54 protein-coding genes (1 of these 54 cut by a window edge) are annotated in these 56,992 nt (G+C 44.8%); 27 read left to right on the top strand and 27 right to left on the bottom strand.

Translation table 11 applies throughout. The annotated features are described in order from the left end of the window. From KJB35_RS02805 to KJB35_RS02790, 4 genes are all read right to left on the bottom strand, one after another. Nucleotides 1–1,330, bottom strand: partial view of a DUF342 domain-containing protein gene (locus KJB35_RS02805; protein ID WP_065275565.1) — the 5' portion only. It extends 350 nt beyond the left edge of the window; only the first 1,330 of its 1,680 coding nucleotides appear in the window; its start codon is at nt 1,328–1,330; the stop codon falls past the left edge of the window. A gap of 251 nt (nt 1,331–1,581) precedes the next feature. Then, entirely contained in the window at nt 1,582–3,609 is a 2,028-nt protein-coding gene (locus KJB35_RS02800; protein ID WP_213907521.1) for a tRNA(Met) cytidine acetyltransferase TmcA, read from the bottom strand. Nucleotides 3,610–3,714: 105 nt separating this feature from the next. Continuing rightward, complete coding sequence (locus KJB35_RS02795; protein ID WP_005374504.1) at nt 3,715–4,689, bottom strand: ParB/RepB/Spo0J family partition protein; 975 nt, start codon at nt 4,687–4,689, stop codon at nt 3,715–3,717. A 7-nt stretch (nt 4,690–4,696) separates the two neighbouring features. Beyond that, entirely contained in the window at nt 4,697–5,914 is a 1,218-nt protein-coding gene (locus KJB35_RS02790) for an AAA family ATPase (RefSeq protein WP_005374503.1), read from the bottom strand. A gap of 1,238 nt (nt 5,915–7,152) precedes the next feature. On the opposite strand from KJB35_RS02790, the gene KJB35_RS02785 reads away from it, so the two are divergent. Next, a complete protein-coding gene (locus KJB35_RS02785) occupies nt 7,153–9,123 on the top strand; it encodes a replication initiator protein RctB domain-containing protein (RefSeq protein WP_017635223.1) in 1,971 nt (656 codons plus the stop codon). Between the two features lie 289 nt (nt 9,124–9,412). Here the strand turns inward: KJB35_RS02785 and KJB35_RS02780 are convergent, their stop codons facing one another. Genes KJB35_RS02780 through KJB35_RS02770 form a run of 3 tightly spaced genes read right to left on the bottom strand, consistent with a single transcriptional unit; the run spans nt 9,413 to nt 11,663 of the window. Beyond that, nucleotides 9,413–9,880, bottom strand: a complete 468-nt coding sequence (locus KJB35_RS02780) for a transcriptional regulator (RefSeq protein WP_065275567.1) — start codon at nt 9,878–9,880, stop codon at nt 9,413–9,415. Then, nucleotides 9,880–10,812 (bottom strand): ATP-binding cassette domain-containing protein, encoded by a 933-nt coding sequence (locus tag KJB35_RS02775; protein ID WP_104980285.1) that lies wholly within the window; start codon nt 10,810–10,812, stop codon nt 9,880–9,882. Before KJB35_RS02775 ends, KJB35_RS02780 begins: the two co-directional genes overlap by 1 nt. A 2-nt stretch (nt 10,813–10,814) precedes the next feature. Then, on the bottom strand, nt 10,815–11,663 hold the full coding sequence (locus KJB35_RS02770; protein WP_054576517.1) for an ABC transporter ATP-binding protein: 849 nt from the start codon (nt 11,661–11,663) through the stop codon (nt 10,815–10,817). Nucleotides 11,664–12,024: 361 nt separating this feature from the next. Here KJB35_RS02770 and KJB35_RS02765 point away from each other — a divergent pair, with 361 nt between their 5' ends. Together KJB35_RS02765 and ribA are read left to right on the top strand one after the other, a co-directional pair. Beyond that, nucleotides 12,025–12,222 carry a PA3496 family putative envelope integrity protein gene (locus tag KJB35_RS02765; protein ID WP_005374493.1) on the top strand — a complete coding sequence of 66 codons (198 nt, stop codon included), beginning with the start codon at nt 12,025–12,027 and terminating at the stop codon, nt 12,220–12,222. 238 nt (nt 12,223–12,460) lie between these two features. After that, nucleotides 12,461–13,522 carry a GTP cyclohydrolase II gene (ribA, locus tag KJB35_RS02760; protein ID WP_017635221.1) on the top strand — a complete coding sequence of 354 codons (1,062 nt, stop codon included), beginning with the start codon at nt 12,461–12,463 and terminating at the stop codon, nt 13,520–13,522. Between the two features lie 68 nt (nt 13,523–13,590). Here ribA and KJB35_RS02755 read toward each other — a convergent pair whose 3' ends face one another. Then, complete coding sequence (locus tag KJB35_RS02755) at nt 13,591–14,346, bottom strand: ABC transporter substrate-binding protein (protein ID WP_005383196.1); 756 nt, start codon at nt 14,344–14,346, stop codon at nt 13,591–13,593. A gap of 68 nt (nt 14,347–14,414) precedes the next feature. Here KJB35_RS02755 and KJB35_RS02750 point away from each other — a divergent pair, with 68 nt between their 5' ends. From KJB35_RS02750 to KJB35_RS02740, 3 genes are all read left to right on the top strand, one after another. After that, nucleotides 14,415–16,313, top strand: coding sequence for an ATP-binding protein (locus tag KJB35_RS02750; RefSeq protein ID WP_285357655.1), 1,899 nt, complete (start codon nt 14,415–14,417; stop codon nt 16,311–16,313). A gap of 100 nt (nt 16,314–16,413) precedes the next feature. Next, nucleotides 16,414–16,623, top strand: a complete 210-nt coding sequence (locus KJB35_RS02745; RefSeq protein WP_005374484.1) for a DUF3283 family protein — start codon at nt 16,414–16,416, stop codon at nt 16,621–16,623. 135 nt (nt 16,624–16,758) lie between these two features. Continuing rightward, entirely contained in the window at nt 16,759–17,475 is a 717-nt protein-coding gene (locus tag KJB35_RS02740) for a YebC/PmpR family DNA-binding transcriptional regulator (protein ID WP_005374482.1), read from the top strand. Between the two features lie 72 nt (nt 17,476–17,547). On the opposite strand, the gene rodA is transcribed toward KJB35_RS02740, so the two are convergent. Next, a complete protein-coding gene (rodA, locus tag KJB35_RS02735) occupies nt 17,548–18,630 on the bottom strand; it encodes a rod shape-determining protein RodA (protein ID WP_213907519.1) in 1,083 nt (360 codons plus the stop codon). Nucleotides 18,631–19,022: 392 nt separating this feature from the next. On the opposite strand from rodA, the gene KJB35_RS02730 reads away from it, so the two are divergent. From KJB35_RS02730 to KJB35_RS02695, 8 genes are all read left to right on the top strand, one after another. Then, nucleotides 19,023–19,691, top strand: a complete 669-nt coding sequence (locus KJB35_RS02730) for a hypothetical protein (RefSeq protein WP_017189795.1) — start codon at nt 19,023–19,025, stop codon at nt 19,689–19,691. Nucleotides 19,692–19,700: 9 nt separating this feature from the next. Further along, a complete protein-coding gene (locus KJB35_RS02725; protein WP_213907518.1) occupies nt 19,701–20,399 on the top strand; it encodes an ABC transporter ATP-binding protein in 699 nt (232 codons plus the stop codon). Next, complete coding sequence (locus KJB35_RS02720) at nt 20,387–21,655, top strand: ABC transporter permease (protein ID WP_213899996.1); 1,269 nt, start codon at nt 20,387–20,389, stop codon at nt 21,653–21,655. The genes KJB35_RS02725 and KJB35_RS02720 overlap by 13 nt, the downstream gene beginning before the upstream one ends. Further along, nucleotides 21,648–22,433, top strand: coding sequence for an outer membrane lipoprotein-sorting protein (locus KJB35_RS02715; RefSeq protein ID WP_213899997.1), 786 nt, complete (start codon nt 21,648–21,650; stop codon nt 22,431–22,433). The genes KJB35_RS02720 and KJB35_RS02715 overlap by 8 nt, the downstream gene beginning before the upstream one ends. 45 nt (nt 22,434–22,478) lie before the next feature. Continuing rightward, nucleotides 22,479–23,825, top strand: a complete 1,347-nt coding sequence (locus KJB35_RS02710) for a hypothetical protein (RefSeq protein ID WP_213907517.1) — start codon at nt 22,479–22,481, stop codon at nt 23,823–23,825. After that, a complete protein-coding gene (locus KJB35_RS02705; RefSeq protein ID WP_191116172.1) occupies nt 23,826–24,848 on the top strand; it encodes a sensor histidine kinase in 1,023 nt (340 codons plus the stop codon). 15 nt (nt 24,849–24,863) lie between these two features. Next, the gene (locus KJB35_RS02700; RefSeq protein WP_191116171.1) at nt 24,864–25,655 is read left to right on the top strand and encodes a LytTR family DNA-binding domain-containing protein; all 792 of its coding nucleotides are present in this window, start codon (nt 24,864–24,866) and stop codon (nt 25,653–25,655) included. A gap of 68 nt (nt 25,656–25,723) precedes the next feature. Next, the gene (locus KJB35_RS02695) at nt 25,724–26,359 is read left to right on the top strand and encodes a DUF2268 domain-containing putative Zn-dependent protease (protein ID WP_213907516.1); all 636 of its coding nucleotides are present in this window, start codon (nt 25,724–25,726) and stop codon (nt 26,357–26,359) included. 397 nt (nt 26,360–26,756) lie between these two features. Here KJB35_RS02695 and KJB35_RS02690 read toward each other — a convergent pair whose 3' ends face one another. From KJB35_RS02690 to KJB35_RS02675, 4 genes are all read right to left on the bottom strand, one after another. Beyond that, on the bottom strand, nt 26,757–27,251 hold the full coding sequence (locus KJB35_RS02690) for a peptidylprolyl isomerase (RefSeq protein WP_213907515.1): 495 nt from the start codon (nt 27,249–27,251) through the stop codon (nt 26,757–26,759). 121 nt (nt 27,252–27,372) lie between these two features. Continuing rightward, nucleotides 27,373–29,034: a methyl-accepting chemotaxis protein gene (locus KJB35_RS02685; protein WP_053303981.1), complete on the bottom strand. Its 1,662-nt coding sequence runs from the start codon at nt 29,032–29,034 to the stop codon at nt 27,373–27,375. A gap of 175 nt (nt 29,035–29,209) precedes the next feature. After that, nucleotides 29,210–29,596 carry a thiol-disulfide oxidoreductase DCC family protein gene (locus KJB35_RS02680; protein ID WP_213907514.1) on the bottom strand — a complete coding sequence of 129 codons (387 nt, stop codon included), beginning with the start codon at nt 29,594–29,596 and terminating at the stop codon, nt 29,210–29,212. Between the two features lie 24 nt (nt 29,597–29,620). Continuing rightward, complete coding sequence (locus KJB35_RS02675; protein WP_053303983.1) at nt 29,621–30,415, bottom strand: DUF4344 domain-containing metallopeptidase; 795 nt, start codon at nt 30,413–30,415, stop codon at nt 29,621–29,623. Nucleotides 30,416–31,277: 862 nt separating this feature from the next. On the opposite strand from KJB35_RS02675, the gene gltS (KJB35_RS02670) reads away from it, so the two are divergent. Next, a complete protein-coding gene (gene gltS, locus KJB35_RS02670; RefSeq protein WP_005374448.1) occupies nt 31,278–32,513 on the top strand; it encodes a sodium/glutamate symporter in 1,236 nt (411 codons plus the stop codon). 101 nt (nt 32,514–32,614) lie between these two features. Here gltS (KJB35_RS02670) and KJB35_RS02665 read toward each other — a convergent pair whose 3' ends face one another. Genes KJB35_RS02665 through KJB35_RS02655 form a run of 3 tightly spaced genes read right to left on the bottom strand, consistent with a single transcriptional unit; the run spans nt 32,615 to nt 34,670 of the window. Next, entirely contained in the window at nt 32,615–33,445 is an 831-nt protein-coding gene (locus tag KJB35_RS02665) for a membrane protein (protein WP_017633815.1), read from the bottom strand. Then, entirely contained in the window at nt 33,445–34,302 is an 858-nt protein-coding gene (locus KJB35_RS02660; protein ID WP_005383221.1) for an ABC transporter ATP-binding protein, read from the bottom strand. Before KJB35_RS02660 ends, KJB35_RS02665 begins: the two co-directional genes overlap by 1 nt. Continuing rightward, nucleotides 34,299–34,670 carry a GntR family transcriptional regulator gene (locus tag KJB35_RS02655; protein WP_005374444.1) on the bottom strand — a complete coding sequence of 124 codons (372 nt, stop codon included), beginning with the start codon at nt 34,668–34,670 and terminating at the stop codon, nt 34,299–34,301. Before KJB35_RS02655 ends, KJB35_RS02660 begins: the two co-directional genes overlap by 4 nt. Nucleotides 34,671–35,083: 413 nt before the next feature. Between KJB35_RS02655 and gltS (KJB35_RS02650) the strand changes: the two genes are divergently transcribed. Together gltS (KJB35_RS02650) and KJB35_RS02645 are read left to right on the top strand one after the other, a co-directional pair. Beyond that, nucleotides 35,084–36,310 (top strand): sodium/glutamate symporter, encoded by a 1,227-nt coding sequence (gltS, locus tag KJB35_RS02650; RefSeq protein ID WP_025768732.1) that lies wholly within the window; start codon nt 35,084–35,086, stop codon nt 36,308–36,310. 154 nt (nt 36,311–36,464) lie between these two features. Further along, on the top strand, nt 36,465–37,331 hold the full coding sequence (locus tag KJB35_RS02645) for a hypothetical protein (RefSeq protein ID WP_005374442.1): 867 nt from the start codon (nt 36,465–36,467) through the stop codon (nt 37,329–37,331). 90 nt (nt 37,332–37,421) lie between these two features. Here the strand turns inward: KJB35_RS02645 and nagB are convergent, their stop codons facing one another. After that, nucleotides 37,422–38,222: a glucosamine-6-phosphate deaminase gene (gene nagB, locus KJB35_RS02640; RefSeq protein WP_005374441.1), complete on the bottom strand. Its 801-nt coding sequence runs from the start codon at nt 38,220–38,222 to the stop codon at nt 37,422–37,424. A 374-nt stretch (nt 38,223–38,596) separates the two neighbouring features. Between nagB and KJB35_RS02635 the strand changes: the two genes are divergently transcribed. Beyond that, nucleotides 38,597–38,848, top strand: coding sequence for a DUF3081 domain-containing protein (locus KJB35_RS02635; RefSeq protein WP_005374440.1), 252 nt, complete (start codon nt 38,597–38,599; stop codon nt 38,846–38,848). A 147-nt stretch (nt 38,849–38,995) separates the two neighbouring features. On the opposite strand, the gene KJB35_RS02630 is transcribed toward KJB35_RS02635, so the two are convergent. Then, nucleotides 38,996–39,349, bottom strand: coding sequence for a DUF413 domain-containing protein (locus tag KJB35_RS02630; RefSeq protein WP_005374439.1), 354 nt, complete (start codon nt 39,347–39,349; stop codon nt 38,996–38,998). A gap of 149 nt (nt 39,350–39,498) precedes the next feature. On the opposite strand from KJB35_RS02630, the gene KJB35_RS02625 reads away from it, so the two are divergent. Next, nucleotides 39,499–40,392 (top strand): LysR family transcriptional regulator, encoded by an 894-nt coding sequence (locus tag KJB35_RS02625; RefSeq protein ID WP_005374436.1) that lies wholly within the window; start codon nt 39,499–39,501, stop codon nt 40,390–40,392. Between the two features lie 81 nt (nt 40,393–40,473). Here the strand turns inward: KJB35_RS02625 and KJB35_RS02620 are convergent, their stop codons facing one another. The 3 genes from KJB35_RS02620 to KJB35_RS02610 all read right to left on the bottom strand — a co-directional run bounded on the left by KJB35_RS02620 (nt 40,474) and on the right by KJB35_RS02610 (nt 42,148). Further along, nucleotides 40,474–41,169, bottom strand: coding sequence for a pirin family protein (locus KJB35_RS02620; protein ID WP_203345515.1), 696 nt, complete (start codon nt 41,167–41,169; stop codon nt 40,474–40,476). Nucleotides 41,170–41,178: 9 nt separating this feature from the next. After that, nucleotides 41,179–41,622, bottom strand: a complete 444-nt coding sequence (locus KJB35_RS02615; RefSeq protein WP_005374434.1) for a DoxX family protein — start codon at nt 41,620–41,622, stop codon at nt 41,179–41,181. A gap of 322 nt (nt 41,623–41,944) precedes the next feature. Beyond that, nucleotides 41,945–42,148: a hypothetical protein gene (locus KJB35_RS02610; protein ID WP_017633816.1), complete on the bottom strand. Its 204-nt coding sequence runs from the start codon at nt 42,146–42,148 to the stop codon at nt 41,945–41,947. A 194-nt stretch (nt 42,149–42,342) separates the two neighbouring features. Here KJB35_RS02610 and KJB35_RS02605 point away from each other — a divergent pair, with 194 nt between their 5' ends. From KJB35_RS02605 to KJB35_RS02595, 3 genes are all read left to right on the top strand, one after another. Further along, nucleotides 42,343–43,710: an AlkA N-terminal domain-containing protein gene (locus tag KJB35_RS02605; protein WP_136976769.1), complete on the top strand. Its 1,368-nt coding sequence runs from the start codon at nt 42,343–42,345 to the stop codon at nt 43,708–43,710. Next, on the top strand, nt 43,707–44,189 hold the full coding sequence (locus KJB35_RS02600; RefSeq protein WP_213900005.1) for a methylated-DNA--[protein]-cysteine S-methyltransferase: 483 nt from the start codon (nt 43,707–43,709) through the stop codon (nt 44,187–44,189). The genes KJB35_RS02605 and KJB35_RS02600 overlap by 4 nt, the downstream gene beginning before the upstream one ends. A 100-nt stretch (nt 44,190–44,289) precedes the next feature. Next, nucleotides 44,290–45,108: a hypothetical protein gene (locus KJB35_RS02595; protein WP_064376354.1), complete on the top strand. Its 819-nt coding sequence runs from the start codon at nt 44,290–44,292 to the stop codon at nt 45,106–45,108. Nucleotides 45,109–45,180: 72 nt separating this feature from the next. Here KJB35_RS02595 and KJB35_RS02590 read toward each other — a convergent pair whose 3' ends face one another. After that, nucleotides 45,181–45,789 (bottom strand): YitT family protein, encoded by a 609-nt coding sequence (locus KJB35_RS02590; protein ID WP_033907220.1) that lies wholly within the window; start codon nt 45,787–45,789, stop codon nt 45,181–45,183. A 201-nt stretch (nt 45,790–45,990) separates the two neighbouring features. Between KJB35_RS02590 and KJB35_RS02585 the strand changes: the two genes are divergently transcribed. Further along, on the top strand, nt 45,991–46,386 hold the full coding sequence (locus tag KJB35_RS02585) for a GFA family protein (protein ID WP_033907219.1): 396 nt from the start codon (nt 45,991–45,993) through the stop codon (nt 46,384–46,386). Nucleotides 46,387–46,423: 37 nt separating this feature from the next. Here KJB35_RS02585 and nhaD read toward each other — a convergent pair whose 3' ends face one another. Together nhaD and KJB35_RS02575 are read right to left on the bottom strand one after the other, a co-directional pair. Continuing rightward, nucleotides 46,424–47,854: a sodium:proton antiporter NhaD gene (gene nhaD / locus KJB35_RS02580; protein ID WP_005374422.1), complete on the bottom strand. Its 1,431-nt coding sequence runs from the start codon at nt 47,852–47,854 to the stop codon at nt 46,424–46,426. 420 nt (nt 47,855–48,274) lie between these two features. Continuing rightward, on the bottom strand, nt 48,275–49,300 hold the full coding sequence (locus KJB35_RS02575) for an acyltransferase (RefSeq protein ID WP_213885271.1): 1,026 nt from the start codon (nt 49,298–49,300) through the stop codon (nt 48,275–48,277). A 250-nt stretch (nt 49,301–49,550) separates the two neighbouring features. Here KJB35_RS02575 and KJB35_RS02570 point away from each other — a divergent pair, with 250 nt between their 5' ends. Both KJB35_RS02570 and KJB35_RS02565 read left to right on the top strand, forming a co-directional pair. Next, nucleotides 49,551–50,141, top strand: coding sequence for a TetR/AcrR family transcriptional regulator (locus KJB35_RS02570; protein WP_005374416.1), 591 nt, complete (start codon nt 49,551–49,553; stop codon nt 50,139–50,141). A gap of 128 nt (nt 50,142–50,269) precedes the next feature. Then, nucleotides 50,270–51,127, top strand: a complete 858-nt coding sequence (locus KJB35_RS02565) for an alpha/beta fold hydrolase (protein WP_213885272.1) — start codon at nt 50,270–50,272, stop codon at nt 51,125–51,127. A 168-nt stretch (nt 51,128–51,295) separates the two neighbouring features. Here the strand turns inward: KJB35_RS02565 and KJB35_RS02560 are convergent, their stop codons facing one another. Further along, nucleotides 51,296–53,842: a glycosyl hydrolase family 18 protein gene (locus tag KJB35_RS02560; RefSeq protein WP_213907513.1), complete on the bottom strand. Its 2,547-nt coding sequence runs from the start codon at nt 53,840–53,842 to the stop codon at nt 51,296–51,298. 369 nt (nt 53,843–54,211) lie between these two features. Continuing rightward, complete coding sequence (locus tag KJB35_RS02555) at nt 54,212–54,715, bottom strand: DUF2850 domain-containing protein (RefSeq protein WP_206970541.1); 504 nt, start codon at nt 54,713–54,715, stop codon at nt 54,212–54,214. 328 nt (nt 54,716–55,043) lie between these two features. On the opposite strand from KJB35_RS02555, the gene KJB35_RS02550 reads away from it, so the two are divergent. Further along, nucleotides 55,044–55,328: a pyrimidine/purine nucleoside phosphorylase gene (locus KJB35_RS02550; RefSeq protein WP_005383244.1), complete on the top strand. Its 285-nt coding sequence runs from the start codon at nt 55,044–55,046 to the stop codon at nt 55,326–55,328. A 132-nt stretch (nt 55,329–55,460) separates the two neighbouring features. Then, nucleotides 55,461–55,742: a hypothetical protein gene (locus KJB35_RS02545; protein WP_025768744.1), complete on the top strand. Its 282-nt coding sequence runs from the start codon at nt 55,461–55,463 to the stop codon at nt 55,740–55,742. A gap of 3 nt (nt 55,743–55,745) precedes the next feature. On the opposite strand, the gene KJB35_RS02540 is transcribed toward KJB35_RS02545, so the two are convergent. Next, on the bottom strand, nt 55,746–56,894 hold the full coding sequence (locus tag KJB35_RS02540; protein WP_053308037.1) for a GGDEF domain-containing protein: 1,149 nt from the start codon (nt 56,892–56,894) through the stop codon (nt 55,746–55,748). Between the last annotated feature and the right edge of the window lie 98 nt (nt 56,895–56,992).

Genomic DNA, 56,992 nt, shown 5'->3' with positions numbered 1-56,992 from the left:
CGTATTTGTATTGATCTTTGAGCTCTGCTAATCGCTCCTTAAATGCAGAATAGCGTGCGAACGCTTCTACCTTAGTGGCGGTGTCGCCTTCTACGCCCAATTGTAAGCACACCACTTTGCCACCGACTTTTACATCTCCGCCGCTAAGCGTGCCGTTCCTACCGTTCGCATCTAGCACCGTCAGATTGCGCCCACAAACAATATCGTTATTCATGCTGTGCACCGCCAACTCAATATCTTCGCCGGCTTGCAAATCACAATATTGGGCGTAGCTGGCACGAATCGAACCTTTGGCTTTGACGTGACAACTCTTTGGCTGGCCATCACTCACGGTGTGGCCAATGATCCCTTTACCAACTTGAATGTCGTCTTGCGCTTGTACGTCAGCCGATTCAATGAAGCCGCCTACAGTAATAGAACCCGTCGCTTTAACAATCATGCCGGATTCAATGTTGCCACCGATAATCACATTCCCTTTGAATTTCACGTGACCTGTATTCACGCCAACGCTATTGAGACAGAGTGCGTTATCAACTTCAATGGTTTTGTCTTTAATTAGAGGCGTACCGGATACCGATGCAATCAATAGGTTTGGGTCGTGCTTGCTTATCTCAGTGCCTTTGCCCGGCTTCATTGGGCTGTCTTTTCCGGCTTGCGGAGGAATCACTCGCCCTTGAACAGTAAAGCCAGGCGTGCCTTTGGTCGCAGGCGTGCGGCGCATCACCTCATCGCCTACGTCAACCGCGATAGTTTCACCGAGGTTACGTAAATCAATTTTGTCGCTAGCAGATTGGCCGTCTTTGGGTTTGAGGATGCGTTTGGTGATGTCTTTAACAAGAGGAGTAAAAAGAGCGTCTTTGCCTTTGATAGGTTGCTTACCAACCGCTACAGGTTGAGAAAAAGTTTCGCCGGGTTTGAGCTGAGTGCTGACAACCAACACTTTCTTCAAAGCCAGTTTGTTGATGCCTTTCGAAACTCGCGCTTGAGCAAGGGCTTGAACAATCTCGGGGCCACGTAAACCTCGGCCTCCGTACGCGCCGACAACGTTCATACTGGCGAGCATGTCATTATTCGATAATTCAACCTCAACTTGCGCGTTGCGTTTTTCCGCAATGACGATGCCTTCGTAGGCCTCGGCTTTACGTTCTTTGGCGCAGTTAATGAATCTCACGACTTCCCCCTCAACAACAAACATCTTTTCAGCGTTCATTGCGACGAGCTGCTCGTTTAATTCATTTTGATTTAGCTCACCACCGAGGTCCACTTCTCCCGGAAGACGGGCTATCACCTTGGTCTTATCTTCAGATAACTCAAGACACAGCTTCCACATACCCTTACCACTTTGCTTCCCATCAACACTTTCAGTCTACCCAAATCCGTTTTCTGAACAAACCTCGCATTTCTTATTATAGGGCTCACGTCACTAAAGAAAGTAATCCATCAATAACGGTTAAACAGATATTAAGAGAGCATTTCGATTTAACCTAAAGCTCAATCAAAATACACGCCGAAATAAAAAGGAGCTGGATTTACAGTGTAAAATCAGCTCCTAATAATTTCATTTACAGTGTAAATTTCCCTTTAGTGTTTACAGTGTAAATCGTTCCAAATGTGTCTTACTTCGTCCCTTAACTGCTGCTCAACTTGCCTTCTTCCAGGTAAACCAAATTGCTGAGCACATTCAGTCCAACTACGGTTAAGAAAAAGCTTACTGATCATCAAGTCGGAAGCGGAGTTCAAACCTAAGTTAAGTAACCACTGCTGAAGCCAAGCAGACACGGACTCATAACTGTTACCACCATCAGCATAGCATTCAATTAGTAATAACTTAGCGGGATGAAGTGGACTCATTCCCAAAGGTTGCGGTAATAGAGCTCGAAAAATAGAGGCTTCTAATTTTGGATAGACGTCAGCCACATTGTTAGACAACATTTCTTCAAATAGCGCCTGAGATTCATCGACCCAAGCCGTCTGTTGGGAATCACAAGGTTTGACCATCAAGACTGAATAACAACCGCTAGCAGCATCGCGCATTGACCCTAAGCGAATTGTACGGAAGTTCGATTGTCGCCAGAAATGGACCAACTCTTCCGTCGCACCGAAACTCGTGGATAAGTAAGCAATGTGTTTAGCCGCCATTTGATCAAGTTGCTGCAGCATTTTTTGACCGATGCCTCTTCCTTGCAATTCCGGATGAACAGCAATTCTCATGACTCGCAGCGTCGATAGATTCGCGACATTCGGAAATCCTAGGTGGTTTGCAATCGTAACTGGGGCTAAGTGTCCTTTAGGACGACGCTTACCAAGCTGAATTTCTTCAACCAATTCAGCGTCAAGCCCACCCTCTTCGACCGCTAATATTACCCCCACAACCGCATTATCTTGCTTAGCAAAATAGAGCTGACTGTTGTCGTCTTGCAAAAGGTGAATCAAATCATTCGGCGAGGTCTGATAATGAGCATTCACCAAAAGAGCGAAGCACTCACGCAGCAAACTAGGCTGCGATATCAAATTTTTCTTATCGGCTTTAGAAAGGGAAATTGAGTCGACCTGTTTAAGTTGATGGTGCGTTAACTCCGCATCCAACAAAAACGCGTCATAGAGCCATGATTCAAGCGCATCATTCATGCTCCAGCGGATGGGCTGTGTCATGTGCCATGTTTTCATTCCCGAACGCTGTTTTTGAAGCCAATCAACAAATTTAATCGTAAAGCCCCGGCCACAACCTTCATAACCGTGAATAGTCGTAGAAAAAACGAGTCGATGATAATGTTCGGTAATGCTTTTGAGCATAGGAACTGGAATTGCAGCCGCTTCATCGACAAGTAACAAATCACATTCAGGTCGACTCAATAATAGTTCATCTGGAGCAATAAATTGAATGGCTCCCTGCCCTGATTCTAATCTGTCCTTCTTAATACGCTGTGCGCTAGGGAGTAAACGTAAAGCATGTTGGTAAACAGGCTCAACGGCTTTTATAGATGGTGCCGTAATTAAGATTCTAAGCGGCTTCTGCTGTAATAAGTTCGCACACGCAATTCCGAGGGCACTTGTTTTTCCACGTCCACGATCAGCGGTCAAAATTAATGGTCGCTTTCGATGTCCTGTCACCACCTTTTCAATTAGAGAAATGGCATGTTCTTGTTCCGTGTAGTGGCTTTCTTTTTCTGCTTGCTTGATGTCTGGAGCCGTTGGCAATGGTTTGTCTTGCTCAATAACAACGAGCTTCTCCCATTGTTTGTGCATCCATTGCTGAGCAAAATTCGCATTTTGTCGCAGCTCAGTAATGACAATAAGAAAACCGCCGCCAACCAATGAGCCAAGCGCGGCGGTAAAACTATTGGCGTCAAAGCCATTTCGAGCATCAAACAATAGAACGTCACACTCTCTGCCTAGCAACATGTGCCCTTGTTTAGACGAAACACTGGATACGTTTTTCAAACCAAAATCACCAACAGAAAACCAACGTTGATGGCGCTGCGTTTTATGGAACTCTGACATCAACGCATTTTGCCAAGAAGCCTCGCCTTGAATGACAACACCAATCCTTTGGAAAGATTGGTGAGCTTGATGTTGAAGTGATGAAAGGAAATCAGATTGTGTCTGCATTTTGTCTATCCAACGTTGAACTGACGCAATGGTATCACATCTTTAATTTGACGCTTCTCAGATATAAAAAAACCGCCCGGAGGCGGTTGATTCAATCATCATTTGTTATTGCAGTTTGGTTTGTACAAACGCAAGAATCTCTTCCATTAAGCTGTCGTCAACTTTCTTCAAGTTCAACGCCAGGCTGCTACCTTTTCGGCTATAGCTTGCTCGACCTTTAACTAAGTCGACTTTTTCCGTCTTCTTACCAGGTTTTGCTGGTGCAAGTTCAGTAATCCAATTTTCGATGCTTTCCGTGACTTCTTTTGTCAGACGAGCAACGCCTTGAGCAGTGCTTCGCTGCCATAAAAACCCTTCGCTAGAGCGACATTTATCTAACAGCTCTTGCTGCTGCTCTGGCGTTAGCGTTGAAAACTGTTTGTGCAGTTTCACGATTGTTGGGCGACCGAGATCGCCAACATTCGGATACGCTTGAAGCAGTTCTAACGGTAATGCTGCGGCTTTTAAAGCGCCACTTACCAACGCTTCACTGCACTGGAACATTTTTGCCAATGCTTTCTGATCCTCAGCTTCACCACTATCAAGCTTAGCCTGCATCTCTTTCCCTTTTTCATATAAAGAGAGCGGCTTGTGAGCATTTGCCACATCAGACAAAAACTTAGCATGGTCAGTATTAATGTTGTCAGCAACATAAACCAAAAAGTCTTGTTCAGCGAGGATACAAGACATGCGACGACGGCTACCATCTAAAACTTCAATCTTGCCATCTTCAGTTCTACGACCCACTGCTGGATATTGTTGGCCACGCTCTTTGAGTGTGACTAAAACATCAGATAAAGCATGTTCGTTTAAGAACGATTGCTCACGAGCGTTATCAACAAATACTGTTGTTTCTGTCGCAACTTTATTTGCAGGAATACGCACAAGTTCAAACTGAACAATATTTTCACCTGCAACTGCTAGTTCAATCGTTTGAGCTTTCTCTTTTGCCGCAGTTTGCGCCTCTTGCGGAGTCACAACACGACGCTTATTCGTTTTGCCAAATAATTTCGCGTTTAATTCAGACGTTTTCAAAGCCATTTACTTATTACCCCTGATTCAATGACGGCCAATTAGAGTGCAGCACACGCTCTAATTCCAGTGCGCTTTTATGAACAGCGTCTTGCGCGGTAGCTAGTGTCTTCTTACCGCCTTCAAAATCGCTTACTGTCAGATCAAATACTGTGCTGTAGGTATCGGCACAGGTTTCAAACGCACGGCTACGAGGAATAGTAGCCATCATAACTTGGTCACCTAGAAGATAGTTCATTTCAGTTAAAACAGAAACTTGCTTCTTATTGTCGTCCTCAAACATGGTTGGCATCAAGCGAACAAACTCAAGACCATTCCAGTCCTCCGGGAACATTTCATATACCGTAGGCAAATGCTGGAAGAAGTTTACTGTTGAAGCCCAGTCCAGACGCTTAGCCGCACAAGGAATTAGCAAGGCATTTGATGCATACATCGCATTCCATACTAATGGGTCAACGTGTGGACCGGTATCAATCATAATGATATCGAAGTCATCAGCAATTTTATCAATCAGTTGCTCTTTCAGCAGACGGACGATATCGAGTGATGGGTCTTCAGATAGCGTTTGCCATGCTTCCGCATTAAACATCGCGTCTTCTGGAAACGCTGAAATCGACTTTAAGTTCGGATATTGCGTTGGCAGCAATACGTTTTTACGTAAAAATTCACTGTCAATTTCCACACCATCAGGCACGTTACCCAACATAATGTCTACCGCAGAATAGATATTATCATGCTCTGCCATGCTGATTTGCGGGTTGAGGAATAAACGTAGCGAGCCTTGTGGGTCTAAGTCGATTAAACAAATACGGTATCGTTTATCCAAATTTAGCGCTAAACATGCCGCTAAATGAACCGCGGTCATTGATTTACCTGTACCGCCCTTTTGGTTCTGCACATTAATAATCCAAGGTTTGTTACCTGAATTCTTTTTACGCTCATGAAATTTAGGCACTTCAGCCGCATCCATGAGCATGTGTGCTTCTTCTAACGTAATTGAATAATGATTCGCGTTGTTTTTAGTAAATTGATGCCCAGCGGCTTCCATTTTACCAATCGCGTCGTCGAGCTTACGGCGAGTTAGACCAGAACGGGTTTCCATCATCGCTTTCGACATTGGTGGGAAGTAGTTATCGCTTCGCTCTTCTAAAACAATTTCAATACGGTCAGCTTGAACCTGCTGAGTCAGCTCCGCTAACTCAAGAAGGTTTTCAATCGTTTTTTCTCTTTTCATGCCAAATTCCGTTGGAAGGATTTATAATTGCAATTGTACAGCAGTAAAGACCAAAAACAACAAAAAGGTGCACGAACATTTTGAATTACCATCACATAAAAAAACACCCAAATCGACGCTTTTATGATTTATGGTCAAAAAGATAACTATTTTTAATCAAATAATCTTCTCATAAGTGGACACCTAAACTTAAAAATAAAAAGTGTTACAGCGTCACTCATTTACAATGTAAATCAATTTTCTACCGGAACGATTATAATCTTAAGCTAAATTACGGATTATGTTAGACCAACCTAATTTAAACGAAAAATAGTAAGTAATATCGGAACAATAAAGACCTGAACACCTTGATCATGTCTCCGAGCAAAATAGGGCAGTTCCAGCGAAACATCTATGGAAGTATGATCAAGGTATGCTTATGATCATGCTTCCGTGTTAATAAGCAAATCCGAAAGCATGATCATGGAAAAATAGAGCAGAGTACGGTGTAAACACGCAAATAAAATAAGATCCATTAATCGGAAATATGATCAAGCCTTAGAATCTCTCGGAAGCATGAGTTTTCTTCTCTGATTTACGGTTGAGTGCAGACAGAATGGGGGATTGAGCAGAAATTGACGTTATAGAAGCCGGAACAATGAAATTGCTCAAGTTGCTATGATAAATCACGCTCTCATGATCATGCTTCCTGTAAATAAGCAGAGACTAGGATTTACTTCTAAATATGAGCGACTTGAATGTATTTTAATCAGATGAGTGATATCTCATCAATATGGGCGCCAGAACGATAGATATATTGGCTCTTGATCATCGATCCGAGTATAAATAACATCACCAATGCACAATATAATCATCGTGAAGATCATTATTAAATACTGCATCTGTGGATAACCTGTAAAAACATCATGATCATCGTTTCAAGACTCTTTTGATCATCTTTTCATAACCTTAATGATCATGCTTACGAATAAATATGATCATGCTTTCAGGTTATTGTTGATCATACTTTCAGATTTCTTATGATCATAGTTCCGAAACACATGGAAATAATAGTCTTATAGAACAAAAGCTTAGCGAGAAATTTCAAGCCAGATCATTAGATCATATAATCAATTAAGATCAGATTAATCAAAAAGATCAGTTATTTAAAAAACAATCTTTTTTCTTTATTTATGATCTGTTTTTCTTTATTCTTCGGAACCATAGCACAACTACGGCTAGTGTGATCTGGATCTAAAATGACGGCTGATGAAAAAATTCTGATTAAAGCACCGAGAAGCCACAAAGATGGCCATCTTTTTGAGGTACATGAATCCTCTGCGGATTGGGTAGAGCAGTACCAACATTTCAAAGGGGTGACCAAAAGCATCTTAGAGTTGCTTAATCTGATCTCATTACGAGGCTTCAGCAGCAAGGATGGTTTGGTTTCAACCACAGAGATTGTTGAAGCAACAGATGGGCAACTTACACGTGCAGCTCTGCAACAACGTTTGCGCGCAGCAGTAAATATTGGTTTATTTACTCAAACACCAGTGCGTTTTGAAGAGGGACTTGCTGGTAAAACGATGCTACATAAATTTGTGAATCCAAATCAGCTTATATCTGTATTGGGAGCAACAAGTCTTGTTACCGACAAAGTTCGCCAGAACGAGAAACAAAAACGTTCGAAAGCATTGGCTCAGACTCAAGTAAACAAACGTTTGTTGAATGAGCACGGGTTAAACACACCTCCCACGATGAAAGATGAAGCCGATCAATTTGTTGTATCTCCAACAAATTGGGCTGGGATCATTGACCAAGCACTTGCGCCACCAAGAACTCGAAAAAGTTATCAGAAATCCATGGTGTCGATCTCTGGCACAAAAGCCGTTATCGAGACGCGATCATCCAAAAATATCATGACTGTGGATGATCTCATGACCCTGTTCGCTCTCTTCACGTTAACGGTTCAATATCATGATCATCACAAAGATCAGTATCAGCTTGATGCGGCTCACGTACCAAACAAAACGCCGCTATACATCACTGATATTTTGTCGCTCAGAGGCAAAAAAGACAGTGGCCCAGCTCGTGATTCCATTCGCGATAGCATTGATCGCATTGAATTCACTGATTTTCAGCTCCATGAACTTACTGGACGTTGGCTAAGTGAAAACATGCCAGAGGGCTTCAAAAGTGATCGTTTTCGTTTTCTTGCTCGAACCATCACGGCCTCTGAAGAGGCACCTGTGGAGGGAAGCGATGGTGAAATTCGTATCAAGCCAAACTTATATATTTTAGTTTGGGAACCTTCGTTTTATGAAGAGCTGTTAACACGCGATTATTTCTTCTTGTTTCCGCCAGAGATCTTGAAACAACATACTTTGGTGTTTCAACTGTACTCTTTCTTCCGTAGTCGCATGGTTCGTCGTCACACGGATTGCATGCTACTGAGTGAGTTAAACCAGAAACTTGCACGTAACATTGAATGGCGACGTTTCTCCATGGATCTGATCCGAGAACTAAAGCGTTTGTCTGATGGAAAAGGGAATGATGATCTATTCGTCGTTAATTTGTGGGGTTATCACCTGACGATCGAAACCATGATCGAAAATGACAAAGTGATGGACTACCAGATCGACATCAAATGTGATGTCGAAGAGGTCTTACGTTACTCGCGAGCGCGAACGACCAACGCAGGAAAGCGTAACATGGCGCCTACGCTGCCAAATCCACTTCGTAATGAGATGGTAACCCGACAACAGCTTGAGGAGCTCTCAGGCATCATAGACGGCGAATTTGAGCCCATTCAACGCAAAGCACCGTCTCCAAGAGGAAATTTAGGGCGACGCGTGAAGCAAAGAAAACATTTGGTAGAGATCAATGCTGATGAGATCACCATTACTCTATCTAAATATACCTCACCAGAGGCTCTAGAACGCAGTATAACGGCTTTGTCTGCGATGACAGGGCACTCCTATGCCTCAATCAAAGAAGAGTGCTCAGATTACATAGAGAAGCTCGATTGGCTAAGGGTAGGGGATGAGCCGATTCCTTATGAGACATTAAGTAAAACCGTCGAGCTGTTTAACACCCAGAACGATGTTAAGCATCTTACCATCGAGCGCTTGATTGCGGGGTTAGCGGTGCGTCGGAAAGTTTGTCGTCAAATCTTCGATGGTCACATGGATGAAATGGTATTTCGTGCCTTGGATGAAATGGCGATTTAAAAGTGTCGCTTGATGTGTATCAAGCTATAGGTGTGATGTATCGGTTTGAAATGTAACAATGTCTTTCGATGATAAAAAACAGACTTAACTCTTACAAACCACTGACATTAGAAGCCAAGCCTAATACTACTATTTATCCCGAATAGACAACCTTTTGTCCTTTCTGATGATTAATAGATTGGCTCATATTGTTACATTCATTCTGAATAGACTTCGCGAGTTTCTCCTCAGGAAACTCGCTTTTTTTTGCCTAAAATTCCGCTAATTAAGCCTTGATCATTTTTCCGGACTAATGAGGTAAACCTTGATCATGCTTCTTGGATTCATTCCAGTGTAATGAACGCATCAACGCAACATGTGATTCGATTAAGCTATGGGCTTGTTCCTGCCACTTGTTTTGATCACACTGCTGATTACAAAACTCTAACGCCACAACGGTGAGATGCTGAAGTCGTCTCAAACACCAATCTTTGATCAGAATATCAGTCGAGACTTGGCATGCTGCTTGTTCAAGCTTTGCACTCGTATAAAGCAAGGTTTGATATGCTTTCTGAGGGTCTTGGTACCTTGCATGTTGAAACACGCGTAAACATCCATCCAACCAGCAAGCAATCGCTTTACTTTGAAGATCACTCAATTCGGGTCCAAACACGTCATCAGGCACCTGATATAAGATCGTTTCCAATTTTTCTACTTGATCATGTTTCCGCTGTTCGTACCACATGGCGATTTGATCTTGCCAAGTACTCAAATCCATTACGCTGCCTCAGTCCATTGTTTTACATAGTGATTTGGCCCTATTTGATCAAATTCGTCGACAATTATGCTGCTACGTTGACGAATTTCATCGGCATCTATCGAATAGTTTGGCTCATTTTTCACTAAGTTACCAAAAGGTAAGTCAGGATCAGGAACGGCAGAAATCAACAGCTTAGTATAAGGATGCTGCGGATTCTTAAGTATTGAATGAGTGTCGCCCCATTCAACGATTTGCCCTTTGTACATTACTGCGGTTTCTTCCGCGATGTAGTGCGCAGTCGCCAGATCATGAGTGATGTATAAAAAACCAATTCCCAGCTCTTGCTTCATTCGTTGCATTAAATTCAACACTCCCAAGCGAATAGAAACATCCAGCATAGACGTAGGCTCATCTGCAAGAATGATTTGCGAACCTACCGCTAAAGCCCTTGCTAAGTTTACTCGCTGACGTTGCCCACCACTGAGTTCGTGAGGGAACTTATTCAATGTCTCTTCAGGTAGTTCCACCAGCTTTAGGAGCTCTTCCAAGCGGGCTGGGATGTCGCGCGCGTTTTTGACTTGTTTATGAATTTTTAAAGGACGTGTTAGGTGATGGCGAATGGTATGAGTTGGATTGAGAGAGCCAAACGGATCTTGAAACACCATTTGTACTTTACTGCGATATTCTTGTAGAGCCGATCGTGACGTGATCTCATTTATGTCAGTGCCATTGAAAAGGATCTCGCCTTGCGTTGCTGGATAGACTTTGGTTATTAAACGAGCGCAAGTACTCTTACCGCAGCCTGACTCTCCAACCAAAGCCAAGGTTTTTCCTGCGTACAGATCAAAAGTCACTCCTTGAAGCGCACGAAAGGTTTCCTCTTTCGCTAAACCACCGCCCACTTTGAATTCTTTAATCACATTTTTCATTTGGATGATAGGCTGGCTCATGGTTACGCTCCTTGTAACTCTGGTTGTTTGTGGACGTCATGGATGTTTGGGAAAGAAGCCCATAGCTTTTGCGTGTAGGGGTGTTGAGGATGATTGCGTATATCGTATGCTCGATTGACTTCGACGATTTCTCCGTGACGCATGATTGCAATTCGATCACATAGTTGGCTCATGAGTGCCAGGTCATGAGTGATAAAGAGGACTGAAAAACCGAACTCATCTCTAAGCTGATAAATTTGCTGTAAAATTTCTCGCTGTACCACTACATCTAATGCTGTTGTGGGCTCATCCATAATGATCAGTTTTGGATTTAGAGACAAAGCAATGGCTATCACCAACCGCTGACGCATTCCTCCTGAAAATTGATGAGGATATTCTGCTAAGCGTTCTCGAGGAATATTGACCAAGTCCAACAACTTTTCTGCTCTATCTTTTGCTTGAGCGTTAGTGAGGCCTTGATGGTGTCGTAACACATCTGCAAATTGCTCTTGTATCGTTAAGACAGGGTTGAGTGAGTTCATCGCGCTCTGGAACACCATGGCGATTTCACTCCACCTTAGAGCGGTCAGCTCAGAGTCTGAGATACTAAGGATATCCTTGCCATCAAACCATATTTTACCGCCAGAAATGTACGCTGGCGGCTTATGAAGACGATTTATTGAGAATGCGATTGTGCTTTTACCACATCCAGATTCACCGGCAAGACCAAATACTTCGCCTTTGCCGATATCAAAGCTGATGGACTTTACCGCATTAAAATCACCATTATCAGTGATGTAATCGACGCACAAATCTCGGATCTGGATGACCGGGTCATTGTGGTATGCATGACTTAAGTTAATACCATCCATATAAACACCTAACTAATCTAAAAGATAATTATTATCATTATCAGGTGTGGCGGTTTTTAGAAAGTATCAAACCATGAATCAGTGAAGTGACTCGAAAGTTAGGTGAAACAGGAAGTGGTGTAATGCGTCGTTGATAAAACTAAAGAAGAGCAGAATTGAGAGCTAGATCAGCACACTTTTCGTAGGGGGAATTACTCAAATTTAATCGTAAATTTGTCCCTTGGCAAAACTTAAATGATGAATCTATTAAGGAGTTAACGAAAGGGCGGGAGGGGTCACATTTCCCTACAGTTTTTCTTACCACCTTGTTCCGGTTTTGCTATAGATTACGCATCGAAAACATGGTGTGTTCGGAGGAAATATGTCCATTAATTCTATCGACCATGACGAGATGACCAACATCGCTCACAAATGGGAATTACCTGATGAGGAAACCGTTGTGAAGCCAGAGAAAACAGTGAAATCAGCAGAAGCCAGAAGACGCATTGAAGCGTTACGTGAGATCCGTGAAAGTGGGTTGACCATTGAAGAAGCAAGGGAGCTTGGCTTGATACACTGATCGCCTCAGGTTGGTTTAGCAACCCATAGGGTAGTCGACGGACTGCCCTTTTTATTTTTTCACTCTATTACTCTCTTATTCAAACCGTCCATTTATCTGTCTTGCGCCTCAAAAGCACGAGTTTCACACTCACGTCCCGTCCCGAAGAAGTTTGACAATCTGACCTTGTGTTACTAGATATATCAGTAGCGATATGCTTTTTGTTGATTATCGCAACCACAAAGCAAGGAGCGCAAGTATGGTTGATCAAATCCTTTTTTATGAGCCCGATGAGCCCCACGGTTTTCTCTCAAATTTTTGCCATGCCCCAGTCAATATCTCCTCCCAAACTTGGCCCACCAGCGAACATTATTACCAAGCCCAAAAGTTTCTCGATGCTCAGTTGCAAAGTAAAATTCAGCACGCAAGCACCCCTGACGAAGCGTTTGCTTTAAGCCGCAAATACGAACACTTTGTCAGAAGCGATTGGGACGATATAAAGTTGGCTGTTATGGCTTTCATCGTTAGGGAAAAGTTTCTACAAAATCCACCATTAGCGCAGCAATTAATGAGAACGGGTAACGCTTGCCTAACAGAGCATTCTCATAAAGATGCCTTTTGGGGAGACGGGGGAGATGGTAAAGGAGAAAATCATCTAGGAGAGATTCTGATGAATGTGCGGGCAGAGCTGAGACATGTTGAGCCTTACAATCTCGTGAAGTTTATCGATAAAGCCAAATTGCCCACCCAGTGGGGCACATTTATGATGTACGGCTTTATTGAAGCCGCGACAAATAAAGAGCATCTTGCTCTGGTCTATGGTGAGCCAACAAAAAGTGCAGCTCCACTTATTCGGTTGCATTCGGAGTGTCTTACCGGAGATGCTCTATTTAGCACGCGTTGTGACTGTGGTTTTCAGCTTAATAGAGCGCTACAAAACATCGTCAAAGAGGGATGTGGCGTGCTGCTTTATTTACGTCAAGAAGGGCGTGGAATCGGCTTGATTAATAAAATTCGTGCCTATCACTTACAAGATGATGGCGCAGATACCGTGGAAGCAAATGAGCGTTTAGGTTTTGCCGCTGATATGCGTGATTACGCGTTCTGTAAAGGAATGCTAGAGCATTTGGGGATTGACGCTGTGCGTCTAATGACGAATAACCCACGCAAGCTCGCCGCCTTAAAAGCGGTTGATATTAACGTCATTGAACGAGTGCCATTACAAGAAGGGAATAACCCAAGTAATCAACATTACCTGCAAACCAAGGCGAGTAAATTGGGGCACATGTTTGATCCTAAGTTTGTTAACCACACTAAGTAAGTGCTACAGATTTTACAGAAACAAAAACGCCAACGTATCATCGTTGGCGTTTTTGTTAATGATTTGATTCATTGATACTTTTGAATGATTTCATCAATTTCCCCTGAGGTTTTTAATTCAACGAGTCGTGTATTAATGTAATTTTGAGTTTCTGGTTGCATTTGAGGTGAAAAAGCTAGGTAGATTGAGTAGTCAGGAATAACCGAGCTGAAAGGCTGTATCTGAAAATTCTCTAACGGCAAATTGAGTCGCTTTAAGTTGTAAAGGACTCGGGATTCCATCTCGACAAAAGCTGTATCTCCAGGGGTTCGGCTTATCACTCGGTATGCGGCGTTGTAGTCTTTCACGCGCATTTCATTGACACTGCCATTTTCAAAGAACGGTGTTAAATTTGGATAATCAAACCCCAGCAGTAATACAATAGAACGACCATGCATCGTATCCATATTTTTGAATTCTAAAGGCTTCTCGCTACTCGACACCAGTACATGTTTTACAGTGTAAATGGGCTCCTCAGATAAATTTTCCGATTGCACCTTGCCCCAGTTCGGGCTGCCATAAGTTAACCAGTTTGGCTCAGCGCCTTCTTCCAATATGGAAATCATACGTTTAAATGGATAAGTATGATAATTCACTTGGTAATCCGACTCCGCGAAGATAGCGCTGACGATATCGGTCACAATTCCGGAGTGCATTTGTCCCTGTTGTTCAATTTGAAATGGTCGAGCTTGTTCAGCAATGACGTAATAGTTCACTTGATTTGCGGTCACATGAGAACTTACAACAATTAAGCTAAAAGCCAATCTAAGTAGAAGTCTTTTCATCGTATCCTCGATTATTATTTGTGCGTAGCTATATTTAGAGTAGCGCAAGTTTATCGGAGCGGTTTCATATGGATGAAAAAGAGCGATCTCAACGTCGTTTTAGTATCGGCAACCAACTTATGTTGGCGGTATTAACGTTGAGTTTAATCTTTACGGTCATCATTTCTACAGTGAGCTTATATCGAGTTTTTCACGAAGATTTAGCCCATTTAGATGTTGAATTAAAGCAGGTTGAGTCTAGCTATTTATCGAGCTTTTCTGCGAGTTTGTGGGTAGAGGATAGGGAGCTGTTGCTGACACAAGCTCAAGGTGCAATGCGTATGCCCTCGGTGGACTACTTACGTATTGCTAGTGAAGACGAAGTTATCATTGAATTAGGTTCGGCGCTTTCTGAGGATGTTGTCGAGAGAAGCTGGCCGATGCAGTATCGGGTCGGCGATAAAACGTATGATCTCGCGATATTAACGGTTCAATCGGATCTTAGCGCGATATATGAAGATCTTTGGCAGCAGTTCTTTTTTCTACTTACGACAGAAGCGATCAAAATTCTTGTTCTCATCATTGGTGTTCTTTGGGTGGCGTTTCGCTTGTTGGTCAATCCGTTACAATTGCTGTCTGGTGCGGTGAGCGATTTTCGTGGCGGTACAGTGCCGAGTAAAGTGACTCTCCCTAAACGATGGTGCTTTGATGAAGTGAGTGTTTTGGCAGAGAAATACAACCGAAGTGTTGAGAAAGTGGAAGAGCACCAGACTGAGTTAGAGGCTGAACGCGATAGGGCAGAAGTCGCTAATCGTAAGAAAAGTGAGTTTCTTGCCACTATGAGTCATGAGATCCGCACACCGATGAATGGCATTATTGGTGTGTCGTCGTTGCTCAATGACACCGACCTCGATCCCCAGCAAAAAGAGTTTGTAGAGATCATTGACAGTTCTTCTCACTCACTAATGACGATCATCGACGACATTTTGGACTTCTCTAAAGTTGAAGCTGGCAAAGTAGAGCTGGAATACACGAGCTATGATCTTCGCGAGCTACTTGACGATGTCATCAGTTTACATAGTGTCAAAGCCAAGCAGAAAAACTTAGAGCTGCTCAGCGATATTGATCCTCACTTGCCAATGGAAGTGCAAGGTGATGCCACACGATTGAAACAAGTTCTGAACAATTTGTTGAGCAACGCGATTAAATTTACCGAGCGCGGCCATGTGAAGCTTCTTGTAGCGTTATCTCGACTTGATGGAGAGACCGCTCATATCCGGTTTCGAGTTGTGGATTCTGGTATTGGTATTGCGAAAGAGCACCAACAAGCAATCTTCGAACGCTTCCAACAAGCTGATGGTAGTACCACCAGAAAGTATGGTGGGACAGGGCTTGGTTTGGCGATAGCTGCACAGTTGGTTAACTTGATGGGAGGAGAAATACAACTAACAAGTGAGCTTGGGCTGGGAAGCTGTTTTGAATTTTCGATTCCTGTTGCTGTAATAAATGCGCAATCGACCTATACCGGCCAACTTAATGTATTAGATTTCCCGAAAGCGGAAGACAACGAAATCAGCCCTCAAGATAATGATAAACCTTGGGTATTGGTTGTTGAAGATACCATCGTCAATCAGAAGGTAGTTCGCATCATGTTAGAAAAACTGGGTGTGCGAGTGAGTGTCGCCAACCATGGCGAAGAAGCATTGCAGCTGTGTGATCAGCAGCCTTTCGATTTGATTTTTATGGACTGCCAAATGCCTGTGATGGATGGGTTTATTGCTACGGAGCGAATTCGAAAAATGGGAGAGTGGGGGAAACACGTTCCAATTATTGCGCTAAGTGCCAATGTCATTAAAGAGGATCAGCAACATTGCTTCGATGTTGGGATGAACGAGTTCGTGGCTAAACCCGTTACCAAGACTCGATTACAACAAATATTCGAACAGCATTTACCAAAAGCACTGAAAATCAGCGCTGTGCCTAAATAGTTAACTTGAAATCGATCAAGTTAAGTGCGTTTCTATTCTGTAATTGTAACTCTGTGTGATATAGTGCCCGGCTAGTATTTAAAGTACCTTGAGGCTGTGAATGTCGTTTAATCTATCCCTATTGCCGCCTGACGAAAAAAACAAAATCGAACTGGATAAGCAGGCGTCGTTTTTGGTTTGGAAGCTCAGAGAGGCCAAATCTGGTCCTGAAGCAATAGAAGAACAGTTGTCCAAGATTAACGATGCTGATGAAAAGGCGTTTTTTCAGCAATCGGTCGAAAAGTACAAACGAGTAATGGGTGTCGCTTAACGCGAACCGTGGCAATGGTTCAATCCAATGTGACGAATGAGGTAACCTCCCTATTCCTTTGCTAAGCGAAATTGAAAAGGTTTCGCTTTTTGCTAAAATCCTTCGCATTAAATTTGAATTTAGAGAGACATCCCGATGGGAAGAAGTTTTGAAGTGCGCAAAGCCTCTATGGCGAAAACTGCAGGCGCGAAAATTAAAGTTTATTCCAAATACGGTAAAGAAATTTACATGTGCGCGAAAAACGGTGGTGGTGATCCAGACATGAACTTGTCTTTGAAACACCTGATCGCAAAAGCGAAAAAAGACCAAGTTCCTGCGCACGTTATCGATAAAGCGATCGACAAAGCGAACGGTGGCGGTGGTGAAGACTACACTCCTGCACGTTACGAAGGCTTCGGCCCTGGCGGTACTAGCGTTATCGTTGACTGTCTAACAGACAACGGCAACCGTACTTTCCAAGATGTACGCCAATGCTTTGTGAAAGTCGGTGCGAAAATTGGTGTTGAGGGCTCGGTTTCTCACATGTTCGATCACCAAGCGGTATTCCAGTTCAAAGGCGACGATGATGAAATCATCCTAGAAACGCTAATGATGGAAGACGTAGACGTTACTGACGTTGAGCTAGAAGACGGTGTTATCACTGTATTCGCACCTCACACAGAATTCTTCAAAACAAAAACTGCGCTTAACGGTGCATTCCCAGATCTAACGATCGATGTTGAAGAAATCACATTCGTTCCGCAAACTCATACGCCTGTATCGGGTGAAGATGCTGAGAAGTTCCAGAAATTCCTAGATCTTCTAGATGACTGTGATGATGTTCAGCAGGTTTACCACAACGCAGAGCTGTAATTAATTCGCTCATATCGTTGTAAAAAGGCTTCCTCAGGGAAGCCTTTTTTGATCGCTTTTTCTCAAGCAGAGCTATACGTTACGATATTTGGAATAACACAGCGACATGATTACACCAAAACTGCTACCTTGAGTTAGCATCGCCGTGCCGCCATAGCTAAAGAAGGGAAGTGGGCTACCCATTACTGGCAACAAGCCACTCACCATGCCCGTATTGATAAAAGCATACAGAAAAAAGCTCATCGCTAATGCGCCACTTACCAGCCGACTAAAAAAGTGGTCAGACTGACATGCAAGCAACATAACGCGTGCAGTAATAAACAAGTACAATGCGAGTAAGACTAAACTGCCAACAAAGCCCCATTCTTCCGCATAGGTCGAAAAAATAAAGTCCGTATGACTTTCTGGAATAAAGCCAAGTGTTCCTTGCGTAGCATTCATCCAACCTTTGCCTTTCATACCGCCTGAGCCAATCGCAATCAAAGATTGGATGATTTGGTAGCCCGAACCCAGTGGATCGGACTCAGGGTGCAAGAACTGTGTTACACGGATCTTTTGATAGGTTTCCATAACGAAGAACCATAAAATAGGTGCTAACGTTAAAATGCTCGCAATAAACCCGCAGATTATTTTCCAGCTCATGCCAGCCAAAAACAAAACGAACAATGCATAAATGATGGTAAAAACTGCACCGTCTAAATCCGGTTGTAGCGCGATTAACCCGGCAGGAATCATTGCAATAAGTAAGCAAAACGCAATTTTCCGACTGTCTGGTCGACCTCCTTCAATATGCAGCATCCAGGCGATCATGATTGGAATGGAAAGTTTGATTAGCTCAGACGGTTGAAAGCGGAAGAAGCCGATATCGAGCCAACGTTGAGAGCCATTGGTGCTATCACCAAATAAAGCGACAGCAAGTAGCAGAGCAACCGCAATAATGTAGAGATATGGAGCTGAGCGCTGATAGCTGGACGCTGGAATCGAGGACATGACCAAGATACAAACTAATGTCAGTCCGCAGCGCGCCAAATGTTTGAAGAGCATCGCCTCATTAAAGCTACTGGCACTCCAGAGAGTGAGCGAACTTAACAGCATGATCGGAATGATCGCCATGAGCAGTGGTAAATCAACTCTTGGGAAATAACGCTTATTCATTTTCAACGACCTAATAACGCACCTATTTTGAGTGCGAAAACAACTAAAACTCGAAGAGTTCAAACTATTCCGATGCTAAGAATCTCGATTTCGAAACAACAGACACCATGCAAAGGTGTGTAAGAAAGGAGAGTGCGCACTGTCTGTTATGGGTAGTTGTGGGATGGATAAATACACTAGCCTCAGATTTTAAGCCAGTGTTTTTATTGTGACTGCCGTAAAAATGTAGCGTTACGAATGAACGGAATTGTATTTTCTGTTTAAGTGAATGTCATTCATCCTCTCTCAATACCATTCACTCCGCATAATTGCCATTGGTCGCATGCAAAAGCAGCGTGCGACCTTCTCCCTTAATCTGAAACCATCAAATCACGTTCCACTAAGGACAGTACATGATGGTTTCTCAATCTCGCTCAATCAAAGCTCTTAAACTGGCAAGTACGTTTATCGCCGCATTTGCACTTAGCAGCAATTTGGCTCTGGCTAATCCAAGCGAGCGCACACTCAGTCAATTCAACCAAGCAGCGCAAGGTGACTCTGGCTTAGTTGATACCGTTTACGGCGAATTATCCAAACAACTCGAAGAGCAAGGCGCAACGCCAGTGACCTTGGTTTACTTAGGCAGTGCTGAAACGTTGCAAGGTCGTGAGGCGTTTATGCCTTGGAACAAGATGAAGTTCACCGAGCGCGGTCTTGCCACAATCCAAAAAGGTTTGGATTTAATGGCGAATCAGCCAGTACCACTGCAAGAGCAACAACGCTTACAAGGTTTGCCGGAATACCAATTAGCCACCGCCATGGCAGCCACTACGTTTACCTCTCTACCTGATATGTTCAATCACTTTGAGCGTGGCTACGAGCTGTACCTTTCATTGCTCGATGAACCGAGTTTTAGCCAACAACCTTTCGCGGCTACTTCGTGGATTTATCGCTACGCCATTGAAGCAGCACTACGCGCTGAAGATGTCCAACAAGCCAAAACATGGTTAGCGCAAATGGAGCAATTGGGCGACAGCAATCTAGAAACGCAAACCGCGAAAGCGTTGCTAGCGAAATATTAGGGAGGCGTCATGATCGTTTTTAATCAACTTAGTCGCGATTACGCCCTTGGCAGCCAAACCGTGCGTGCATTGCGAGACGTGTCTGGTGAAGTATTTGCCGGCGAAATGGTGGCATTGTGTGGACCGTCGGGCTCAGGCAAAAGCACCTTACTTAATGTGCTTGGCATGCTGGATACTCAATACCAAGGTCAGGTGACATTTGCAGGCAGCCCATATCCAACCGGACAAATGCAAGCTGCGAAAATGCGCCGTGAAAAGCTTGGCTTTGTGTTCCAAAAATTCAATCTTGTCCCCGTGATGACAGCGTTAGAGAACGTGGCTTATCCGCTACACCTCAATGGTTTTTCAAAAGCAGAACAAACCGAGCTCGCCACACAAATGCTAGAACACGTTGGCTTGAGTGAGTTTATTCATCACATGCCCGATAACCTGTCTGGCGGCCAGCAGCAGCGTGTGGCAATTGCACGCGCCTTAGTGCACAAACCAGCATTGGTGATTGCTGATGAGCCAACCGCAAGTCTTGATAGCCAAACTGCCAATAAGGTCATCGACATTATGAAAGGGCTCGGACACGAGCTTGGCACCACTTTTATCGTCGCCACTCACGACCCTCGCATGGCATCCCGTTGTGACCGCACCATTGAGTTGGTGGACGGCAAGATTACCCAAACGCACGCAAGTGTGGAGGAGGTTTCATGGGCAAGCTAATTCCAGTTTCCGTTCGCCTTGCTTGGTTGAACCTGCAACGCAATCGCCGCCGCAGTTTGTTGTCGATGCTGATCATCGCCATTGCCGTGTTTGCGTTAACCAGTGCGGGTGGTTTTGGTCTTTACACCTACGACAGTTTGAAAGAATCGACAGCACGTGACACGGGGCATCTGACGTTAACCACACAGGGTTACTTCGCCAAAGAAGAAGAGATGCCGCTGAGTAATGGGTTAACTCATGCGGACGACATCACCAAGCAATTGATTGGGTTGAATGAAGTGCGAGGTGTGCAGCCTCGAGTTGAGTTCAGTGGTTTGATTTCCAACGGCAACAAGTCGTCGATCTTTATCGGTATTGGCGTTAACGAACGCGAATTCGATATGAAAGGACCGTTTTTGGACGTGCGTGAAGGGCAAACGCTGTCCAACATTCATGCATCGCGTTATGACCCTGCAGAGCCAGAGGTGATGCTCGGCGCTGATTTGGCGAACAACCTAAGCGTGCACGTTGGCGATTGGATTACCTTGCTGGCGACCACTACCGATGGCGCATTGAATGCGTATGACTTCAAAGTACGAGGCATCTACTCAACAGGCGTGCCTGAGCTTGATAAACGCCAGCTGTACGTGCACATCAACAGCGCGCAATCGCTGCTCGGTTCAGACAAAGTCAGTGCGTTATCTGTCTTCCTGTTCGATACCAGTTTAACTAACCAAGTCGAGCAACAAGTGGCTTCGGTTTTGAGTAAGCAAAAGCAGAACTTTGGCGACCAAGATATTGAGATTACGCCTTGGCAAGAGCGCGCGTTCTTCTATCTCAAAGTGAAAGATTTGTACGACCGCATCTTCGGCATCATGGGCGCAGTAATGGCGTTGGTAGTCTTTGTCGCCCTGTTCAACACCATGACCATGTCGGTCACCGAGCGTACACGTGAAATCGGCACCTTGTCAGCTCTTGGTAGCTACCCTCGCGAAATCATTGCTGGGTTCTTGCGCGAAGCCGGGTTACTTGCGGTGATTGGCAGCTTAATCGGCGCTTTGTTTACGGCGCTAGTCACCATTTTACTGATGGTCGTGGATGTGCAAATGCCGCCACCGCCAGGACGCACAGAAGGTTACCCATTAACGATTTACTTCTCTTGGGAGCTGGTGGCTGTCGCTGGATTCGCAGTATTGATGATTTGTTTGGTTGCAGCGTTTTTCTCGGCACGCAAAGGGGTGAACAAGCCAATTACGGAGGCTCTGATTTATGTTTAATTTCAAATCACTATTACCAATGGCACTGCTGACGGTAAGCGGCATGGCAAGCATGAATGCCAGTGCGAATGAAACAGCGTTAGATGCACAGCAAGTTGCGCAATTGATTGAAAAAGCCGATAGCTACCGCTTGCAAGATGATTCCTCCAAAGTGGTGTCACTGGTGCGCTTATATCAAGACCAAGAATTAGATAAAACCCGCCTTTACCATGTGTACACGCGTCCAAATCGTGAATCGCTGGTGGTGTTCAAATCAGCAGTCGAAGCTGGGCAAAAGATGCTGATGATGGGCGACAACTACTGGCTGCAAATGCCAAAGAGCCGCCGCCCGATTCGCATTACGCCAATGCAGAAGTTGCTTGGGGAAGCGTCTATCGGCGACATCTCAACCCTGACGTGGAGCCAAGATTATCAAGGTGAATGGAAAGCGACAGAAACCGTTTCGGTGAACGGGGAAAGTGTCGCGGCTTATCATCTTGCTTTAACCGCGAAAACCAAAGGGGCGAGTTATCAGAAGATCGACTTATGGTTGTCTGAGCAAGATGCGTTTCCAATTAAAGCTGATCTCTACTTGCGCTCTGGCAAACTCGCCAAGCAAGCGCAATACGGACGTGCAAGCGACAATGGCGAAGACTACGTCAGTGAGATGACCTTGCTTGATAGCATTCAGCCGAGCAAAAAGACCGTTATCGAGTATCAAGAGATCGTGCCTTGGCAGCTGGACAACAAGTTCTACAACCCAAGCTATTTGCCGAAAGCCAATACGACTCAGCTTTAGCCTGAACTCCTTAAATAGAACCATGAAAACGAGCAAGGAAGTCACATGAAATCGCACCAGCCTAACCTTAACAAAAGCACCAGTTTGTTGATTGCTGCGTCGTTGTGTGTGGGCGCAGCAGCCCCAGTTTTTGCCAATGATGAGCTGAGTTTTGAGTGGGATTGGGCTGTCAGTTACGAAACTGCCAAGCAGCGTGACAGCGCATTTATGCAGGCGCAGGGCAGTTCTCGTGATTCACTTAATGCACTGTTGGATGTGCAAGTGAACTATCAAAACTTCAGTGGCTTGTTCGCACTGTACAGCCAAGGTTTGTACCTCAATCAACAAGGAGAGAGTGATTGGTGGAGTGAAGCTGATAACCAACTGTTGATTAGAGAGCTGGCTTGGCTAGGGGAGTGGCAAGTCGGTGATACCACTCTTGATGTGAGTTTGGGTAAGTTACGCGTGGATTGGGGCGTGGGTTATGGCTACCGACCTTTGGATCTGTTTAAGCCTTATCGACAAAATCCTGTTGGCTTAGTAGCAGAAGAAGGTGCGGGTGTGTTTTCACTTTCACACTACGATATGGCCGGCGAATGGACCGTCATTGCGACCGATTCAAGCTGGGGGCAACAAGACCAGAGTGCTCTTGATCAAGCCGCAGAGCAGCAAGGTGTTGGTATTCGTTGTTATGCGCTGGTGGGTGACACCGAGTATCAACTTATTGGTTATTACGATGATGTGCGCCGAGGTTTGCTTGGCGCCAGTGCCATTGCGGTGTGGGATGAATCCATCGCCATGCACGGTTCCATGCTGTGGCAAAAGCAAAGTGTCGGCTATCAGTTTCAGCAGGATGATCTTTACCAACCCGTTTCGGTTGAGAAGCAGGGCAGCGCATTCCAAGCCTTAATTGGGTTGAATTGGGCAAACCAAGTCGGGCACAACGTGATTGCTGAATATTGGTACGACAGTCGTGCATGGTCGAAAAGCGAATGGCAACAAGCAATAGGGCGTGGCGAATTACTCTCTCAGATCCCTGATCCTAACAACTCTCTGTTGGCTAGCAGCGCTCTACTTGCGACAAGCTACGCCCAAGGGTTTCAGCATGCCAATATCGTTCAGCATAACGTAATGCTGCACTGGAGTTGGGATTTGGAAGCGTGGGCTGCATGGAACGGTAAAGCGGATATGGGCTGGCTAAGTGATGTAACCCCTACGTTGGATGTGATGTTGGCGCCACAAGATGGTGGTGTGATTGTCACGCAGTGGCTTAACTACCAATGGATTGATACCGGCGATCAAAGTGTAGAAGTGGAAGTTGCCGCACGCTTTTTAACCGGAGACGACCAATCTGCTTACGCACAAATCAATGATAAGCATATGATTGTATTTAACATCAAAGGGAAATTCTAAATGTGTTCAGCAAAATCAGTGGTGAAAAGTGGATGGTCGCGTAGCTTATTAGTGACCACGGCATTTTGTCTCTTTATCGCAGCAATGACGCTTTCTGTTTGGGGCGGCTCATTTTACGTTCATGTTATGGTGAGTTTTGGATTTGGCTATTCGGCTATATTCTTCTCATGGCTTGTCGACCGCCTGTTTCCTACCATTCCTCGTTTGGCGGAAGTGGCTATCTCGCTGACGGCTTGCTTATTGTTCGGTGTGGTAAACGCCGAGTTTTGGCTCGGAGAATATTTCGGCATCTCAGGTATGCTATCGGTTGGACTCATGGGGTTGTTATTCAGTGCCATGTGCTTTTTCTATTTCTACTCACGCGAGCAACATGCGATCGCTCAACGAGAGTTGGAAGCCATCAAGCGCGAGAAAGCAGAGCAAGATCGTGCGCTCTTGCTGAGTCAGCTTAAGCAGATGCAAAGCCAGATTGAACCGCATTTTCTATTCAATACCTTGGCGAATATCAGCGCGCTCATGTCGCAAGATGTCGATAAAGCCAAGCTGATGCTAGAACAGTTAACCGCGCTGCTGCGAGCAACGCTAAAAAGCTCACGCGAAGAACACACCACCATAGACAATGAAACGGCGTTACTTGAGGCTTACTTAAGCATCCAACAAACCCGTTTAGGTGACCGACTCAGCTACAAGATTGAGGTTGAAGAGGGACTAGGCAGAACCGAGTTACCGCCGATGATGCTCCAACCTTTAATCGAAAACGCCATCATCCATGGTATTGAACCGAAGCGAGAAGGTGGCGAAGTCAGCTTACTCATTAAGCGCGAACAACAGAACTTGAAGATTGAAGTCAGAGACACAGGTGTTGGCTTGAATCACGTGAGTGGGCACATGGGGTCTGGCGTGGGTCTAAGTAATCTCAAGCAGCGAGTTGAAGCTTTGTTCGCAGGTCAAGGAGAGGTTTCTATCAGTGAGTCAGCTCAGGGTGGCGTTTGTGTTCGCTTGCGCTGGCCAATGGAATCGTAATCAAGGAAGAAAGGAATGAATACAGGGTTTACTGCCATTATTGCTGATGATGAACCGTTATTGAGGCGTCATCTTGATAAAAGCCTAGCTGAAGTGTGGCCAGAGCTAGAGGTGATAGCCAAAGTCGCCGATGGTGAACAAGCGTTGCAAGCCATTGAGCAAAGTCAACCTGATATTGCGTTTCTCGATATTCGTATGCCAGTTTTGGATGGCATGACATTAGCGCAAAAACTCAATCAATTCGCCAATCCACCTTTGATTGTGTTTGTCACCGCGTACGATGATTACGCCATCAAAGCTTTTGAGCAAAATGCCGCCGATTATTTGCTCAAGCCTATCTCGGATGAGCGCCTCCTGACGACGTGTGAAAGAGTGAAAGCACGCCTTGCTAAGCGAGAGCAAGAAAGCAGTAATGTGCAGATGAGCAGCCTGTTAGAACAGTTGCAGCAATTATCCGCGCCACAAACACCGCAATATCTTCAGTGGATCAAAGCGACGCAAGGGGAAGACATTCATCTGATCGCCACGTCTGATGTGCTGTATTTCAAAGCGGAAGAAAAATACGTTTCTGTGTATGCCCAACAAGGACAAGGCAAAGTGCAGGAGTATTTGATTCGTACATCGTTGAAAGAGTTGATAGGGCAGCTTAACCCAGAACAGTTCTGGCAAGTGCACCGTTCAAGCGTGGTGCAAGTGTGCAAAATTAGCAAAGTAAACAAAGACTTTGCTGGCAGAATGTTTGTGCACGTTGGAGAAAACAAGCTCCCTGTGAGCCGTGCATCTCAAAGTTTGTTCAAAGGGATGTAATCGCTAGAACTGCTCACTCTTTACACTGTAAACTCGCTGCTCTTAACCCACATTATCAAGGAAGATAAATGAGTTATCGCGTAACCCTGTTAAATGCGACGGGAGAACTGTCTTCAATCTCTGAGTATTTGCATCAGAAACTTGATGATCTGAGCTCACAACTTTCTAGTTACTTTGATTTAAGTAACATTGACCTCACCATTAGCCCGTTTGATCGCAATGATGTACCGCAGACGGGGATTGGTGGCTATTGCTTAAGTGCCTATCGTGTAGAGATTCTGCTTGATACTCAACGTGCTGATATTAAAAACGTTATTGAGAAAGAACTGGCTGCGGTGTTAGCGCATGAGTTGCATCACCTGTTCCGTATGCGAGCGGGAGAGAGTGGCGTTGCTCTTGGTGATGTACTAATTATGGAAGGGTTAGCTTGTCACTTCGAACGTAAGGTGAATGGCGGCGTCACTCCGAGCTTGTTTGAGCAAATCAAAGATCAAGATTGGCGCCCTTTCTACGCTGAGATGAAAAACAAGCTGACCAGCCTAGATTACAACTTCGACGCTTACTTTCTTGGCAGCGATGAAAGCCGCTGGCCGAAATACATGGGGTATTGGGTTGGGTACAACCTTGTTGCTGAATATTTGGTTGATTTTCAAGGCTCTGAACTGGATTTGGTTGGAGCCAAAGCTGAGCTTTTCTATCAATAACTTCGGCACAAGCCAAACTATACCCAAGTAACCTCGAGATGCTAGGTTCAGCGAGAATGACTTGGTTTGTAGACGCGGCGGCGATTTAAAGGTTTGGTGGGCCCAATTCGAGAATCGACAACAAAGTATACAATCCAAGACCCTTACTATTTGTAAAGAGGGCCCTTTGGGAGCGTGTCATTGGCTCGACTTCTGTGTCAAACAACTTGGAAAGAGCTGGCTATTACGCTGCGTTGTTTTCCTTGACCTCGAATCAATGACAACGCTCTGAATCCTGCATCTTGAAGTCACTTGGGTATAATCGGCTGAGTCATAAAAACAAAAAGCGCCTAGATCATAAGACGTTAGGCGCTTTCTTCGTTTTATAACGACGATTTCTCCGCAGAGGCGAATGGGCTTATTCGTTGACTGTCACTTTCTCGATAATGATTGGATCGCATGGCACATCATCGTGGCCAAACTTAGAGGTAGTTTTCACTTTCGCGATGCGATTTACGACATCCATACCCGCGGTCACTTTACCAAACACGGCGTAGCCCCAGCCTAGGTTGGTAGTTGCAGTGTGGTCTAGGAAATCATTGTCTTCCAAGTTAATGAAGAACTGTGCCGTTGCAGAGTGCGGTGCATCGGTACGCGCCATTGCGATAGTGCCAACAAGGTTCTTTAGACCACGGTTTGCTTCGTTCGCGATTGGTCCGCGCGTTGGCTTTTCTGCCATGTCTTCGGTGTGACCGCCACCTTGAATCATAAAGCCATCGATAACGCGGTGGAAAATGGTGCCGTTGTAGAAGCCATCTTCACAGTATTTTTTGAAGTTCTTTGAGCTAACTGGCGCTCGTTCTAGGTTCAGTTCAATCTCGATGTCACCGAAATTGGTGGTCATAATAATCATCTGGTTTGCCCTTATGGGTGCTAAGTTGGCGGCATTATAGCTAAGTCGTATGAGGATAGCAGAAATAAAAACAGCGACGTTTTGGCGTCGCTGTTTGCATGGAGAATGGGTGAGGAAAGCGTTAAACCGTAAAGCGACCGACCAAGTCGTACAGCTCGTTAGCTTTGTGGTTTAGGTTGCCACTACCTGCGCGGTTTTGATTCGCAAGGTGTGCCGATTGGCTGCTTTGTTGAGAGATGACTTCGATGCGTTGTGAAATCTCTTGGCCAACTTGGCTTTGCTCTTCGGTTGCTGTTGCGATCAGGGTGTTCATGTCCATGATGTTAGCAATTGCGGCTTGGATTTCTTGCAGTGCGGCAGAGGCAGCTCGTGCTTCCTCAACCGTTGCTTCACCACGCGCTTGGCTTGAGCCCATGGCTTTCACTGCTGCATCCGAGCCAGACTTCAACTGCTCAATCATTTGGTGAATTTCGCCTGTGCTGTCTTGAGTGCGACTTGCCAGTTTACGAACCTCATCGGCAACGACTGCGAAGCCTCGACCTTGTTCGCCTGCACGGGCTGCTTCAATGGCTGCGTTTAGTGCCAATAGGTTGGTTTGCTCGGCAATGTCTTGAATCACTTCTAGCGAAGAAGAAATGTTTTGTACGTCGCTCTCTAAACGAGAAATTACCGTGCTGGCTTCCGACACCTCTAGCGCGAGCGCTTCGACGGAGTTTGCTGCGGAATCAACAATGTGTTTCGCTTGCTGTGAATTTTCATCGGCGTCTCTGGCTGATTGCGCTGCTTGGTTAGCGTTGTTTGAAATCTCGTGCGCCGTTGCTGTCATCTCGGTCATTGCCGCAGCGACCTGTTCGGTTTCTTCACGTTGACCTGAAGCTAACTCGTCCACTTGCGATGCACGCTGTGACATCTCGTTGGTCTCTGAAACCACTTCTTGTCCGACATGGCTAACACTCTTGATGATGCCTTGCAGGCTTTCAACGAAGATATTGAAGTTGCGGCTCAGCTGCGTGAACTCCGGCACGCTAGATTCTTCCATGCGCGCTGTTAAATCTGCATCGCCTTGTGCGAAAGAGTGGATTGAGGCATCAAACTGCTCAATAGGTTTCATGATGCTGCGGTTAACAAATACGGCAAAGACTGCAACTATCGCTGTTATCGAGGCACAAAACAGGGCTATCGCAGTTAGTGTGGTGTTGAGATCTTCGTGTGCGGCTTTTTCCATGTCTGCCACAATGGCGTCGATATCGTCCGTGTAGAAACCCGTTCCCAACATCAAGTCCCATTCAGGAATAAAGACTGAGTAGCTGAGTTTCGGTAGTGCTTCACTCTGACCGAGTTTCGGGAAGTAATAAGTCGTGAACTCACCAGTTTTGGCATTTTTTAGCAAATCCTGAATCAGGTAATTGCCTTTCTTGTCCTGCAAGTTATAGAAGTTTTCCCCGATGCCTTTGGTGTTTTTACCCACCACGACGCGAACGCCTTTTGAATCATAACCAAAGATGTAGCCGGATTGACCAAACTCTAGTTGTTTCAAGATAGGCAGAGCCTCTTCCAGTGGGGCATTTTGTGCGAGTAGTGGCTCGACAGCGGAACGCGCCATTTGCACGTAACTTTTGAGTTCGGCTTTTTTCATCTCCATCATTCGACTTCGAGTTTGCTCAATCTCGTGCTCGTTGTAGGCAGTGGTTTGTAGGTAGGTGAACCACATCATGCCTATTGCCATAGTTAGAATTGGAATTATTGAAAGGATATATAGTCGTTTTCTGATCGTCAGATTCATAGAGACGTCCTTCTCTCGGCGCAGCGTTACAAGTGACAAGCTGAATAAGCTTACCTGATAAAAGTGTTAATACTTATTGTTGTAATGCTTAGAGATTAACCGAGTTACTCAATCAGAAGTACTGGAAATTTGTAAATCTAGACGAAGGTCGTAGCATTTTTAAGCGGGATCACAATTAACGTGAACAAGACCCACTATTGCAACGAGAAGTCCCTGTTAACCAATATGAGACGCGATACCTATTCTTTGCGAATTTGAGGTAAAGCCAGTCAGCAACAGGTTTAACGAGGCGCCAACGCAGTGGAGCGTAGAGCCAACAGCGACCAACTAATTGCCACGCACGATGAGTCACGTCCAACCCAAGCAGAAGCTCCCCCTTTTCGTTGAGGGCGTGCAAAATGGTGTTGGCTTGTTCAGGATCGATCTGCGGATAATCTGCGAATGTATCACTATAGATATCGACGGTTTTGATGTGCTGCTTGGAATCGCGTTGTTTTAGCGCCTTCATCTCTTTGACACAAAGCGGGCAGGTTCCGTCATAAAATATGGTGAGTTTTGTCATTGCGGTCTTCTTATTTGAGATTTTCTAATCGCTTTTACGTGGCGAATTTTCTTTTGGTTCATTGTTTTGCAAGTAATGCAGCCAATTGTCGCGAATGTTGCCGTAATTGAATTGGCAGAACTCTTTGCGATCACGCAGGTAGTCTTTTTCTACTTCATCGAGTAAGGCTTTGTATTGCTCAGGATCACTACCGTACACCAAACATAACGTTGAAAAGTAACGCTGCAAATCAAAGCTGTGTTCGTCAATGTACTCGCCAAAATCGTAGTAGTCCGGTCTGTCGTCGGATTCGAATGCGAACATGTCGGCGGCGCTAATGGCCATATCTGCGCCATCTTCTAGGAAGTCAATCATTAAAATAGTGGCAAAATTATCGACCGCATCTTCTTCTTTTCCGAGAACAGGGATGCTTTGATCTTCGATGTAAGCATGTCCAGCTTCATGAAGTAAAGTGTGCAATAACGTATCTAGCGCCCCTGTTTTTGGGGATTTTCCGAAGCGTTCTTCATACTGATTATTGGAGAAGTAATTGAGCGACTCCAAATAAAAAGTGTAAGGAACGTATATTGTGTGTGTATCAGGATCATACATTGGACCATCTTCTCCGCCGTAAACCAGCGTGAGAGCTTGATCAAATGGAAAGTAGGCCTGAGACAGCTCAACAAAGATGGTGTTTACATCGCTGCTTTGAATAGATTGTTGGGCGATTTTTTCATGAGTTGTCTCTATGGGAGAATATTGAATACGAATGTTTTCAGCTGCTGTAGCTGATGAGACGATGCTGAGTAATAGCGCAGCGCAAAGCGAATGAATGTTCATGTGGGACTCTTGTTATTGAATAACTTGTATAAAAAATTATACATGTTTTTGTCTGATGCATAGTTGGGGGTGTACTCATTAGCCAAAGTCGGGACGTCGGTCTCGAAAAGCAATCATGATAACATCGCATATTTCGGCTGCTTGGTTCTCTAGGGCGTTTATCAAGACCTCTTGGATAAGAACGGCGGTGAAGTTATTAGCTATGCATCGTATTCTAAGAAGCTTACTGAGTAACTGTGCTTCGATTTTTATCTGTGAAAATGATAATAGGCAGTTAATCATTGCAAGGTTTAACTATGGGGTTGGTGAATGTCACTGAATTGAAGAAAATTATCAGCGATATGTTATAATCCTGCTCCGTTGTGACGAAAACGTTTGTTGCAGCCTGAGAGTTTCCTTGGATTCGGCTCGTTTATACACCATGAGCCAGAGTTGAAAAGCTACGACAGGAACAGGCAAACCCAATTGTTTTGAACGCGCTCTCGGCGTTTAGCGGTTACAACGGGAAGGAACTTTGTTTGATAGTAATTGACACATTCTGTTTAAGTAAGGGAGCCCGAAGTGGTTCAGAAAGTGTCACCCAGAATTTACTCACAACACAACACCCCAAGCGATAACGCACAGGTATTGCGAGGGGCCATTTGAAGGAGCTGTATCAGCTCCTTTCACATTTAAGGGCTTGCTAACAGCGTAAAAACTGACACATCGCTTAAGGAGCGCCCCTTAAACTAGCCTAAGGCGCATCTACACCAACTTTTTGAGTATTTTCGAAACAATAAAGCGAGAAAATTTGCTATTGAACGAAGGTTAAACTAACACTCATTCATTACGGAGAATGAAGAGAACAATAATAAGAGGCGATATGAATCATTTAATATCTGTAGGTGCACTGGAGTCCTTCTTGGTCGCAATTAGTGTGCTTTTCCTGGGGCATTTTATTAATGCTAAGCTACCGATTTTAAAGAAATTCAACATACCTGAGCCGATTGTAGGTGGCCTTATTGTGGCCTGCATGATTACTGCTCTTCATTTCAACGGCATCGATTTAGAGTTCGACTTGCCATTACAAAATACGTTTATGTTAATGTTTTTTGCGACAGTTGGTTTGGCCGCAAATTACACTCAGTTGATGAAAGGAGGTGCGAAGGTTTTTATCTTCTTAGCTGTCGCATCGTTTTACATCATCATACAAAACGGCGTTGGCGTTTCACTTGCGGCGGCGCTCGGTTTAGATCCTTTGATGGGGTTAATTGCTGGCTCGATTACTCTGTCTGGTGGTCATGGTACAGGTGCTGCGTGGTCACAAACCTTTCAAGACGTGTATGGATTGGATAACGTCTTAGAAATTGCAATGGCATCAGCGACTTTTGGTTTGATCATCGGCGGTATCATTGGTAGCCCTGTAGCGCAGCGTCTGGTGGAAAAGAACAGCATAGAGTCTGAGTATGGTCGTGGTGGTCGAGATGCCAAAACTCACGAGAAATTCCCGGAGTTGGTGACTTACAATGAATACGAAGAAGATAAAGTAACGGCGAAAAAAGTGGTGGAGAAACTCTTCTTCCTACTGATCTGTGTTACTGGGGCCAAGTATGTCGAGCAATGGGTAAGCACGTATGAAATCTCATGGCTGATGATTCCAGACTTCGTATATGCGCTATTCATTGGTGTGATCATTACGAATTTCTTGGAAGTGACCAAGATTCGTAAGTTAGATGCCGAAACGGTCGATATGTTAGGTACGGTATCGCTATCTCTGTTCTTAGCGATGGCTCTGATGAGCTTGAAGTTATGGAATATCTTCGATCTAGCGATTCCATTCTTGGTTATTTTAGCTGTGCAGTCTGTCGTCTTAGCTATCTTTACGTACTATGTTACGTTCAAAGTGATGGGAAGCAACTACGATGCTGCGGTTATTGCAGGGGGGCACTGCGGTTTTGGCTTGGGTGCAACCCCAACAGCCGTAATGAACATGGGTTCGATCGTTAACCGATTTGGCCCGTCGCCGCAGGCATTTATGGTGGTGCCAATTGTGGGGGCTTTCTTTATCGACATCGTTAACTTAATCATTTTACAAGGTTACATTTCATTCCTTGGTTAAATTTAAGTTCATGATCTCCTAAGGTCGAAATAAAAACGGTCACAACACAGGTTGTGACCGTTTTTTTATGGCTCGATTTTGGCCGTTTATCGGACGACGGATTATTGAATGGTTCGGCTGAACTTGAGGCTAGCTGTCCAACCAAGAATACCAATGAAGGCGTAAATGCCAACGTTTAACCAACCCGCTTGAGGAATGGTATTGAATGGGTTTGGTGTAATAATGGCGTGCAGCGGAAGGTAAAGCACTTCGGAGAAAAAGTGATCTAGCCCGTAGTAACCAAAAAGTGCGATAGGCATCCAACGTAGCGCATAAATGGCGATAAACAAAATGACCAGTGGTGAGTTCACTTTTTGTGAAATAGCCATCGCAGTTAATGCCAGCGGTAACAGCAGAATACCGGCGAACAACATTCTGATTAAAAACTCTCCCCAATGCAGCAGCACGTAACCTAACGAGGCTTGGCGGTACAATAAAGCCAATTGGTGATCAGTAGAGATGTTCAGCAACCACAACATTAAATTTGCAGCGAGTACGAGCACCGAGCAGACGAGCGGAATCACCAATAAGCCAAACCCTAGCTTCACTAAATGGGTTTTTATGTCACTGACAGGCATACTGCGCCAAAACATAATGCTGCCTTCCGCCCGTTCTTTGCGTAGCGTTCTTGGGAAGTACTGAACGGCTAACAAGATAGACAGCAGCCCTGCTCCTCCGGTAATCAACATATTGACGTCATCACCAAGCTCTCTGTGAATGTCACTGACATCGCCACCAAAGCTCATTTGGAAAAACATATTGTGTTGTAGAGTATCGTTACTCATTAAACTCACAAAGAGAATAACTCCACACGCCAACACAAACAGTGGAATACGTAAAACAAGAGGGTTTTCTAACCACTCTTTTTGCAACATCGCGACAACTGAACGCATTACGCTGCCTCCTTCTGCAATGCTAAAAATAGATCCGCTAACTTCACCCCATGGATGGAACCCATTGTTTCTGCTTGTTGGGCATACTGGGCTTTGAGTAACCATTTCGTTGAACCGAGGCCTTTTTGTGACGAGAGTGGGTTCATCGCTTCAATTTGTGTGCGGTGCTCGTCGTTGGCTTCAAGAATGAAATAGTCTTCACTGATACTGTCCATCGAGGTTTGCAGAACGGGGCGACCATGCTTAAGAATCAGAACATCTGTCAGCAAGTGCTCAATCTCTGATACTTCATGACTGGCGATGATCAACACGCGCTCGCCGTCGTGAAACCATTCCAATAAGTGACGATAAAACGTCTCGCGATACACGAGATCTAACCCGAGTGTCGGTTCATCCAATATGAGGATTTGGGTGTTGGTCGCGATCACAATCGCGAGGTGTAATTGCACCTTCATCCCTTTGGATAAAGATTTGATACGCGCACGAGGTTTGATGTCCGTTTGACGAAGTAGCGTATCTGCTTGGGCGCGATTGAACCCTGGATGCACGCCCTCGGTATAGTTAAGCAGTTGAGCAACGGTCATCCAATCTGGCAGAACGTTGACATCCGAGATGTAGGATAAGCTCTGCATTATCTTGTCGCGTTGCATAATAGGTTCAAATCCGTTGATACGAATAGTGCCCTGATATTCATGTGCACCGAGTAGGGCATTAATAAGCGTTGATTTACCTGCGCCATTATGGCCGAGTAAGCCAAGTACTTGTCCTGCATGTAGGTCGAAACTCACTTCATGCAGTGCTTCTCCTTGTTGCTGATATTGCTTGGAGACGTTGTTTACACTGACTAATGCGCTCATTGGTCACCTTTCAAGTGTGGTTTTAGTTGTTGAATGAATTCGTCGAGTGACATATCCAGACGCTGTATTGTGTCGGCTATCTGCGGAATTTGTTGCTGAAGAAAACGTGCCTTCTCGTCTGCGAGTAATTTGAGCTTTGCTCCTGAAGCGACAAACATACCTTGACCGCGTTTTTTCTCCACTAGCCCGTCATCAACAAGCAATTGATAGCCTTTCATAACGGTGAGGTGGTTAATTTTCATATCTGCAGAGATGCTACGGACGGAGGGCAGAGCATCGCCTTCTTGCCAGACACCTTGCAGTATTTGCTGCGTGATCTGGTCTGCCAACTGTCGAAATATCGGTTGGCGATCATGCCAATTAGTCATGAGTGAATCTCTTGGTTGAGATGGTGTTATATATATGTATAACACCTAGTGCGTTAGAGAGAAAGTAATAATTTAAAACCTAGTGTATCCGCCTGTCTTATTCGCTCTAAATATCCACCTATGTGGTCGTTGTTTTGAGGTTTTGTTTTATATGGAAATTAATTGCTTCTCATAAGTTGAGAAGTGTTGTTTTTCTCTTCCCATCAATACACTTATCGCCTGTTCTAAATGAATATTCTCACTGAATGATAATTAGCATAATTTTAGGTCTGCCTATTTCTTACTTGATGAGAATTGATGGTCAAAGAGGCCTAGAAAACAAAAGTTTCGAGAGGCAATCTGACTGGCTTAGGCACCTATCTCACGTTGAGCGCGTGCTCAATGAATGAGAAAGAGTAGAGTAAAGAGGTCTCATGAATCAGGTAATATCTATCGGCCCACAGGAGTCGTTCCTCGTCGCAATTTGCGTGTTGTTTTTAGGGCAGTTCATCAATACCAAGTTACCAACCTTAAAAAAATTTAATATTCCAGAGCCAATTGTTGGTGGTCTAGTGGTCGCTTGCGTAATCACGACGATGCACTTAAACGGTGTGGATGTTTCCTTTGATTTACCACTGCAAAACGTCTTTATGCTGATGTTTTTTGCAACCGTTGGCTTAGCGGCAAATTACACCCAACTGATTAAAGGCGGTGCGAAGGTTTTCATCTTCCTAGTTGTGGCATCGGTCTACATTCTTATCCAAAATGCGGTCGGCGTGTCCTTAGCAACAGCGTTGGGGTTAGATCCACTCATGGGGTTGATCGCCGGATCCATTACGCTTTCTGGCGGACATGGAACTGGAGCTGCGTGGTCGCAAACTTTTCAAGAAATGTATGGTTTGCATAATGTTCTAGAGGTGGCAATGGCTTCTGCTACATTTGGCTTGGTGATGGGCGGGATTATTGGCAGCCCTGTTGCACAAAAGCTACTAAACAAACACAACTTGGAATCGGAATACGGACGCACCAATCAAAGTCATCAGAGTTTCCCTGAACTGGTGACGTACAACGAACATGAGGAAGATCGTGTCACAGCGAAAAGAGTCGTTGAAAGCTTGTCCATCATTCTACTTTGCGTGACAGGCGCGAAGTATCTGGAGAGTTGGGTAAGCAGTTTTGACATCAAGTGGTTAATGATTCCCGATTTTGTGTATGCGCTGTTTATTGGTGTTGTTATCACTAACATCATGGAAGTGACGAAGGCGCGCAAGGTTGATTTAGAAACCGTTGATATTCTTGGCACGGTTGCACTATCTCTATTTCTTGCCATGGCCTTGATGAGTTTGAAATTGTGGAATATTTTCGATCTTGCGATCCCATTCCTTATTATTCTTGCTATTCAGTCGGCAGTGTTGGCGATGTTCACTTACTACGTAACATTCCGCATGATGGGAGGCAACTACGATGCGGCGGTGATCGCTAGCGGACACTGCGGTTTTGGGTTAGGTGCTACACCGACTGCGGTCATGAATATGGGCTCCATCGTGAGTCGATATGGCCCATCACCACAAGCATTTATGGTGGTTCCAATTGTCGGTGCATTCTTCATCGACATTGTGAATTTAGTGATTTTGCAAGGATGCATCGCTTTTATTAAATAACATTCGCTTTTTTACCGAAATAACAAAGCCAGCACCTATACGCTGGCTTTGCTATTTGTAACACGAAATCTTGTTTGCCTGACTTCAAGCCGTGAAATCAATGCGTTACTATGACGATATAGTGTTCAATTTTGCAGCAGCATGAGGTACCCACATGTCTGAAAAAATATCGACGTCGGCATTAGCGAAAATGCGCAAGGTAGAAGCTAAGCTGCTGTTTGCCGATCTCAAACGTGCAGGCTACATCGTTCGCCAAGATGAAAAGTGGATTTTGACCGAAGAAGGGGCAAAGTTTGGCGGTGAGTATGTGGATCACCCTAAATTTGGCCAGTTCATCGTCTGGCCGACCAACTTACATATTGAGCTGACTCCCAGCTCAGGGAAAACATTGAGCGCGACACAACTGGGTGAAAAGCTGAAATTGAATGCGAAGCGCATGAACCAGCTTTTGAGTGAACTGGGTTGGTTGACCAAATCCGAAGAGGGATGGAGTGTCACAGAAGCTGGTGTGCGCGCTGGTGGGCAGCAAAGAACCGATAAAGAAACACAAAATACCTTTGTCGTATGGCACGATGTGGTGCTGCGTAACAAGCGTCTTAAGCAGTCTGTCATTGAGTTTTTAGGGCAAGACGCGGAGTCACATTCTACGGATAAATCGTACTCAAGCTTTCGCCAAAAATTTGAAGCCAAGCACCGAACATTAGATGGGCATTACGTACGCTCTAAGGGTGAGTTGCTCATTGACAACTGGCTGTACTTGGCTGGTGTAGTGCACGCTTATGAGCGTCAGCTGCCGATTGACCAAGATGTCACTAGCGATTTTTACTTACCAGGCGGTAAAGTCTATTTGCAATTTTGGGGAAGTGACGATGGGGAGATGGCTCAGGCCGACCGTGAGACCATTCGTACTGTTTATGAGCAGCATCATTTCAACCTTATCGAAGTCGAACCAAGTGAACTAGACAAGTTGGATGAAGTGCTTCCTAAGCGTCTTCGTCAGTTTGGTATTAAAGCTTATTGACGACTTAAGCCCGCTGTTCAGATAAGAAAAAACCCGTGTTCAACACGGGTTTTGTATTTTTAGTGTATTTCTAGGCTGCCATCCTATGGGTTAAAAGCCTTTGATGTTTTCTGCTTCTAGCTCAGAGAAGTACTTCACTGTCTTCACTTTCAGTTCTTGTTGAGCTGGTTCGTCGCATACGATCACCGCTTTAGGGTGAAGTTGAAGAGCAGAAACTGTCCATAGGTGGTTTACACAACCTTCCACGGCTGCTTCAAGTGCCTGAGCTTTGTTATGGCCAGTGACCAAGATCATCACTTCTTCTGAGTCTAGAAGCGTACCAACACCGATAGTCAGCGCGTATTTAGGCACTTGGTTGATATCGCCGTCAAAGAAGCGAGAGTTCGCAATGCGAGTGTCTTCAGTGAGGGTCTTGATGCGAGTACGAGAAGAAAGAGATGACGCTGGCTCGTTGAACGCGATGTGACCGTCGTTACCCACGCCGCCCATGAACAGGTTGATCTTGCCGTAAGACTTAATTTTGTCTTCGTAACGCTTACATTCTGCGTCGTGATCGTCTGTGTTACCGTTCAGTAGGTTGATATTTTCTTCTTGAATATCAATGTGATTAAAGAAGTTGTTGTACATGAACGAGCGGTAAGATTCTGGGTGATCCGCAGGGATGCCAATGTACTCATCCATGTTAAAAGTCACGACGTTTTTGAAGCTGACTTCGCCGGCTTGGTAAAGCTCGATTAGGGCTTTGTAGGTTGCTAGAGGAGTGCCACCAGTTGGTAGACCCAGAACGAATGGACGCTCAGCAGTAGGTTTAAAGTCGTTGATACGCTTAGCGATATGCGCAGCTGCCCACTTACCTACTTGTGCTGCTCGAGTTAACGGGATAAGTCTCATTTTGTGCCCCTAGTTATTGGAATTGACGATGTACTGAAACATTAATTCGCATTATAAAATAAGTAATGGCGAACTGCTATTGTTTTAGGTCAAAATTTTGCTTTTTCTTTAACCAATGTTGGTTTTGTCGACGATTTTTATATCTAAATGCTTTTATAAGACGATTTTTTACAAAGAAATTGCATTATGAAACTGACGAATCAATAGATAAAATTTATGATCTAAATTAAGTTCTGACTTCGCACTTAACCTTGTTTTTTAATAACCTACAGAGTGCGAAATCGCACACGAACTTCAAATATTATGGGTTAGATATGGCATGGCGCTCATTCTTTAACCATAATTGAAATGTGTAAACCAGTGAGGAATTCGGTATGAAAAATGAGTTAGATCCGAGCAAAGTACTACAGGCTTACGAATGTGTGATGAACAACGGTACGCCAACCGAATTTGGTAAAATGTATGAAGGTGTAGAAGCGTTTTCTGACTACGATGGGTACAACGTTTTCTTGAGAGGGAATGGTGTTGAGCTAAAAATTGGCTTCCACAACACCTATCACTTGGAATATGACCAAGAGCATTTGAAAGAGAGCTTTCTGAAAAAGATTGCGACGCTCGCCAAGTAAACGGTTATCACCCAAATATTAAAAAAGCCCTTGGGAGAATGCCCCCTTGGGCTTTAGGAGAAGAAATGAGCTTGTCTTGCTCGCTCAGTAAAGTCAAACGAGCTTTCGCCTACTGCTAGAAAAAGGCGAGAACTAGGTTATTGGTTATTAATCGTCTTCAACCAAACTCTCTTCAATGTATTCTTCTGTGGCGTCAGGCTTGTTACGACCATTTAGCGTATGGAAGCGCTTGCGACCACGAGCAAGTTGGGTGTACTTTAGCCACGTACGCTCAAGTTTTGTTTTTGCTTTGCCCGGGTTTTCTAACACCTTGATGAAGTGTTTCTCTTCGCTGTTTTCAGGTGTTAATTCGCCTGACTCTAAGCCAAGCATTGTATCCCCATAAATTGTTAGGATTTCCTCTTCTGAAAGAGTAAAATCGCCAGACTTTGCAAAGCCGCGTGGGAATTTTACGTTATCGTAAAAACGTTTTTTGCCATGACGGAATTCAGTGTCAGACATGTCAACAGCCTCTGTAACCGTTATTGATGAATGTAGTGAACTTACGGCGAAAATTAGGCTTAAATCTAACAAAAGAAAAACAAAACTTTTTTGTCGTCATGATTTTAATTAGTTGTTAATCTGGTTTTATATTAACCAGGAGATGGTTTATGGATGTAAAAGTCTTTCGAACATTTTTAGAGCTGGCAAGAGTTCGTCACTTCGGACGTGCTGCTGAGAACCTTTATATTACCCAAGCCGCTGTGAGCGCACGTATCAAACAATTGGAAAGTTACTTCGATACGCAATTGTTTATTCGTGATCGAAATAACATAAAGTTGACCTCTGCAGGTGAGCGCTTAATCAGCTATGCCGAGGTAATGGTCACTACATTGCAACAAGCGAAGCTAGAATTATCGCTTGAAGATGGCAAAGCGCTGCAACTAACGTTAGGTGGCACGCCAAACATTTGGGACGCTTATTTACAGAATTGTTTAAGTGTCGTCACAGATTCGTTTGGTGGTTATGGCTTCATGGCAGAAGTGATGGGACGTGAGATGCTCAGTCGTAGCTTGCTAGAGCGCACGTTAGATATGGCATTTGCGTTCGATCAGATCAAAGCTGATGAGCTTAACTGTAAAAAAGTGGCGGATGTTGTTCTCGTTCTGGTATCAACTGAGAAAGATTCTTTAGACACCGTTTTCGAAAACAAATATGTGTACGTTGACTGGGGGACGCGTTTCTCCTCAGAGCATTCTGAACGTCACCCTAAGATTCCGGCTCCATATTTACGCACTTCAACAGCGCGTATCGCATTGGACTTTATTTTAGAGAAGGGTGGAGCCGCGTACTTACCAATCTCTCTCGTGGAGCCATTTATCGCTAATGGGCAGCTTCACAAGGTGTCTGGAGTAGAAGATTGGTGTCGCCCTATCTATTTGAGCTATCGTAAAGCTAGCTCGTCTGTAGACGCGATTAAGCAAGTGGAAGAAATTGTCAAAGAGATCGATCCACTGACCGCTTACAGTTTTCAGCAAATTGGTTCTGGCACTTCCGACGAATAGCGTTGAATGAAAAGTCAGAAAAACGAAAAAGCCGCCTTGAGAAATCAAGGCGGCTTTGTTTTTATCTCGATGAATCGATAGTTATGGTAAGTCAAACAACAGGGCTGTTGTGCTTTCGTTTGATGTATTGCGCAAAACAACCTTACTCTGGTGTTCAATCTTCGCGCCGTCGTCAGCCGTCAAAGTGGTATTGTCGACACTAAGGCTCCCAGTCACTTGATGGATGAATAGATTTCGGCCCGACTCAATCTCAAAGTTTAGTTCGCTACTTGGCTCAAGAATTAACTGATGCAAAGTCGCATCTTGCTTAATAAGTAGCGTGCCGTTTTCTCCAGTTGGAGTTGCGATAGTCGTTAACCCAGGATTGCGACCAAAATCTTTTTGCTGATAACCTGGTTTGGTTCCAAATGTGTTCGGTTGAATCCAAATCTGTAGAAACCGCAGCGTATCTTGGTTCGATGCATTGTACTCACTGTGGTAAATCCCTTTCCCTGCCGACATGAGTTGGAATTCACCTGCAGGTAGTGTTTTGACGTTACCTTCACTGTCTTTGTGTGCGATAACACCTTCCAACACATAGCTGATGATCTCCATATCACGGTGGCCATGTGTATCAAAACCCGCGCCAGGCTTGACTACATCGTCATTAATGACTCTCAGCTCGGAAAAGCCCATTTGTTGAGGATCGTAGTAGCTACCAAAAGAAAACGTATGTTTGCTATCAAGCCAGCCAAAGTTTGCTCGACCTCGGTCTGCTGCATGTCTTACCGTAATCATAAGGCCTCCTTAAGAGAGCTTTTTGTTTAAAAAGTTATCTAACGCTGCTTTACCTGCGCCAGAGAACGCCAGAGAAACGCTTGCTGCCAGTAATGCTAAGCCAAACTCGTAACCGTTGTTTGCCATGAATAGGCCATTTTCAAAGTGGACAGAGAATATCGCTACCACCATCGTGAACGCCAAAGCAACCGCTGCTGGTCGAGTTAGCAGACCAAGTAAAATGAACAAGCCGCCAAAGAACTCTGCGCTGCCCGCAAGTAACGCCATGAGTACGCCAGGACCTAAACCGATAGATGCCATCCACTGACCTGTGCCTTCTAGGCCGTAGCCACCAAACCAGCCAAATAGTTTTTGTGCGCCGTGCGCCATAAAGATAATGCCGATTGGAACGCGAAGTGATAGTGCGCTGTAACCTGCGTTTGATGTGGTAATTTTCTGTAATAGTGCTTTCATGATTCTGTCCTCTGACTCTTTTCAATGAGTGGGAAGCGTGTGCTCCCGTGCTGTTGAGAACAGTTTAGTTAGAGGCGAGCATAAAAATAACGGGAGGATTTTGATAAACTCGTTCTAAAAAATTGAATGATTGGTTTTTATTTAAATCAATGTCTTGATTTTTATATTCGGGTGTTTATTTGCCGATTATTGTCTGTTTTAAATCAAGGTCTGTCATTATTTTCGATAAACATTTTTGCTGTTAAACAAAAAAAAGAGCACATGTACTGTGCTCTATTGCTTTCGCTTTTAACAAGGGAGAAAGGTGTGTTAAAGAAAACCGTCAGAGGTTCATTAAGCTCTCTAATGACTCCTCTACATTGTTGTAGTGATAAGTTCGAATATTACGTCCATCCGTCGCATTAATCTGAATTTCTGAGATCTCGTTATCTGAGTCTCTTTCGATAATTCCAATAGAATGATCTACGGATTTACTGGTAATAACCTTTTGGTTTCTTAATACAATTACGCAAGTATGTAAGTCCATGCCAATTCCCTTTAGCCGACGTTGTTGTGATGTTCTGGATCTAACTTTAGTGTACAAAAGCGCTAATGCCAATAAATCTCAATATTGAGTTCCGAAAGTGGCTAATTGTGGGCGCTTAAGCAAGCTACAATAACACTATATTGAACGATGCCTATGAACAATAAATGACAAAAGGCATGAGCAAGGAAAGCACTATGTTTATTCACCCCTATACCTCACTGACCTTCGAGCAGTGTCACAAGGCGCGAGTCGCGCGAGACAGTCGTTTTGATGGGCGATTTTATGTGGCGGTAAAAACAACGGGAATCTTTTGTCGTCCGATTTGCCCGGCAAATTTGCCTAAAGAAGAAAATGTTGAGTATTTCGCTGATAAGACGCAAGCCCTTCAAGCAGGGTACCGTCCGTGTTTACGCTGTCGACCTGACAGCGCGCCTGGATCTTGGGCATGGAAAGGTGTCGAGACGACCTTTCAACGAGCGATTTCGTTAATTGATAGAGGGGAGTTGCATCACCATTCGGTGTCTGAGTTGGCTGAGCGTGTTGGGATTTCTGACCGTTACTTACGTATGTTGTTTGAGCAGTATCTAGGTATGTCACCCAAGCAGTATGCGCAATATCAGCAACTAATGTTCGCCAAACAGTTGCTTCACTCCAGCTCTATGTCGGTCACCGACGTGGGGTTTGCGTCAGGTTTTAACAGTACGCGCCGCTTTAACGATGCTTTTCAAAAGTTTCTCAAACTAACGCCTTCTCAAGTACGCCGTAAAGAGTTTGATGGTGCGGGTTGCAATCGAATTGCCTTACCTTATCGAGGTGAGTTGAATTGGTCGCACATGTTGGACTTCTATCGTTTACGAGCGGTTGAGGGGGTCGAGCAGGTGAGGGATGAGAGTTATCAGCGCAACGTTTTTTTGGATAACAGCAAAGCCTGGTTTAAAGCGACAAAAGGTGAAGGATACTTAGAACTGGCGTTTGAAATTGAAGACGTAACGAAGCTGCAAAACTTGGTGTCTGACATTCGTCGTATGTTCGATCTTGACGCTGATATTTGTACTGTTGAGCAGCATTTGGAGTATGTTGCGCCTGGGCTCGTGTCGAGTAAAGGTATTCGTATTCCTGGTGTATGGAGTGCATGGGAAGCAGGGGTTAGAGCGATTTTAGGCCAGCAAGTGTCGGTTAAAGCTGCGATTGGTCAACTTAACTTATTGGTGGCCACACTTAGTGGAGAGTCAGAAAAACGTTTTTTCCCGACTCCCAGTGATATTGCGAACGCCGACGTGAGCTTTTTGCGCATGCCGCAAAGCCGTAAAGAGACGCTAGTGCGCTTCGCCCAGTTTATGCAGGACAACTCAGAAGCTGACCCCCAACAGTGGCTAGCTTTGAAAGGCATTGGACCTTGGACTGTCAGTTATGCTCAACTGCGAGGGCAATCTCAACCCGATTGCTTTCTAGATAAAGACTTAGTGGTGAAAAAGGCGATGCAGCGTTACCCATCACTGAATACGCACACTGCGGCCCCTTGGGGAAGCTACGCGACGTTTCACTTATGGAATCAATCATGAAAACATTTTATACCGAAATGCCGAGTCCACTAGGAACGGTGACTATCCAATCGAACGCTGAGGGCTTACTTGGCATTTGGTTTGAAACATGCACCACTAAGCCGAGTGAGCTGGGGGTGCGAGACGAGCAGTATCCGGTCTTGCGCCAAGCTGTCACCCAACTGGATGAATACTTTGCTGGTCTGCGCAACGAATTCGACTTGCCCCTTGCAGCGACAGGCACTGATTTTCAAAATCAAGTTTGGCAGGCACTAACGACCATTCCATATGGGGAAACGTGGAGCTATCAAGATCTCGCGAATGCGATAGGTAACCCTAAAGCTGTGCGTGCTGTTGGGTTAGCAAACGGGAAGAATCCGATTTCTATCGTGGTACCTTGTCATCGCGTTATTGGCAAAAGCGGAAAACTGACTGGGTATGCAGGTGGAGTGGAGCGCAAGCAACGTTTGCTCGCGCTGGAGCAAGGTACACCGCTTTAAGTGAGGCGATTCTCATATTGGGATTAAGCGTGCTACACAGGGGTAACGATAGTGTAGAGTTTCATATTCGTTATACGAATAGAAAAAGGACAATAAGGACATGCCTTTCAAAACGGATTTTGATGCCTTCATGAGTGAGTGTTGGCAGCATCACGAGGAAAATCCCGAACAAGTTTATGCTCAGCTAGAAACGGCTCTGAGCGAGGTGGAAGACGTTACCCAAATCGAGCGAATATTCGCATTGATGCTGCATACCGCTATTGGGCATCTCCAGTGCCCAGAACAGTTTCTTACTTGTTTAGAGCACTTTGATGAACGCAAGGTTGCTGAGAGTTTGGCATTTCAACGCAGTATTGCCGTTGCGCGCTATTTCGTAGATGGCACTGACAATATGGAATTATTGGAAGAGCAAGAACAACGCCGAGTTTACGCTTTGATTTCGAATGAACTTTCTGCACTTGCTCAGCTTGAACTGGCGAGTCAATGGTTGGTGAAAGCAGCGTTAGGAATGACGCCGAACGATGCAGAAGGGCCATTAGCGCGCGCTATAGCGATCACTGCAAACAACTTAGCATGTCAGTACGAAGCGCTGGCTGAGCGCACGTCCATGGAAAAATCGAAGATGTTAGAAGCAGCAACACTCGCGCTAGACTATTGGAAAGTGGCTGGGGGTTGGATGCAAGAAGAGCGCGCAGAGTATCGCTTAGCGATGAGCTTGCTTAAAGCGGATAAACCGCAAGAAGCCAAAGTGCATGCTGAGCGCTGTGAAGATATTTGTCAGCAACATGGTAGCGACGCGCTTGAGCTGTTCCACGCACATGACTTGCTGATGCAAGTACACTTCCATCTTAGCCAGAAATATAAAGCTAAATTGGATGAAGAGATGCAGCAGCACTGCAAAACGAGCTCGTTGACGTGATCTTAGCGTTGAATGAAAAAAGCCCCGAGCGACTGGCTGGGGGCTTTAGGGTTGTTGACTATGCAGCGATGATTATGCTGCTTGCGCTTTTGCTTGGTATCGTCCTGGTTTATGGTTCATCGCCAAAATCAAGTTCGTAGCGATGGCACCTAGAACAGATAGAGCGATAAGGTGCACATCTACAATCAACAGTGACATCACCACGATGGCACAATCTAACGCCATTTGAACTTTACCCGCTCGAACTCCAAAACGTTCCTGAAGGTACAACGCTAGAATGTTAAAGCCACCCAAACTCATTTTGTGACGGAAAATTACCAACATACCGATTCCAATCAGCCCACCACCCAAAAGTGCCGCATAGAAAGGTTCGATTCGTGAAATCTCAATCACATGATGCAGATGATCGACCGCAAAAGAGACAATCGAAACCGCAATAAAGGTATTGATAGTGAAGCGCCAACCCATGCGCATCACAGATAAAATATAAAAAGGGAGGTTAAGAGCGAAAAATATCTGACCAAAACTGAAGTCACTCACTTTGGTTAGGAAGATCGCCAAACCAGCCGTACCGCCAGTGAGCAATCCTACTTTGCTAAAAAATATCACCCCAAGTGACACCAACGCACTGCCGAGCGTCAGAGCCAAGAGGTTCTCTCTTAGGCTATGATCTTTGTCCATAAATTTATTTCCTTGGTTTAAAAACCGCGCCGGAGATAACACGTCTCACGGACGCGATAGACAATCGCCAAAATAGCAACTAACAAATCGGCCAATAAAATGTCGCGAAAAGTGATGGATGTCGAGTTTTTGGACGAGATTATGATGATATTAACCTGTTTAACATAATGTACACAGATAGAAAAACAACAAGGAAAAGTTATGATTAAGAAAGTTGGCAACACCCAAATCAGCACATTACATCGACTGAGTTGTCACTGTGGAAAAGTTGAGCTGGAACTGGCGTTACCCAATGGTATTGAGAAGCCGAGACGGTGTGACTGTTCTATGTGTCGACGTCGTGGCGCGATTGTCGCGTCTGTACCTTTGAACGGTATTCGTATTGTGCAAGGCGAAGAAGTCTTGAAGCAGTATCAATTTAATACACACACTGCGAAGCACTTTTTCTGTGGCGAGTGCGGTATTTATACGCACCATCAGCGTCGTTCTGACCCGAGTGAGTATGGCTATAATGTCGGCTGCTTAGAGGGCGTCAACCCATATGAGTTGGGAGCGATTGAAGTGATGGATGGCGTTAACCATCCATCCGACCGTTAGGTTACATTGCAAGTTAAGTGACTAATTCTAGGTGTTTTTAAGTAAATAAACCGCTATTCATCCACAAGTGTACCGCAATACTGGCGGCATAACCCAAGGCGATGACGGGAGCCCACTTTAGGTGGCCAAAGAAGGTGTATTGTCCACGCGCGGCTCCCATTAAAGCGACGCCTGCCGCGGAGCCAATGGAAAGCAAACTGCCCCCGACACCTGCGGTTAATGTGACGAGTAGCCAGTTGCCCATCGACATGCTTGGTTCCATGGTCAGTACAGCAAACATAACCGGAATGTTATCGACAATTGCAGATAGGACACCAACCATTACGTTTGCCCAGACTGGGTTCCATTGCGTGTACATGACGTTTGAAACCAGTTCGAGGTAGCCAAGTAAACTTAAACCGCCAACACACATCACAACACCGTAGAAGAACAACAAGGTGTCCCATTCGGCTCGAGACACACGATGAAACACATCAAACGGAACCACTGAGCCTAAGCGCTTCAATGCCTGATCATCGCCATTGGCAATTGCCATAGCTGCTTTTTTTGCGAGTGAGTGTTTGAGAGTTTGGCGCAAAAAATATCCGAAAAACTGTAAGTACGCCAAGCCCATCATCATGCCCATAACGGGTGGGAAGTGCAGCACAGCATGGAAAGAGACCGCAGTGGCAATAGTCAGAATGAATAATGCGACAATACGCCTTGCCCCGCGTTTTAGCTCAACGTGTTGGTGAATCGTATTCGGTTTTGTGTTTGGAACAAACAGTGACATCAAAAACGCGGGAACCAAGTAGTTCACCAATGACGGTACAAACAACGGAATGAACTCAGCAAAGCTGACATGACCGGCTTGCCACACCATCAGGGTTGTAATATCCCCAAATGGGCTGAATGCACCGCCAGCGTTGGCTGCGATAACAATGTTGATACAAGCAAGATTGACGAACTTAGGATTATCACCAGAGACTTTCATCACTACAGCGCACATCAATAGGGCCGTAGTTAAGTTATCGGCAATCGGTGAAATGACAAAAGCGAGAAAACCCGTCAGCCAGAACAACTTTTTGAATCCAAAACCTTTACCGACCATCCACGCTTGTAAGGCGTCGAAGAGTTTGCGTTCTTCCATTGCGTTGATGTAGGTCATCGCCACGAGCAAAAACAGCAGCAACTCGGCATATTCCAACAAGTTGTGTTCTAGTGCGGATTTGGCGATTTCAGGCTGGTTGTGTTGAGCAAAGGTGTAGCCAATCAGAATCCAAATTAATCCTGCAGCGAGCAGCACTGGCTTGGATTTTCTCATTTTCAGATACTCTTCCAACATAACCAGTATGTAAGCGATCGAAAAGATAATCAGAGCCGCGTAACCGACACCAGAATTAACAAGGTTCAGTTCATTGGTTGATGCAGCAAAGGTGGCGCTAGAGAACAACAAACAGCAGAAAGCCACAATTGGATAGATTGGCATAGACATTTCTCCTTTGTCTGGTTGGAGAAATATTAGCCACAAATGAATGAGTTAGTTGTGAGAGAGCTCGAATTAACAGTAGGAGTTAGGAAATGATAGTGTGCGCCACTATTTTCTGAGTGACGCAATGCTTGCTGCGCCGAATAAAACCGCAGCGGCATATAAACCGTAAGTTAACCAGTGACTAATCTCTAAAAAAGGAACGAGTCCTTGACCTGCCCACATACAGCCTCCGTTTAATGAGCAATGTTGTAATAGTCGAGCCAATTTAAAGGAAATGAACAATGTTTTTTGTGAGTGAAAGCAAATTCTGAAGGATTAGAAAGTCAAAAATGGGTCAGTGAGAGAGAAATCTCATTTTTAACTGGCTAGCTCTAACCCTTTTGAGTTAAAGCTAGCTATATCTAGAGCTGAATGCATTTAGCGTAGGAGCCATTTTTTCAACGGTGAAGTGTCAATTGCTTTCACAAGCAGTATGGTTGCAACAATCGTTGCAGGATAAATAAACACATCTTTCGCGAGGTGTTGCAGCCCGATAAATCCAGCGACATTCATCATGACAATTATGATAAGCAGATGGCTAACATATATCCCTAACACGCTAGGAGATAGTTTGAAGACCCAAGGCATGTCGCCAAAATGAGGGTGAGCCAAAAGCCACATAAAGACACCTACAGCCCAGATAACGGTACCGAATAGGAAGTCGTGCGAGTTGAAAGCGATGTCATGTTGCATCAGCCAGTAAGCTTCACCAAAATGCAGTGCCATGCCAAGAATAATGCATCGAACCGTATTGTTTCGCGACCACCGCCACTGCACTTCTCGTGCGAAATAACCTAGAGCAACTAGCAACGTGCTGAAAAAAGGCCCGTTACGAGTAAAGAAAGGCGCTGGCAGGTCGGTAATGGTCGCGTAACTGCCAGCAAAGGCACCGTATATGTATAGCAATACTGCGGTTGGCAGTATCAGTTGCGCCATATTGATATGCACGAGAAAGGCAATTAACGCTACGGCAATGACCAGAGCCGGAATAAACCACAGATGAACGAGTCCGCCTTCGATGAGTGAATTGATCGGGGTTGACATTAGGTACCCCCAATAACCTTGCCTTTCGGCGAGATACCCAGCCTCAGCGACCGTCTGCCATTGGAATGGCATCAGTAAACTGATCATGCTCCAAATGAGCCAAACCTTCATTAACGGTTTGGCGTAGTTCTTAAGAGTATCGATAGGTGAATGACTCAACTTCGGCTGGATTAGATAACCCGAGATGAGAAAGAACAGCGGAACAGCAAAACGAGCCAGTTGGTTGAGCATATAGCCAACCCATGGTATCCCATTCCACTGCCAGTACGTCAGTGCCATCTGGCAATGCAAACCCACAATCGCAAGCATCGCAATGATACGTGCAAACTCTAAGCTGGCTATTTTTTGTTTCTTTGCCATTACATTGTTTACCTAAATAAAAAACTTAGGTGAAAATAGCAGGTTGTTACTGAAGTAATACGTGAAAAAGTCAACAGACTTGCGCTTACATTGAAGCTGTTTTGAAAATTAAGACTTACTTCAAACTTCTTAATTATTAACCTATTAACGCAATCAATACCTGATTCGTGAGTCGAAAATAGCACTGAATAATGGTTAGACCAGTTAACTCGAGATTGCAAAAAAGAACGATCGTGCTAAAAATAAGACTATGCAAAAAGGAAAAGTGACAAAAGAGTTTATTCTGCAGCGGGCTTTTGAGATCGCCAGCGAAGACGGATTAGAAAGTCTTACGATTGGAGAGTTAGCCAAGCAATGCGGTATGTCGAAAAGTGGTCTGTTTGCCCACTTTAATTCGAAGTTGAATTTACAGCTATCGGTGCTTGATCACGCCAATAAAGTGTTCGCTGATCGGGTTATTGAGCCTGCTCGAGAACTCGGGGATGGCAATATCGAGCGTAAAATTCGAGGGTTGCTCGACTCTTGGATGACTTGGAATCACGCATTCCAAGGAAGTTGTATGTTTCTTGACGCTTGGAATGATACGGCAGATAAAGATTGCCCGCTTCAGGCCGGACTGCGTAAATCCATAGACACTTGGCTGAGTTATTTGGAGATCCAAATAGCGAAAGGCAAAGAGAAGCAAGAATTTGCAGCAGACTTAGATACACGCCAAGCAACGTTTGATTTGTACGGTCTCTATTTGAGTGCGCATGTTTTTTACTCAATTAAAGGTGAGCAAGAAAGCTTGCGTCTGTTTTGGCAAGGGATCGACAACTTATTTTCTCGCTGGAAAGGCTAATATCGGTTATTCGCTTCCCAGATTCGTAGACATAAAATCACAAAGAGCGGCTGAGTTCGCTCTTTCTTATCAGCGTAAAAAGCACGACCGTTCTATTTTGTGCAAAGCTGATAGTTAAGGACATGATTATGAGTGAAAAAATTTACTTTAATACATCGCAACGTTTCAGTATTAAGCGCAGTTTGGTGAACATTAGTACTCGGTTACACCATACACTGGCCCCGTCACATGCAAAGAAGACCGCGCGCAAGCTTCTTCTGACACCTGCTCGTACGCAACCTAAAAATATTGAACCTCAAGGGCTTATCAAAGGTGAAATTAAAGGGCATGCAGGCATCATCAAAACCTATACTTTGGGATCTGGACCTATTTGGGTGCTAACTCATGGTTGGTCTGGAACGGCAAGTCAGTTTTATCCACTGATGGAACATATTGCGTCGAAAGGGTTTACTGCTTTGGCGTACGATCATCCGGCACATGGTGAGAGTGAGGGGCAGTATGGGCACATTCCGGGGTTTGTCAGAGGATTAGAAGATGTGTTGGATACGGTCGAGGATATTGTTGGCCTAGTTGGACACAGCATGGGCACCGTTTCTGCTCTTGAGTGTAGGCACAGTAAGTTAGAAAACAAGCCTTTGCTGCTTATCGCTCCGGTATTAAATTACGTAGAGAACTTATTCGGTAGCATTGCACGTTCCGGTTACTCGATGAAGCTTTTTAATGCTGTGGTTTCAGAAGTTGAAGACCAATTTGGTTATCCGTTACAGTCCATTGATCCGATGAAGCGTTTGTCTGAGCGTCCGTCTCACACCATTATTATTCATGATGAGCAAGACAAGTTCACCAAATACAGTGTCTCGGCAAAAGCGGCTGAAGAGATTAAAAACGTTGAGTTAGTGACAACACAAGGTCAGGGGCATGGTCGAGTGATGAAGTGTGAGCAAGTCTTCAGTAGTTTTGACCGTTTGCTCGATAGTGCTTGGTAACCCTTACTTTTACTGATTGATTCGCTCCGTTTTGCGCTAATTCGATTTGAAAGTAACACCTCAGATTTTTTCGTCTCTGGTGTTGCTCTCCTCGTTAAGAGGTTAAATCCAAAAAGGACAGCCGAAGCTGTCCTTTGTTTATTTAGCAGAAAGTCTGCAAGGCTGAAGTTAGTTACAGTTAGCTACGCCAACTTCTTTCCAAACGCCCCATTCGCCAGATTGGCTAGGATCGTCACCCTGAGTCCACCATTTCGCTTCCCACGTTTTACCTGCGTGAGTCACTTGGTTACCACCTGTGTACACTGCGCTCGCATCCCATGCGTTGTCACAAGTACCAGGGTTCGGATCGGTTGTGTGCTGTGCAACAACCACTGTCGCGCTTGCCGATGAAGACGCTTTACCGTCGCTCACACTTACAGTGAAGCTTAAGCTTGTGTCTTGCGGGTATTCCGCAGCAGTGAACGTGACTTTAGAGCCTTCAACCGTTGCATTCAGACCTTGAGGTAGAGTCCAGTTGAATGTCAGGGTATCGTTGTCAGCATCGCTAGACGCAGCTGCATCTACAACCACAACGTCACCAGCGTTTGCTGTCGCTGGAGCAACAACTTGCGCTACTGGTGCGCTGTTCACTGGGTCAACAACACCTGCTGGTTTCACTGTTACTACAACGAGGTCAGATGCCGTTGCACCCTCGTTATCAGTCACCGTCAGCTTGAAAGTTAATTGTTCTTCAACACTAACTTCTGCTGCATCAAAGCTTGCTTTCGCTGTGTTTGCACCTGTTAGTACCACTGCTGTGCCAGATACTTGTTCCCAAGCGTAGCTTGCGATGGTGCCGTCAGAGTCTTTTGACAGGCTGCCATCTAGAACCACATTTGCAGGACCTGTTACCGATTGATCTGCGCCAGCGGCTGCGGTTGGTTTACGGTTTGGTTGAGGAACCACACCACCAGCCATACCTTCGTGCATCGCGTTTAGAATGTCACCGTTATCCGCGTCAATTTCCCAAGAGAATAGACCAGCAAGACCAAGAGACTTCGCGTAGCTACCTTTTGCTAGCACTGAACGGTGGTCATCAAATGTGATCAACTCGCCCGTAGTACGGTTCCATACCCATGGTGCTTCTGCTTGTGCATCGTAGCCGTACTCGAAGCCGTTAATACCAGTGTTGTTTGCACCTAGCATGAATGACTTAATGCCTTTGTAGTCAATTACGCCATCTTCCCAAACACCTTGCGCTGTGCTGCCCTTCAGTTTACCTGTAGCAGTACCTGTCATTGGGTCGTTTGGATCGGTTAGCGTATCTGGAGTTACGCCTTCCCAGCCACGACCGTACATTGCTGTACCAAGTACTAGCTTGTTCGCAGGAACGCCTTGAGCAAGAAGAAGTTGGATGCCGTTATCTGCTGTGTAAGCAGGACCTTTGTACGGTTCGCCGTTCTCATCAACGCCACTACCGTCACACTGACCAGGACGCATGAATGAACCACAGTAAAGCGCAGTCTGGTGACCAGGAACGTTGTTCCAACCGCCGTAGAAGTCGTAAGTCATTGCGAAGATGTAATCCATGTACTGAACCGCATCTGCGTAGTCTACGTCTTCAATCTTGTCGTAACCGACACCGATAGCGGACGTTAGCTCGTAAGTACGGCCTGTCTCAGCTTCTAATTCATCAAGCATTACGCGCAGTTCACGCATCAGTGCGATGTATGCTGGGCCATCGTTTACAGGGTCGCCCTTATCGGCTGCTGCACCGCCGCCGCCAGGGAATTCCCAGTCGATATCAACACCGTCGTAGAATTTCCAAGTTTTCAGGAACTTCTTAACTGATGCGACGAATGTGTCTCGGTTTTTCTTGTCCACGAAATCGAAGAATGGGTCAGACAGTGTCCAACCACCGATCGATGGGATGATTTTTAGATCAGGGTTACGTTGTTTCAATGCCATTAGCATTGCGTAGTTACCCTTGATAGGCGTGCTGTATTCATGACCAGCTTGTGGGAAGCTCTTCTGATAAGCAGCCCAAGGGTCATGGATAACGACTTCATAATCAGGCACACCTGTACAAGCAGTTTGTAGCGCGTTGAAACTGTTGCCGCCAACAGACTTCACAGACTCATTTGGGCCACAAATTGGGATAAAACCGTAAAGGATGTGAGTCAAGTTGTCGACCGGCATATTATCGACTGTGTAGTCACGGCCATAGATGCCCCATTCAACAAAATACGTACCCATCACGACGCTTGGATCGGTATTGTAGGTTTTGTTGTTTGGATCAACATTCATCGTTAGTGGCTTCAGGTGAGAACCATCGGTATCTGCAATCGTGATTTCAGCTGGTGCGCTTTTCGCACAACCTGTCGCATCACATGCTTCGATTTCCATTTGGTATAAGCCACCTTGGCCGTATTCAAACGAAGCTGTCGTTTGGCTACCAGTGATAGGGCCGCTTGCTACTTTTACACCATCAAAATAGACGTTGTAAGTGTCACCAGGTGTGCCACTCCACTGGTTAAATTTAACAGTGATCTTCGCTTGCTCATGGTATTTCACCATGTCGTAGTAGCCTGACGTGGTTTCCATCGCGAGTTCAATTTTAGAAAACTGAAGGTTGTTGGAACCGTACATATCGATACTTGGTGCGGTTGGAGCCGCAACTGCAGCACCTGATAGCGCTAAAGCAACTCCAGCTGCACATAGGTTAAATCGAATCATAACTTCTCTCTCAATCCTTGGATTCATGTTCTACCTAGAACATAGGCTGCTCTTGCACCAGATAAGATGATTGGATTTACTCCACGTGCAAAAGCATCACACTCAGCATTTCAGAGAGTTTTTTTTCGTCAAAAAAAATTAAGACGGTTTTCGAGGCACTTGAGAGAACTTAACTAAAACTCGCACTCTGTTACACAGAAAGTGTCAGACTGAGTCAATAATTTATAAAATCTCAGCAGAAACTAAAATTATTGTTTACTCAGTAACGAGTTAGTTAAATGCGATGAAGACCTTATTTTGTTGTTTATTAAGGTTTTGTTTCATTGATATAGAAAGAGAATTGAAAGGAAAAATAGCCGTGAAAACGTATTAGTCACGGCTGAAGTGTTCACTCAACGCGGCACGACGTTTAGAGGCTGCGCCGGTTTCTGAGCCCTGAACGGTATGCTCAAATCCTTTACGAATGAATCGCTGATCTGGAATAAGAGGCTCAATACGGCGTATTTGAGGTGAAAGATGAGAGCCCGAGATCTGATACGCGGTCTTTCCTAATCCGGTATTCAACGTGATGACCTTGCCATCGAATTCAAATTCCGTCGTAATAAGTCGATGGTTTCGGTATACCCCATCTTCAGTGAAAACGAGACGTTCTGTTTGGTAGGGTGGCGCGCCAATCTCAATCCATTCGCCGTACACCTTTTCCGGATCAATGTGGTCTTGATAGGAGAGGTGGATTTGATAGCCAAAAAACGTCAACAGACCCATCCCGAAGCAGACAAATGTACTCTTGAGGATTTTGGATTGGTGGCGAGCCAAAAATGAAAGTTTTGGTTCTTGTCGTGCTTTTCGCCTTCGGCGGGTTGAGTACGTCATAGATCTAATTTTCTCCACTTTTTTAACATGGTGGAAAGCTTCCTTTTTAAAAACAAACAATCCCGCCATTGAGACGACGAAACTATGATCTAATGTCCACTTTTACATTCAGATACACATCTTATTGATGGTTTTGTTGTTTGCTCACATTCATTACTTCGCAGTTTTTCTTGCTCGGTTTAGGTCGCCTGATTAATCCTCGTGAAAAGAGGTTCTCGCTCAGTAGCAAAGGATGTGCGTTATTACGTTGAGTTTAATGGCTTTCAAAGCTTGAGTAACGGAAAGAAACAAGGTAAAAAAGAGCGGACTTTTGATAAGGAAACCAATAATGAATATTAAGGAAAATAGCTATTTTGCTGGTAGTGTAAAATCACTAGGCTTTAACCAGAAAGATCAGGATGTTAGCGTTGGTGTGATGCTTCCTGGTGAGTACACGTTTGGTACTCAAGCACCAGAGCGTATGACGGTTGTAAAAGGTGCGCTTGTGGTCAAGCGTGTTGGCGAGAGCGATTGGACGACTTATCAAAGTGGTGAGTTTTTTGAAGTGGAAGGTAATTCTTCATTTGAGCTTCAAGTGAAAGAAGCGACTGCGTATTTATGTGAGTACTTCTAGCGTTCATTTGTTGCTCGTCATAAAACCACCTTCGGGTGGTTTTTTCGTCTATGTGCTTCACTTATAACGCATCTTTTTGGTTATTTGGGTATATACTTAATAAAAATGTACCCATCGACCAGGGAGGAAGTGATGGCAGTACAACGCAAGCATTCTGATCTCCCTCCTCGTTACGAGGACAAAGATCTCACCAATGAGCAAAGACAGCGCTTTACCGAAGTTGCCAATGCCGCTCATAAGAGACGTGAATTTTATCGACGTGCTCTAGGAAAGAGCTTAATGGGCAAAATGAAGGGCCGTGCGTTTAAAGATTACCCCACTCGTCAGCAAGACAAGCCGAACAGAACGTTGCAAGTAGTGTGGTTAATCGTATTCCTCGTTGTGGGGCTTTGGGTGATGCATGTGTTCGCTTAGTCATTAGCAAGCTTCTGGTACAGCTGGTGCATCAGATGTTGACTGTTCTTCCGTATTGCAGTGCTCATAAAAGGCGTACTGGTTTTTACCAGTATGTTTAGCTGCGTACATTGCTTTATCTGCACATCGAGTCAATTCAGACAAATCCTTTGCATCTTGCTTATAGATAGCAGCACCTACACTCATCGTTAACTCGTTAATCATATCGTAGCTTCGGTAACCTGTCGGAAACAGATTTACGATCCGTTTTAGGATGCTGTCGAGGTCATCTTTACTTTTTACATCGTAAAGCATGATTACAAACTCGTCGCCCGCAAATCGAGCGATGGAGTAGTCGTGTTTATCTGTTTTTCTGTCTTTGTTGCGAATGTTATTTTTTAATCGAGTTGCGAAGGCTTGAAGTACTTGGTCACCAATATCGTGCCCGTAGGTGTCGTTGATGTGCTTGAAGTTATCGATATCGAGAAAAACCAATGCGGTGATGCTGTCATCAGATGAGTGCTTGATTTCATCGAGCTTTGCGCGCGCCCAAGTCTCAAAGCTCCAGCGATTGGCAAGCCCAGTGAGCTGGTCAAAATATGCTAACTCCTCAATCCCCTCACGATACAGTGTTTGAATGTAATTGAGGACTTTCGTGTAGTAATACGAGAACGTGTGACACACAAACGCGGTCGCTATCAGGGTCAGCATCAATCTCCGCTCTATGATTTCTGTGGCTGCTGGCAGTCGATCTAAAAAAGCGACCCCAAAAAAGATCAGTAAAATGTAGGTACCACTGAACAACAGACCGACCTTAAACTCATTAATTAATACCAGAGTGGCGACAATAGGATATAGCCATAACATTTTGCCTGACGGAGCGTCGTTATACAGAAGTAACAATAACCCTTCGAACATTAAGACAGCACTTAGCCATAAGTCGGCGTATTGATGGTGCCGCTGGACTTTTATTACATAACTGATTGCTAAGCATGCCAAGGCACACAAAGCATGGAAAAAGCTTAAACCCCAGTTATTCTCAAGTGATTGAGCAATGGAACCATAAGTTAAACAGGCAGCGGCGATACTGGAGCATAAAAAGACAATTTTCTTTTTTCTTGTTGAACGGATGTCCGCCATTTCTTCTAAGCGCGCCCCAGCCAATGTCGACATTATGTATCCTTGCTTAATTAACGTGTACGCTTATTCTAGGCGGTATTTTCGCGATAAATAGAACAACAAAGTTTCCAAATGTGATATCAGTCATTTTT

The organism is Vibrio sp. D431a (genome assembly GCF_030248655.1).
Classification (GTDB): Bacteria; Pseudomonadota; Gammaproteobacteria; order Enterobacterales; family Vibrionaceae; genus Vibrio; species Vibrio alginolyticus.
The sequence above is the reverse complement of the archived record's forward strand: the minus strand, read 5'-3'. Positions and strand labels throughout refer to the sequence as shown.

Excerpts from the sequence above, each read along its gene's own strand:
- KJB35_RS02545 (WP_025768744.1), top strand. The coding sequence starts at position 55,461 with ATGGCAGTACAACGCAAGCATTCTGATCTCCCTCCTCGTTACGAGGAC.
- KJB35_RS02725 (WP_213907518.1), top strand. The coding sequence starts at position 19,701 with ATGATCGTTTTTAATCAACTTAGTCGCGATTACGCCCTTGGCAGCCAA.
- KJB35_RS02575 (WP_213885271.1), bottom strand. The coding sequence starts at position 49,300 with ATGGCAAAGAAACAAAAAATAGCCAGCTTAGAGTTTGCACGTATCATT.
- nagB (WP_005374441.1), bottom strand. The coding sequence starts at position 38,222 with ATGAGACTTATCCCGTTAACTCGAGCAGCACAAGTAGGTAAGTGGGCA.
- KJB35_RS02745 (WP_005374484.1), top strand. The coding sequence starts at position 16,414 with ATGTCGTTTAATCTATCCCTATTGCCGCCTGACGAAAAAAACAAAATC.
- KJB35_RS02740 (WP_005374482.1), top strand. The coding sequence starts at position 16,759 with ATGGGAAGAAGTTTTGAAGTGCGCAAAGCCTCTATGGCGAAAACTGCA.
- KJB35_RS02655 (WP_005374444.1), bottom strand. The coding sequence starts at position 34,670 with ATGACTAATTGGCATGATCGCCAACCGATATTTCGACAGTTGGCAGAC.
- KJB35_RS02765 (WP_005374493.1), top strand. The coding sequence starts at position 12,025 with ATGTCCATTAATTCTATCGACCATGACGAGATGACCAACATCGCTCAC.
- KJB35_RS02695 (WP_213907516.1), top strand. The coding sequence starts at position 25,724 with ATGAGTTATCGCGTAACCCTGTTAAATGCGACGGGAGAACTGTCTTCA.
- KJB35_RS02550 (WP_005383244.1), top strand. The coding sequence starts at position 55,044 with ATGAATATTAAGGAAAATAGCTATTTTGCTGGTAGTGTAAAATCACTA.
- KJB35_RS02665 (WP_017633815.1), bottom strand. The coding sequence starts at position 33,445 with ATGCGTTCAGTTGTCGCGATGTTGCAAAAAGAGTGGTTAGAAAACCCT.
- KJB35_RS02750 (WP_285357655.1), top strand. The coding sequence starts at position 14,415 with ATGGATGAAAAAGAGCGATCTCAACGTCGTTTTAGTATCGGCAACCAA.
- KJB35_RS02675 (WP_053303983.1), bottom strand. The coding sequence starts at position 30,415 with ATGAACATTCATTCGCTTTGCGCTGCGCTATTACTCAGCATCGTCTCA.
- KJB35_RS02605 (WP_136976769.1), top strand. The coding sequence starts at position 42,343 with ATGTTTATTCACCCCTATACCTCACTGACCTTCGAGCAGTGTCACAAG.
- KJB35_RS02620 (WP_203345515.1), bottom strand. The coding sequence starts at position 41,169 with ATGATTACGGTAAGACATGCAGCAGACCGAGGTCGAGCAAACTTTGGC.
- KJB35_RS02590 (WP_033907220.1), bottom strand. The coding sequence starts at position 45,789 with ATGGACAAAGATCATAGCCTAAGAGAGAACCTCTTGGCTCTGACGCTC.
- KJB35_RS02635 (WP_005374440.1), top strand. The coding sequence starts at position 38,597 with ATGAAAAATGAGTTAGATCCGAGCAAAGTACTACAGGCTTACGAATGT.
- KJB35_RS02755 (WP_005383196.1), bottom strand. The coding sequence starts at position 14,346 with ATGAAAAGACTTCTACTTAGATTGGCTTTTAGCTTAATTGTTGTAAGT.
- KJB35_RS02560 (WP_213907513.1), bottom strand. The coding sequence starts at position 53,842 with ATGATTCGATTTAACCTATGTGCAGCTGGAGTTGCTTTAGCGCTATCA.
- gltS (WP_025768732.1), top strand. The coding sequence starts at position 35,084 with ATGAATCAGGTAATATCTATCGGCCCACAGGAGTCGTTCCTCGTCGCA.
- KJB35_RS02715 (WP_213899997.1), top strand. The coding sequence starts at position 21,648 with ATGTTTAATTTCAAATCACTATTACCAATGGCACTGCTGACGGTAAGC.
- ribA (WP_017635221.1), top strand. The coding sequence starts at position 12,461 with ATGGTTGATCAAATCCTTTTTTATGAGCCCGATGAGCCCCACGGTTTT.
- KJB35_RS02700 (WP_191116171.1), top strand. The coding sequence starts at position 24,864 with ATGAATACAGGGTTTACTGCCATTATTGCTGATGATGAACCGTTATTG.
- KJB35_RS02630 (WP_005374439.1), bottom strand. The coding sequence starts at position 39,349 with ATGTCTGACACTGAATTCCGTCATGGCAAAAAACGTTTTTACGATAAC.
- KJB35_RS02800 (WP_213907521.1), bottom strand. The coding sequence starts at position 3,609 with ATGCAGACACAATCTGATTTCCTTTCATCACTTCAACATCAAGCTCAC.
- KJB35_RS02705 (WP_191116172.1), top strand. The coding sequence starts at position 23,826 with ATGTGTTCAGCAAAATCAGTGGTGAAAAGTGGATGGTCGCGTAGCTTA.
- KJB35_RS02685 (WP_053303981.1), bottom strand. The coding sequence starts at position 29,034 with ATGAATCTGACGATCAGAAAACGACTATATATCCTTTCAATAATTCCA.
- KJB35_RS02795 (WP_005374504.1), bottom strand. The coding sequence starts at position 4,689 with ATGGCTTTGAAAACGTCTGAATTAAACGCGAAATTATTTGGCAAAACG.
- KJB35_RS02770 (WP_054576517.1), bottom strand. The coding sequence starts at position 11,663 with ATGGATGGTATTAACTTAAGTCATGCATACCACAATGACCCGGTCATC.
- KJB35_RS02790 (WP_005374503.1), bottom strand. The coding sequence starts at position 5,914 with ATGAAAAGAGAAAAAACGATTGAAAACCTTCTTGAGTTAGCGGAGCTG.
- KJB35_RS02600 (WP_213900005.1), top strand. The coding sequence starts at position 43,707 with ATGAAAACATTTTATACCGAAATGCCGAGTCCACTAGGAACGGTGACT.
- KJB35_RS02625 (WP_005374436.1), top strand. The coding sequence starts at position 39,499 with ATGGATGTAAAAGTCTTTCGAACATTTTTAGAGCTGGCAAGAGTTCGT.
- KJB35_RS02645 (WP_005374442.1), top strand. The coding sequence starts at position 36,465 with ATGTCTGAAAAAATATCGACGTCGGCATTAGCGAAAATGCGCAAGGTA.
- KJB35_RS02720 (WP_213899996.1), top strand. The coding sequence starts at position 20,387 with ATGGGCAAGCTAATTCCAGTTTCCGTTCGCCTTGCTTGGTTGAACCTG.
- KJB35_RS02540 (WP_053308037.1), bottom strand. The coding sequence starts at position 56,894 with ATGTCGACATTGGCTGGGGCGCGCTTAGAAGAAATGGCGGACATCCGT.
- nhaD (WP_005374422.1), bottom strand. The coding sequence starts at position 47,854 with ATGCCAATCTATCCAATTGTGGCTTTCTGCTGTTTGTTGTTCTCTAGC.
- KJB35_RS02660 (WP_005383221.1), bottom strand. The coding sequence starts at position 34,302 with ATGAGCGCATTAGTCAGTGTAAACAACGTCTCCAAGCAATATCAGCAA.
- KJB35_RS02780 (WP_065275567.1), bottom strand. The coding sequence starts at position 9,880 with ATGGATTTGAGTACTTGGCAAGATCAAATCGCCATGTGGTACGAACAG.
- KJB35_RS02775 (WP_104980285.1), bottom strand. The coding sequence starts at position 10,812 with ATGAGCCAGCCTATCATCCAAATGAAAAATGTGATTAAAGAATTCAAA.
- KJB35_RS02710 (WP_213907517.1), top strand. The coding sequence starts at position 22,479 with ATGAAATCGCACCAGCCTAACCTTAACAAAAGCACCAGTTTGTTGATT.
- KJB35_RS02690 (WP_213907515.1), bottom strand. The coding sequence starts at position 27,251 with ATGATTATTATGACCACCAATTTCGGTGACATCGAGATTGAACTGAAC.
- gltS (WP_005374448.1), top strand. The coding sequence starts at position 31,278 with ATGAATCATTTAATATCTGTAGGTGCACTGGAGTCCTTCTTGGTCGCA.
- KJB35_RS02570 (WP_005374416.1), top strand. The coding sequence starts at position 49,551 with ATGCAAAAAGGAAAAGTGACAAAAGAGTTTATTCTGCAGCGGGCTTTT.
- KJB35_RS02730 (WP_017189795.1), top strand. The coding sequence starts at position 19,023 with ATGATGGTTTCTCAATCTCGCTCAATCAAAGCTCTTAAACTGGCAAGT.
- KJB35_RS02565 (WP_213885272.1), top strand. The coding sequence starts at position 50,270 with ATGAGTGAAAAAATTTACTTTAATACATCGCAACGTTTCAGTATTAAG.
- rodA (WP_213907519.1), bottom strand. The coding sequence starts at position 18,630 with ATGAATAAGCGTTATTTCCCAAGAGTTGATTTACCACTGCTCATGGCG.
- KJB35_RS02680 (WP_213907514.1), bottom strand. The coding sequence starts at position 29,596 with ATGACAAAACTCACCATATTTTATGACGGAACCTGCCCGCTTTGTGTC.
- KJB35_RS02555 (WP_206970541.1), bottom strand. The coding sequence starts at position 54,715 with ATGACGTACTCAACCCGCCGAAGGCGAAAAGCACGACAAGAACCAAAA.
- KJB35_RS02615 (WP_005374434.1), bottom strand. The coding sequence starts at position 41,622 with ATGAAAGCACTATTACAGAAAATTACCACATCAAACGCAGGTTACAGC.
- KJB35_RS02610 (WP_017633816.1), bottom strand. The coding sequence starts at position 42,148 with ATGGACTTACATACTTGCGTAATTGTATTAAGAAACCAAAAGGTTATT.
- KJB35_RS02785 (WP_017635223.1), top strand. The coding sequence starts at position 7,153 with ATGACGGCTGATGAAAAAATTCTGATTAAAGCACCGAGAAGCCACAAA.
- KJB35_RS02595 (WP_064376354.1), top strand. The coding sequence starts at position 44,290 with ATGCCTTTCAAAACGGATTTTGATGCCTTCATGAGTGAGTGTTGGCAG.
- KJB35_RS02585 (WP_033907219.1), top strand. The coding sequence starts at position 45,991 with ATGATTAAGAAAGTTGGCAACACCCAAATCAGCACATTACATCGACTG.